This is a genomic window from Mycoplasmopsis lipophila, from assembly GCF_045276895.1.
GTDB classification, from domain to species: Bacteria; Bacillota_I; Bacilli_A; order Mycoplasmatales; family Metamycoplasmataceae; genus Mycoplasmopsis; species Mycoplasmopsis lipophila.
This window is the reverse complement of sequence record NZ_CP174165.1, coordinates 692,055-749,725: the sequence shown is the minus strand read 5'-3', so window position 1 is coordinate 749,725 and position 57,671 is coordinate 692,055. Positions and strand designations below refer to the sequence as shown.

The window sequence follows — 57,671 nt, the reverse complement described above, 5'->3', positions numbered from 1 at the left end:
TTTTATTTAATAATCCTAAAGCTAATTTAGCCAAAGAACATCAAAAAGCTTTCAAATGTGCTTACAATATGAAGTCTTTATTAAATATAATTTTACAAAGTCAAAATGATATGGTTTCAAAATATCAAGGGAAAATCGATTATTTATTGAAAGTTTTTAAATCAGATGCACATCAAACATTTTTAGATAGTTTAAGATATATGACTTTAAGAGCAGCTTCCAATGATTTTATGCTTTTAACTTCTGAAAATTATAATAGTAGTCAATTAAACTATATGCAAGATTTTCATAATGATTCTAATATTCAAGAATTGATTAAAAAAGTTTTTGGTACGTATTTACATTTAGTAATTGTAGACAATGAAACTTATAAAGAATTAGTTAAAGAAGCTAAAAAAATTATTGATTCAGGAAAAACTCCTAAATTAAAACCTTTGGGTGAAGTAAAAATTAAAAAATCAAAAACTCCTAATCAAATACTTTTAGATATTTTATTTGATGAAAATGATGAAAAATAAAGAGGTGGAATAATGAATCCTGAAATGATGAAAAAACTTAAAAAAATGCAAGCTGAATTAATGGAAAAACAAGAAGCTTTTGCTCAAAAAGAATTTATTGTTGAAAAGCAAGGTCTAACTATTACAGCATTAGGTAGCAAAAAAATTAAATCAATTGATATTGATGAAGTATTAATTGATCCAGATGATAAGGAACTTTTACAAGACGTTTTAGTTATAGCACTTAATGAACTTTATGAAAAAATAGATAAAGAACAAGAAGAAATGATGCCACAAATGCCTGGTGGTTTAGGTTTTTAATGGCTTTATTAGATGAATTAGAAGAATTTCAAAAAATTCTTACTAACTTAACCAAAATAAGCAAAAAGCAATCAGAAAAAATTTCAGAAGAAATTTTAACTGTTAGCGATAAAGATTTTGCTTTTTTTATTAACTCTTTGCAAAATATTAAATCTAAATATTCATTTTGTGAATTGTGTCATGGCTTAAAAAAGGAAAAGCAATGTTCAATTTGTTTTGATGTTTCAAGAGATAATGTGTTATTGGTTTTAGAAAACTTTAATAATATTATTAAATTTGAAAAATTAAATTTTTATCATGGAAAATATTATGTTTTGCCTTATTTAATTAATTCTAAAAATTTAAATTTATCTATCAATGAAAAAATGTATAAAGAGTTATTAAATTATGCAAAAAATTTTGAAGAAGTTATTTTAGCTTTAAGTCCAACTTTAGAAGGTGAAATGTCTACGATTAGACTTATGAATCTTTTAAAAGAACATAATGTTAAAGTTTCAAGATTAGCAATTGGTCTTCCTATCGGTTCTAATATTGATTATTTAGATGGGTTAACTCTAGAACAAGCAATAAAAAACAGACAAGAAAAATAAAAAAAAGAAAGCAGGAATAAATATGTTTATCACATTTGAGGGATTAGATGGATCAGGAAAAACAACTTTAATTTCTAAATTAATTGAAAAATTATTAGAGTTAAAACCTAATTTAAGTTATATACAAACTAGAGAACCCGGTGGTAAAGATATTCCTGAAGCTGAAAAAATAAGAGAACTTATTTTAAACAAAGAAACAAATATTTCTGCTGTAGCTGAAGCTTTATTGTATACAACAAGTAGAAGAATTCATTTAGAACGAGTTATATGACCTGCTTTAAAAAATAATAAATTAGTTATTTGTGATCGTTATATCGATTCTTTTTATGCATATCAAGGTTTCGCTAGAAATCTAGGTTTTAAATTTGTTAAAAAAATGACAGAATTAGTTATTGATAAAACTTTTCCTGATTTAACTTTTTATTTGAATGTTACTCCAGAACAAGGTAAAAAAAGAAGACTTGAAGGCAGATTAATTCAAGATAGATTAGACCAGGAAAAAGAAGAATTTCATAATAAAGTTTATGAAGCTTATCAAAAACTTATTTCTAAAAATAAAAAACGTTTTATTGTTATAAATGCATATCAAAGTGTTGATAAAGTTTTGGAAGAAATTATTGAAAAATTATTTAAAAATCCTCTATTCAAAAAATGATGAAAGGAAAATTAAATAATGGTTTCTGAAAACGTAAAAAAAATTATTGAAAATTCCTTATTGGTAAATAAAATATCTCATTGTTATTTAATAAAAAGTTCATCAAGAGTAGATCTTGATGATACTTTAATTTACATAATTAATAAGTTAAATAATTCAAAATCAAAAAGTATTGAAGAATTAAAAGAAAAATTTTTTAATGTAAAAATTTTAACTAGTGATGACGAGAGTTTACATAAAGAAAACATAAAAGATGTATTTGAAGAAAATAATTACACAACTATAAACAAAGATAAGAAAAAAATTTTAGTATTAAAAGACATAGAATTAATTCATTTTGCTGCTTTAAATTCTATTTTAAAAACCATAGAAGAACCCACAAATGATACTTATTTTATTTTGACTACAAAAAATGAAAAAAAAATTTTAAAGACTATTTTATCTCGATCAGTTGTTATAAATGTTTTTAAAAATGATTTAAATATGTTGGTTAATGAGTTAAAACAAGTTGGTTTTAATATTTTTTATGCTCATTTATTTGCTTTAATTTATCAAGATGTTGAAAATGTTAAAAAATTAGTACCTAATAATTATTTTGATTTAGTAGTTGAATTATTAAAAAGATTAAATCAAAGTTTTACTAAAAAACAAAAACTTTATATATTTTTAACAAAATATAATGATAAAAATACAAGCAAAGAGTTTTTATTTTTACTTAATTTATTAAGTTGATTAATTTATCTTAATTTTAAAAAACTACCAGAAATTTTTTCAAAAAAATCAGAATTTATAGAATTAATAGATAACCTAAATTTATATAAGTTAAATTTCGATAAATTTATTCAATCTTTTGGAGAACTAAATGAAAGATTAAATGCTAATGGATTATTTAGTTTGCAAACAGAAAAAGTTTTAATAAATTTAATGGAGTGTTATCATGAGTAAATTATTTATTGTAGGAACTCCTATTGGAAATTTAAAAGATATTACTTTAAGAGCTCTTGAAACTTTAGAATTGGTTGATTTTATAGCTTGTGAAGATACTAGAGTAACATCAAAATTGTTACAACATTATAATATAAAGAAAAGTTTATTAATTTACAACAAATTTAATGAAAAAGAATCTACTAAAGGAATTATTAATCTTTTAGATCAGAATAAAAATATTGCTTTAGTTTCTGATGCCGGAATGCCATTATTGTCTGATCCCGGTTTCATTTTATTAAAAGAAGTTAAATTGACCGATCATGAAATTATTATTATTCCTGGAGTTAATGCTGCGATTACAGCATTTGCTTTAGCAAATTTTTCTAATACCTTTACTTTTAATGGTTTCCCTAAAGAAACCAGTGTTCAAAGACAAAAAGAATTACAAAAATTAAATGATGAATATGCTCATATTTTTTATGTAGCACCACATAAATTAATAAATTTTCTAAATGATATACATTTAATTTTTCAAGATAAAGCAGATATATTTTTAGTTAAAGAATTAACAAAAATTTATGAAATGAGTTTTATAGGAACTCCATTAGAAATTTTGAAACAATTAAATGAAAATAATTTAAAAGGTGAATTTACATTAGTTTTAAAAATTAAAAAAGAAGAACATAAAAAAATTAATAAATATGCAAAATTTAGCAAAATAGATTAAATATTATTGGAGGTTAAAATGAAAAATAATGTTATTTTACAAGGTGAAACAACAGAGGTAATGAAAAAAATCCCAGAGAAAACTTTTGATTTTTGTTTTGCTGATCCACCATATTTTATGCAATTAGAAAAAAATAAAAAATTATATCGAGTAGAAGGAACTGAATTTAAAGGTTGTAATGATTATTGAGATAATTTTTTTTCTATGGATGAATACAAAAAATTTACTAAAAGCTGATTATCGGAAGTAAAAAGATTATTAAAGGATAATGGAACTCTTTGTGTTATTTCTGGAATGCAATCAATATATGAAATTGGTTCAATTTTAAGAGAACTTGGTTTTTGAATAATAAATGATATTATCTGAAAAAAAACAAATCCAACCCCAAATTTTGCAGGAACAAGATTAAATAACAGCCATGAAACTTTAATTTGGGCAGCAAAATCTAAAAAATCAAAATTCGTATTTAATTACAAAACAGGTAAATTTTTAAATAATAATAAACAAATGGGATCAATTTGAGAATTTCCTGTTTGTTCTGGCAATGAAAGATTAAAAGATGATGAAGGAAATAAATTACACAATACCCAAAAACCGGAAGCATTACTTTATAGAATTGTCACTTTATTTACTAAACCAGGAGATTTAATATTGGATCCATTTGGTGGAACAATGACTACAGGAGTAGTGGCAAAAAAATATGGAAGAAATTACGTACTCATAGAACAAGATTTAAAGTATATACAATATGGTCAAAAAAGATTAGATAAAATAATACCTAAAATAGGCAAAATAGAAAGTTCAGAATTAGATATTAAACCTGAAAAAGTAAAAATGCAAGATATGATAGGAAAAAATTATTTTAAAATTGGAGAAATTTTTTATCATAAAAATGGAGAACAAGCAATATTAATTGATAAAACAGGAAAATTAAAATATGGAGAAGAAATACATTCTATGCATGAAATAGCAGGATATATGATGGGTAAAAATATTAGGGTAAATGGTTTTGATTATTTTTATGTAAAAAGAAATAATCAAGAGTTGATTTCTATTTCAGAAATTAGAAATCAATATAGAAAGGATAAAAAAAATAATAATTATGAACAATAATATTGAAAATATTATTTTTACTTCAGTTAAAAAAATTTTAAAAAATTTAAGTTCACAAGAAAAAATTGAAAAATTTAAAAATATTCATAGTAAAAAAATTCATTTTATTCCTGAAAAATATAGAATATTTAATGGTTTGCTGCAATCTTTAAATATTCAATTTGGTAATTTTATTGAAGAATTAATGTTTACCTTAATTAGTAAAAATTCAAAATATAAAATTGTTGATAGTATATCTCAAAATAAAAATAATAAATTTCAAATTTCAAAATATAACAATAATTTAATAGATCAATATATTATTAAATGTCAAGAAAATGAAATAGAAAATTTAGATATTGACTTTGATAGCTTATTAAAAGAAATTTTCAAACATAAAGATGAAGAACCTATTTATGAAATTAAGCATGATGTTGATTTGTTATTTAAAGATGAAGAAAATAATAAATTTTATTATTTAGAAATTAAATATAATGATGATCATGATTCTGGAAAATATGTAGATATTAATAGAAAATTTATTAAAACATATGCTTATTTATTGAATAAATTAAAAATTAATAAATATGACAGCTTAATTCCGATTATTTTCTATTTTACAAATAAAAAGTTAAAAGGTAATATTTATGTACCGGAAAAGACAAACATTAAAAGAGGAAAACATTTTTTCAATGAATTTTTAAATATTGAATATAAAGATATAGAAACATATATGACAACATTAAGCGAAAACGAAAATATTATTAAGCTATTTGATAATTTATATAATCACATTGTTAAAGATATTAAAATTTTGGATGAAGAAAATAATATAAAATAATATTTTTATAACACTTTTGTTCTAACTTTGTTATTTTATTATTTAACATTTAAGTATAATAATTAAATGTTAAATATAGTACTTTTTCAACCAGAAATACCCCCTAATACAGGTAATATTATTAGAACGTGTGTAGCTTTAAATGCAAAATTGCATATTATTAAACCAATAAGTTTTGATTTAGATCCGGTGCATATGGCTCGTTCAGGTGCTGGAAGACTTCTAAGTGATATTCAGCATGAAGTTCATGAAAGTTATGAAGAATTTTATAAAAAATATTCTAGTATAGATGTTTTTTATATTACTAGATATGGTAACAAAACATATTCAGATATTGATTATGTTTTAGAGTCTAAAAAAAATCCTAATAGTGATGTTTGGTTAATGTTTGGTAGAGAATCTACAGGAATTGATAAAAATATTTTATTTAAACATTTAGAACATTGTTTAAGGATTCCAATGTTTGAAACTATGAGATCAATAAATCTTGCTAATTGTGTAGCTATTTTAGGTTATGAAGTAGCAAGACAATTTGATTTTAAAAATTTAAGTAAATTTGAAGTTCAAAAAGGAAGGGATTACTTAGTTTCGAAAAAATGAACTAATGAATAAAATGCAATTTGAAGTTATAAAAAGTTTATCTAATCCTCAAATTAAATTTTTAAGAAAACTTTTAAAAGGAGATTCTAAAAGTAATTTTTTTATTTTAGAAGGTTATCATTTAGTCGAAGAAGCATTAAAAATAAATTTAATTAAAAAAATATATGAACTAGAAAATAATAATTTCTATAAAAAAATACCAAATGATATTGAATATAATCAAGTAACTTATGAAGTTTTAAAATCAATTTCATCTACTCAAAATCCTCAAGGAATTATAGGTTTATGTGAATTACAAAATAATAAAGATATTTATAAATCTAAAAAAATAATTTTTTTAGATAATGTTCAAGATCCAGGTAATGTTGGAACTATTATTCGTTTAGCAGCAGCATTTAATTTTGATACTGTTATAGGTAATGTTGCCTTTAATAATAATAAATTAATTAGATCAACACAAGGGGCTATTTTAAAAATAAATTATTTTCAAATTAAAAATATTGATAATTTAAAATTTATTCAAGATTTTAAACATAAAAACTATTCAATAATTTCCACTAGTTTAGAAAAAGATTCATATTCATTCAATGATTTTAAATTTAATAAAAATGAAAAACAAGTGTTAATTTTTGGCAACGAGGGAAAAGGTATACAAAAGGAAATTTTAAAATTATCAAGTTCTAAAATTTATATACCAATAAATTTTGAAAGTATTAATGTTGCTTGTGCAGCAGCTATTATTTTAAATAAAATAGAAAATAATTAAGGAGTAAATATGAATGATTCAGATTTTGAAGAGTTAAAAAATAAAATTGCATTAAAAAATTTTTCTAATTTTATTAATGGTTATACTCCCATTGAAGTAGATGGTTTTTTAACAGAATTACAAAATGACATAGAAAATTTGAAATTATCAAAAGATCTTTTACAAAAACAATTAGATGAAACAAGAACTCAAATAACCGTATGCAAAACTAAAATTAATAATTTAACTAAAGAAAATAAAAGGCTAAAACAAGCTCAGGAAGCAAATAAGAGTCAAAAGGATAAAACTAATGAATTCTAAAAATGAATTAGATTCAACTATAAGCAAAATAAATTGATATCCTGGCCATATGGCTAAAGGAATGAGAGAACTAAAAGAAAATTCTTCTTTAGTTGATTTAATTGTAGTTATTTTGGATGCCCGTTGTCCTATTAGTAGTTATAATCCTGATTTTGATAATATAGCTCCTAATAAACCTAGATTATTCATTATAACTAAAAGTGATTTAATGGATAAATCTAAAAAAGATTTAGTTACTCAACAATACAAAGATAAACATTTATTATGGTTAGATTTAAGAAAGCAAAATTCTAAAATAATAATTGAAAAAGAAATAAATAAAATTACTTATCAAAAACAGCAAAAAGATTTATCTAAAGGTTTAATTAAACCTAGAATTAAAATTTTTGTTGTAGGTATTCCTAATGTTGGCAAATCAACATTAATTAATCTTTTAGCTAATAAAAAAACTTTAAAAGTTGCAAATTATCCAGGAGTAACAAAAATCAAAAATTGAGTTGCTATTGATAATTTATTTTTAATGGATACACCAGGAATATTATTACCTAAAATAGAAGATAATGAAACTGGAATAAAATTACTTGCTATAAATTCTATAAGTAATGAAATTTTTTCTAAAATGTTTTTAGCTACTCAATTTTTAATTTTAGTTTATAAATACTATCCCGAAATTATAAAAAGAGATTTTAGTTATTTTGAAATTGTTAATGATGAATTAAGTGCAAAAAAACTTTTAGAATTTATAGCTCTTAAAATGATGTTTTTAAATACTAATAAACAAATTGACTATAATCGTGTATGTGTTTATATAATTAGTTGAGTTAAAGAATTAAAAAATATAACTTTTGATTAGTGAGGTAAAAATGGAAGAAAAAAATAGTGAAGAATTAAAAAATGAAGTAGTAGAAGAAAAAGGTGCTCAAAATAATGAACAAGTTTTTATAGAATCTTCTAATTCAGAAGAATTAATGGATTCAAATCAAAAAGATGATCAGGTCAATGAAAAAGAGGCATTTGAATTGGAAATGCTTCAACAAAAAGAAAAATTAAGCAAATTAAATAAATATGAACGTTGATACAACTATATTAACTTAAATAGAGAAATGAATGCTCGTAAAGCAAGTTCAAATATTAATATGGGAATTATGACTATAATTTTTCTTCTTGTTGTTTTTGGTATGGTTTTATATCAATTATTTAAAAATTCCAAAGCCATTAATGTTCAGAAATCAAAAATTAATATCGTACTATTTTTAGTATTTATAAATATAACTGCTTTTATTTTTATTTATTTAGTTGTTGTTAATGTTTTATTGCATATAATTGTAAAAAAAATAAATCAAAAAGATCCCCAATCTAAAAACAATGAAATTTTAGATGAATTTGATACAGAAATAATGAATTATGTAAGAAAATATGTTAAATTAGGTTTTAAACGTAATGTTCATTTTCCAATATTTGAAAATTAAAAAATTTGAAAATTAAAAAAGCAAGGTTGTACTTGCTTTTTTAATAAATTTTTACCGCGCACAGCTTAATTTAATTATTAAACTGAAAGGAGGGTTATACTCTTAAGCAACTATCCCTATGGGACTAGTAACCATTCATATGAATGCATTAACATTATTCTAACATATAAAAGAAATATTTTATTAATTATTTTTTATTTTTGTATATGAGTTGTTGATAAGCACAAGAAGCAATCATTGCTCCATTATCAGTAGCATATTTTAAGTTAGGAACTTTTGCTAAAGGGGAAATTTTTAAAAATTTTTTTCTTAATTCTTTATTAGCGGAAACTCCACCACAAAGAATTAAAGATTTGGGTTTGAAAGTATTAAATGCTAATTTAGTTTTTTCTATTAAGTAATTAATAGCGCATTCTTGAAAACTAATAGCTATTAATTCTTTATCAACATATTGATTTTTTTGTTCTAAATTATGAGCATAATTTATAACTTGTGATTTTAAACCACTAAAACTAAAATCATAAATATTTTCTGTGTGTGGGGTGGTAAATTTTATTATTTTAGTTTTTAACATTTGATATTTTGCTTCATATAAATTATCAATTATAGGTCCTCCAGGGAATCCAAGATCTAATCTAGTGCTTACCTTATCAAAAGCTTCACCAACAGCATCATCTAATGTTTGCCCTAAAATTTTAATATCAAAAGGATTGTTTATTAGCATTAATTGACTATGTCCACCTGATACTAGTAAAGTTAATGAAGGATATTCTATTTTATCTTCTATAGCAGCAGAAAAAAAATGTCCTTCTAAATGATTGATAGGAATTAATGGTTTATTTAAAGTTAATGATAAAGCGGAAGCAAAAAGAAAACCAATTTGTAAAGTACCAATTAGACCCGGTTCTTTTGTATATGCTATGTAATCTAATGTTGTTAAATCTCATTTATCTAAAAACATTTTTTCAATTAAAGCAATATTTTTAACATGTTCTCTTGAAGAAAGCTCAGGAATGGTTCCGCCAAATGTCTTAAATATATCTATTTGAGAAATAGTTATCATATCCAAAATCTTATTATCTTCAAATAAAGCAATAGATGTATCATCGTGGCTAGTTTCAATACCTAAAATTTTCATTATTTTTTTCCTCCTATTTGAGGTAATTTGATGTATATAGGTTCAATATCTAAAATATTATTTCATTTTTTAAATAAAGGAATGTATTTTATAAAGTTACTATTTAAATCTTCAAAATTGATTTTGTCTTCTTTTTCTCCTAATTCAACTATTATTTCTTTAGGATTAAAAGTTTGATTTTTATTTTTATATAAATAGATTTTTTTACCTGCTGCTTCAAGTTTAAAGTTCTCTTTATTTGGATATTGTTTTTTTAAAATTTCAAATGTAGAAATTGTGTGAACTTTAGCTTTTGTTATCAAAGCAATTGTTCTTATAAAAACTAAACCAATTCTTACCCCTGTAAAAAAACCTGGACCTATATTTAAATAAAAATCAGTTATTTCCTTTAATTCAAAATTATTTAATTGCATTGCTTCATTTATGTAATTTGGAATTAAATCTACTTTTTTAGCATAGTTAGGTAAATGCTTAATATAAATAGGTTTATCTTCTTTAAGAATTTGTAAATAAAAATCTTCATTTGCAGTGTCTAAATATAACTTCATTTTTTCCTTAAAATCTTATTTTTTTAGAATATTTTTTATAAGTAATATCTTACTATTTTTAGAAAATATTATTTTACTTATACTTATTTTTATTAATAAAAATAGATTTTTTGTTGTAAAAATTATCAATCATTTTTAAATAATAAAATTAATTATAAAATTAATAAGTTATAAGTATTTAATTCAAATTTCAAATAAGGAGCAAAAATGAAATTAAATAAAAAGAAAATGATATTAGGTATATCTTTAACTGCTTTAGCTGTTTCTCCTACTATGTTTATTTCTTCAAAATGTGATGATAATAAACAAAAAAATCCTCAAGTACCAAATGTTCCGAATACACCTAACAAACCAAATCAACCTTTACAAGGCCCAATTGATCCCAAAAGTAATTTTAGTGAAGAACTTAAAAAAGTTACTTTAAAAGTTGATAATGTTGCTGAAACTTTTGCTAATAATTTAACTAAAGATGATGTAACACCAGAAGGTTTTGATGAAAACAAATTTAAATGTGTAGTTACTAAATTAGAAGTTTTATCAGATAAAATGTCTGTAAAAGTATTTTATAAGTTAATTGAAATTGCAACAAATAAAGAAAGTACTGAAACTTGAAAAACTTTAACTGGTTTTAAACAAGTTACTCAAAATCCAACTAATTTAGATGAAGTATTAAAAGGTATTAAAGCAGATGTAGGTGATAAATCTGAAAAATATGCTGAATCATTTAATGGTGTTAAAGCAGATGAATTTGTTTTTAAACTAAATGGACAAGATTTAGATTATGAAAAATATGAAATTGTTGATTTTAAATCTGAATTACGTTCTGATAATGTTTCTTTAAAAGTTACTTATGCTGTTAAAGACATTGCTTCTGGAAATAAAAGTAAAGCAAAAACAGAAGTAGTAACAGGGTTTAAAAAGAAGGTTACTGCTACTTCTGAAGATATAAATAAAGAACTTCAAAAAACAAAAGTAGATGTTGAAGATAAAGAAAATAAAAAAGCTAGTGGTATTACTCCTGATCTTTTAGAATTCTCTGGTTTTAATGAAACCGTTTATTCTATTGATGAAGAAAATGTAGAAATAAAAGTAAATGCAGATGGAACAAGTATTGATGTAACTTTTCAATTAATAGCAAATGAAGATGAAAATATTAAAAGTAATAAAAAAACAGTTACTATTTCTGGTTTTAAAAAATCAACAGGTAATGAAGAACAAGAATTTAAAGATAAATTAACACAAATTGTTGCTGATTTAGCTGATAAAGAAAGCACTAAAGTAGATGATGTTACTGATGAGTTTATTAAAGGTAACCTTGACTTAACAATGAAAGATGGTAAAGATTTAGAAGATTATAATTTAACATATGAATACGTTTCATTTAAGAAAAAAGACAATAAAACAATAATTATTACTTTAAAAATTCAAGATTCTGTAGAAGGACTTGAAGGTACAATAGATTGTGAAGTTTCTGGATTCCAAGATTAAAAAAATAATAATTTAACCATATAGATTTTCTATATGGTTTTTTATATGTAAATTTTTACATTATTAAAATGTATATAAATCAAAAATATATAATATTTTAGTTTTATATAAAAAAATAAATTTAATTCAAAAAGGAAAAAATGAAAAAATCTAAATTAATATTTCCTATTATGGGAACCATAATTACTGTAGCAACTGTTATACCATCAACAATTTCTTGTGGAACAGTTTCTGAAAATCAAATAAATGATTCAATTAAAGCATTTTTATCAAAATCAAATAATCAATATAAACCTTCAGAAGTAAAAGTTACTGATATTCATCTTAAAAGTTCATATGATGGAGCAACTTTAAAAGTAACAAAAATTACGCCAAATGATGCTTATGGTACTTTGGACGTAGAAATTGAAGCACAATACAAAGGTAAAAAATATACAATTAAAAAAACATTATCAGGGTTTAAAACCAATGGTTCAGTAACACCTACTCCTCAACCACAACCTAATCCAAATCCCGGAACTAACCCAAATAAAGATGATAAAGCTATTGAAGCATTTTTGCAAAAATTAACCTTAAATGTTTCAAAAGATTCATACTATGATATTGTAACTACTGGTAAAACAACAATCAAAAAAGAAAAAATTGAAAATAAAAAATTTGTTAGATTATTAGATAAAACCAATCTTACAAATATCAATGATGAAGCATTAACTTCAAATAATGTAAAGGATTATAATGTACAAATTTTAGAACCTGAATTTGATGATGCTAACCATTCAATTACAATAAAGGTTAAATATACAAGCAAAGTTTCTAATAAAGAAGTGGTGAAAGAATATAAAGAAACTTTAAGAAAAAGTTTTAAAGACGAGGCTAAAACCTTTTTCGATGCTTTAAATGTTAATGTACCAACTAATAAAGATTGTTGAGAAATTGTAGATTCTAATATAACTGTAAACAAAGATGCTTCTTTACCAAATTCTAATTTTCAATATTCAGGATTATTTATAGGTTATACAAAGAATCAATCTAAAAAAACTGAATATGATAAAAGTTTAGCACAAGCTAAAGAAGGGAAAATGCCTGTAGTATTTAAATTTAAAGATAAAACATTTAAGGATTCTACAAACGCTGGTGTAACTGCTTATTATACTTATACATTTGAAAATTTACAAAAACATACAGAAACTACTCCTACTCCAGGTAATTCATTAGAAGATTTAGCTAAAAATGGTACTCTTTTTAAAGTAAATAAATCAGATTCTAACTATAAAACAGAAATAGAAAAAATTAAATCACAATTAACATCTGGCAAATGAGGTTACATTATTATTGCTGGTAAAAATGATATCAAATATGGTAATAATAAATCAGCTGCACAAAAAGCGACTGTTTCTTCATGACTTACAATAAATGAAAATGCCCCTAGTGGATATACTCAAATAAAAGCTTCTGTAAAAAAAGGAAGTCAAACTACACCTTATTTTTCATTAGAAAATGGAAAAGTAGTAATTAAATATAAATTATCAAAAGATGCTACTGAAATTTACACTGCTCAATTAGAAGATTAAAAACAAAAAGGCTATTTTTAGCCTTTTTTTTATTAAAAAAATAACTTTTTGCTATAATGATATTACCACTTAATATTTTAATAAGGAGTTTATTATGTTACAAGATGTTAATAAAGATTTTGTTTTTGAAAATATAGAAAAAAAAGAAGGTGTTTACTTACTTGTTTTTCATGCTTTATGATGTCCTCCATGTAGAATGTTTAAAGAATCTTTAACTCAATTAAATGAAAAAGATGGAATTGAAGTTTTTAGAGTAAATATTGATCAAGAAAAAGATTTGGCGGCTGAATTTAGAGTCCAATCAATACCTGCTTGATTTATTTTTAAAAATGGAAAAATTGTTCAACAAAATCAAGGATATTTGCCTTATCCAGAATTAAAAAAAGTTGTATCTAAATTTCAATAACATTTATTTATACCTTGTTATAAAAAGCAAGGTATTTTTATTTATTTAATATAATAAATATTACTTATGAATAAGAATAACGATATAACAACATATTTTTTAGACCTAGATGGAACATTAATTGATAAAAGAAACAAACAATTAATTAGTTATAAAAATATTGAAGCCATTAGATTATTAAAAGAATATGCAAATGTAGTTATATCAACGGGAAGAAATTTTTCCGATCCTAAGGTACAAGAACTTATGTTACTTCTTAATGTTAAAGATGTTATTTCTTCTTCAGGTTCGGAAATTTATATTGATGGAAAATTAGTTAAATCTTATTCTATTGATAATAATATTGTTAATGAAATTATTAAATATGCAATTACTTCTAAAACAAGTTTTGTAACTTTTCATGAAAATGGTGATAGTTTTTACGGTTCAAATAATTTTTATCGTTTGTTAGGAAGAACTTTCGCTTGAAAAAAATTTTACGAAATTGAAAATTATAAAAACTATATTTCTAAAAAAAGAGTATTAAAAATAGCTCTTATTGTTTCAAAATTATTTTCTGCTAAAACAATTTTAAAAAAAATTAATTTATATTTTGGTAATGAATTAAAAGTGAATTTAGCTTCAAATAATTTTATATTAGAATTAACTAATATAAAAGCTGATAAAGGTTTAGCGGTCGTTGCTTATTGTAAATTAAAAAATTTAAGTTTAAAAAATACGATACATATAGGAGATTCTATGTCGGATTTATCTACAAAAGGATATGTAGGTAAATTAATAGCTATGAATAATTCTTCAAAAGAATTAAAAATATATGCTGACTATATAGGGCCAAAATTTTCTAAAGCTGGTATAGCACAAATTATTCATTCTTCTTTAAATATTCCTTATAAAGAAGAATGTAAATATAATAAAAAAATTAATAAACATATTTTTAATGAGTTAAAAAATAAAACATTAGATTAAAGAAATTTAAAATAACATTTACCATTTTTTGGAAAATGTTATTTTAAATTAAATTAATAACTAGGTAATAATTAATTTATAGTGTTATAAGAAAAATATGTAATAGGAGATGAAACAAAAAAATTAATTTTTATATATTTTTCTTTATTTTGTTTATTAGAATAAAAATTTTTACAAGTTTGCTCACTACTTCATCTTTCAAAAATTACAAAAATATTATCTTTTTTTCATCCACCATCAATAGATAAATTCATTTCTTCTTTTTTAGCTTCATTTATAAATTCATATATTCATTTATTAAATTCATCTTTTAATTCTGGTTTAATGTTTAAAGTTTTAGAAGTGCAATATATCATTTTTCTCCTTTTGATTATTTTTAAAATAAAATTGTATGTTCTAATTGTATTTATTTTAAACAATTTTATTAAATTACAAAATGCTAAATATTGCTATAATTATTCTATAAATATAGAAGGAATGTTATGATAAAAAAAGAGTTATTTAAAAAACAAGAAAAAGATTTGACAGTTTCTACTCATTATACAATTAGAAAATCATTAGTAGAAAAAATAATTAATGATTCAAAAGAATATAATCTTTCCGCTTCGAAAATTGTAGATACAATAATTGCTAATTATTATGAAAATATAAAAAAATAAATTAAAAATGTTTATAAAATTTTGTTTTTTGTTAAATAATATTTAATAGATTTCTTATGAAATATAAATTCACCATTAAATTAAAAATATTTTAGGAGTTTTAAAATCATGAATATAAAAACTAATAAAACTAAAATTGATAAAACAAATTTTAATTTTAAAAAAAATGATATTTCTGAAAATTTATTAAATAATTTAAAGGAAAATAAAATTATTAAAGATTTTTACTTAGATGGTGATTTTTGTTTAATTAATGGTGAATGTATAGAAGTTATGAATTCACTTATTAATAATAGTATTATTGTTGACCATATTATTACTGATATACCATATGGAACAGTTCAAGGATTATCTATAGAAGGTTGAAAAAATAAATTATCAATTCCCAAGTGAGATATAGTCATTGATAAACATAAAATGTTTGATTCCTGTTTTAAAATTTCTAAACCTAATGCAAATATATTACTTTTTTCACAAGAACCACTTACTTATCAATTAATTAGTGAAATGAACAATTATGAAAAATATAGTTTATCCAATAAAATGATTTGGGTTAAAAATAACCATGCAAATGGCTTTAATTCAAAAACCACACCATTAAATTACTATGAAGAAATATTGTTGATTAGAAAATCTTTAGATGAAAGTAATAGTCTAGAATTAAGAAAATATTTTGGTAATTTACTGGAAAAAATACCAGATACTAAAAAAGAAATAATTAATAAATTAGGTCAAGGTTTGGACCATTGTTTTAGATTTAAAAATAGAACTTTTTATATACCTACAAAAGAAAATTATAATAAACTTATTCAAGAATACAGAATAGATAAATTTAGTTTTTTTAAACATTATGATGAAATAAAAACCATGTGAAATGATGAAAATAAAACAATTTTTAATATTCCAAATAATGAAAAAATTTTCAAAAATGTATTGGAATTTAAAAAAGATGTTAACAATATACATCCTACTCAAAAACCCCAAGAATTATTGAAAACACTAATTAATGTATTTAGTAATAATGGAGATATAATTTTAGATTTTACAAGTGGTTCAGCTTCAACAGGTATAGCTGCTATTTCATTAAATAGGAAATTTATTGGCATTGAATTAGATAAAAATTTTTATAATCAATCTATTTTATGATATAAATCAATAAAGGAAAAAATTTGTTATAACTTACCTAATGATAAAACTTCTAAAAACAAAATTTTAAAATGAATAAAATAAAAAGCATAGTTTTTTACAATATGCTTTTTATTTTTCCTCTATCTTTATTAAATTTCTTTTTTCTATGATTGAAATTTTTTACAAACTCAATGAGTGGAAGAAAATCTTCACCTCCACTTACTTGTTTAAATATTTGTCTTTCTTCATCATTTATACATATATTTATTTTTATAAATATATTTTCCAATTTTTGGTTTCAATTGTTTTTAATAATTGGTTTTTTATTTAATTCTTTAAAGTTAATAGTTACTTCTCAACTGTCAAAATATTTAGGAGATAATAATCAAAAATCATATGACAATGGTAATAAATTGCAAGAATTACTTTTATTACTTTTATCTCTTTGATTTTTAAAATATTCTATTTTTTTATTTTCATAAATAGAATTATCATAATTAAATTTTATTTTATAGCAATTGATTATAAAAACAACTTCACCAGTATTTAAATTTATGCAATCTTCTTTATCAAAAATGTGAAAAACAAATAAAGAATCCAATATATTTTTATCATATGCGTCTAATAGTGATTTTGCATTTATAGAAAACCTACTATCATTTATTTCTTCAAAATTATTAGAATTACAATTTGAACAATTTTTAAATATTTTAGAAAATTTGAATCCACAAGATTTGCATTTATTTGATTGAAATGTTACTGAAGTTTTTACTTCTATTTCTTTTTTATCTTTTTTATTAATTAAATCAAATCCCATTCCACCAGAACCTGATCCCATATAATTTTCATTATACAAAGCAGCAAATAGTTCTCCAAATGCTCCAATTCCTTTAAAGGCAGATGAAACATTTTTATTTTTATACTCATATTCTAAATTTAATTGATGTTGTCATATTATAGAATGTTTATATAAGCAATTTGAAAGGTCTTCTTTTTTATCCATTTAGGGATTCTCCTATTAGTAATATGTTAGACATTATTTTTGATATTTACATTTTTATGAAAATTTATTTAGATTTTCTATGCATATTCTTTGTTTTGTAATCTTTATTCTATAATTAAATTATATTATTTATAACTTAATTTTGGGTGGAGGTATTTTAATGAAACAATTGATGATAATAGGAAATTGAAAAATGAATAAAAATTTTTCAGAAACAGCAGAATTTATAGAAGATTTTTATTATGAATACAAACAAAATAAAAAAAATTTATATGAAAATATAATTTTTGGAATTGCTCCTTCATTTATTAATATACCAGCATTGAAATTAAATAGAGTTAAAAATATGCAATATGTAGCACAAGATGTTTCTAGTTTTGAAAAATATTCTAGAACTGGTGAAGTTAGTGCCGAAATGTTAAAAGATTTAGATGTTAAATATGTAATTATAGGTCATTCTGAAAGAAGAAAATATTGTAATGAAACAAATCAAATTATAAATAAAAAAGCTAAATTAGCTATTGAGGCTGGCTTAAAACCTATTGTTTGCGTAGGTGAAAGTTTAGAAGAATTCGAAAGCAAGAAAACAAAAGAAGTTATAAAAAAACAAATTAAAGAAGTTCTTGAAAATATAGATGAATCCAAAGTAATAATTACATATGAACCCATTTGGGCAATTGGTTCTGGAGAATCCGCTACAGAAGAAATTATTTCTGAAATAATTGATTACATACATTCAATACTAAATCCAAATATTCAAATTCTTTATGGCGGTAGTGTTTGTCCTGAAAATATTCAAAAAATTTGTGAAATTCCTGGTATCAATGGTTGTTTAGTAGGAAATGCAAGCTTAGATGTTAAAAAATTTATTAAATTATTAACTTTAAATAAATAGTTATGCAAAATCAAGAAAATAAAAGAGAATATATAAAAGTTGGTTTAACTAATATAAGTTATTTTCAAAATAATAAGTTTGTTCAAGAAAAAATATTTACTAGCTTTAATCACAAAATTGATTATAAAATATTATCAGTTTTTGATTTTGTTCCAAAATTATTGTCTAATCAACATAATTTTTTAGAATGAGAAATAATAAAAGGAAATACACCAACTTTAAATAATGAAAATTTAATGAAAATAGCTAATAATTTAAAAATTTTACATTCTTCTAATTTAAAATTTCCACCTTCTAATCACGCTTCTAGAGTTAAACATTATAGAAAAATATTGATAGAAAAAAATATTCAAATTAAAGCATTGAATGACTTTTATAGATTAATAAATAAAATTCTTTCTAATATGAATAAAAATATTCCTCTTCATAATGATTTATGAACTAGAAATATGATTCAAGATGAAAAAGGAAAAATATTTTTTATAGATTGAGAATATGCTACATTAGGTGATATTCATTTTGATTTAGCATATTTTATTGAAAGCCAAGAATTAAGTAATGAGCAAATAAATATTTTTTTAAATGCTTATGGTCCAGAATTTGATGAAAAAATTTTAATATTGCATAGAATATTAGTTAATTCTTTAGTAGTAATGTGAGCTCATTCACAACAACAATTACCTTTTAAAACTGATATTTATGAGAACAAAATGTATATATTGAATGAACAATTACAAAAATTTAAATAAAAAATAAATCCCAAGGCTTTTGGGATTTATTTTGTTAAAGAGTTAGATTGAGAAACAAACATATAACCAAAAGTTTTGGAAATATCTATTATTGAAACAAAAGCATTTGGATCATATGCTTCTATTATTTTGATAATGTCCGGAGTATCAGTATAAAAACATTTAATAACAATTAATTTTCCTTCTTTGTTGGAAAAGCCACCAGTTGTATTAATAATACTCATTTGAAATCTTTTATGAGGTATTTCATATATTTCTTTTCTAATTTGTTCAATTTGGTTAGTAAAGATTTCCATTTTAACAATCTTATATTTTGGGAAAATAATATCGATTATCACACCATTAAGTAAGATCATAATTAAACTACTAATTAAATTAGGATTAAAAAATACTTTAAATTCTCAATTTTGAGGAGTATTTGGAGAAATTGAAGCAGGAATATAAGTACCAATAGTATTGGCAAATAATAAACAAGCAATGTGAAAAATTGTATAAATATATCCTAAATTTACAATCTTTTTTTGTGTATATCAAACAACTAAAATGTCAAAACCAGCGGTTGAAGAATTAAGAATTAAAAGAGCAGCAGCGAAAATACCTTGAATAATAGCTCATAAAATTCCATAAATAAATACTAAGAAATACATTTTATAGTCATCATCATTTTGCCAAAATAAAGATTGAACAATATTATTAGTGTCTTTAGCTAGATTTTCATTGATAGAATTACCAAAAAATGTTCAATTTTCACTACCTTTAGTAAAACCAAAACCAATACCTGCTATTGTTGAAAATAACATAAATATAAAGTTTAATAAAGCAAAGTTTTTATTTATTTTTTTATAAGCAAAAAAGAATAAAGGAATGTTAATTAAAAAATTAACCAATCAGAAAAAAATAATAAATATATACCTTGATAAATTTTTGTTTTTACTGAAATACCAAGTTAAAAATCCAAATAATCTTCCAAATCCATGACTAATTGCATCTACTCCAAAACCATATAGTCCAGTATTTTGAATTAAAAGCATCGCTATGAAAGAAAAAATTACTGCTATAACAATTGTTAATAACACTTGCAATCAAAGTTTTTCAACCCGATGCAAAAATGAAAATTTTAATATTGAATCTTTTATATTTACTCTATTAAAACCAGGTTTATTTTGGTCATTTTTTTTCATATCACAATTATAATTTATAGATTTATTTTATTAATAATTTTGTTTATTTATATATTAAAATGTATACTTAAAATACTTATGAAAAACACGAAAGATATTTTATTTAAGTTTGAACATTTATATGATTTTAAAAACATAGAGGAATACATAAATATTCCTTATTTATCGGTTGAAAAAAATAAAAAAAACGGTTTGTTTTTACTTGGTGAAAATAAAATATTAGAAAACAAAACCTTAAAAAAAATAGTTCATAATACTAATGCTAACTATAGTTATTTTGAATATGATAATCAGAATAATTTAGTTAATATAACAGATATGAAATTAAATAATTTTAATAATATTGCTTATTTTGATATAAATAATGTTGATTCTTTAGATAATGAAATACCTTTTTTATATCAATTAAAAATTTATGAAAAAACCTATAAAATAGACAAAAAAAGAAAAAATATTTTATGAAATTTATTTAATAAAAATGAATTTTTTATTAAAAATGAATTTATAAAAAGTTGTAATGAATATGCCCTATTTTTAAAAGATACTTTTAGAAATTTAGACACTATTTTGAAACCTTTAAATGAAAATATAAAAAATAATTTTTTAAATAAAAAATATTGAATTTTTAATGAAAATATTAAAAAATTTTTAGAAGAAATTGAAGAATATGAAAAAAAATTAATTGAATCTGAATTAGAATTTTTAAAAAAATGAGCAGAAAAAATTGAATTTCTAAATATAGAAAATAGTAAGAAATCAGAAGAAGAATTAGAATTGTTGACAAACAATATTGAATATAATTTTCTTTCTTTTATAAGGGAAAAGTCACAAAAAAATTTAAAGCATAATCTTTACATTAGAGATGAAAAAAATGTTATTTCAACAATTAAAAATAATTTGAAAGAACATAAAAAAATTATTAAGAAATATTTTAAATATGTAATAGATAATTTCTTTGATAAAACAAGAGTTTCTCTAGAAAAAGCTAATAATTTTAGAAATATTCATTCTGTTCATAAATATTTATTAAAGACAGCATATTTAAATCATAAATGCAACCAAATATTAAAAAAATATTATCATAAAATGCTTTACTTAAATATAGAAGACATTGAAGAAATGGTTCAAAATTTAGAGTTTGAACAAAAAATGTTTAGTGTTAATTTTTTAAATAAAATTGATCCAAAAACTGATGAAATTTATCTTGATTCAAAAATTAAAAAAGACATAAATAATAATTTTTATTTTCCATTAGATATTTATATTGCTAGATCAAAAGATAATTATGAAAAAATGAAATCAAAAATTTTTGAACATTTAAATAATATTAAAGAAGAGTTAAATTACAAAACTATTTCTAGACCTGAATATGATAAAGATTTTGAAAAGAAAAGAATTAAAGACAATATAGAAAAATCTAAATCTAACAAAGAATGGAATACTAATAAAATTAAAAAAGAATATATTTTTAATAAAAAAATATATAGCAATGATATTAAAAAAACTTTTAATAAATTGATAAGTTATAAAAAAATATTAGAAAATTATAAAAAAGAATTTATTAAAAAATTAAAACTTATATTAAATAAAAATAATGATGAGTTATGAAAAAAAGAAACAGAATTTTTATTAAAAAATTTAGACAATAATATTTTGTTTAATCAAAAATTTAAATTCATTTCTAATATTATTTATTCTTGTTTTTTTAATTTAGATAATTTTTATAAGATTAAAGAATATTTATCTAAATATCAATTGATTTTTAAGATTTTATTATTAAATGAAAAAACTTCTATTAAATATAAAAATTTAATTAGACCTTTTAATACATTAGAATATATAAGTAAAATAAAATTATTGTTATCTACAAAAATGATTTATTCACCTAAATTATTAATAATTACAGATTACTTACAAGAAAATAAAATTGATCCAAATGTAAAAAAAGAAATTTTAAGAGTTGTAGATGAATTATGTAAAAATAATAAAACAACACAACTTTTTTTAACAAAAGATGTTGATTTGCTTAGCATTAGCAACTTTGATGTGTTATATGTTATTTCTAATGATAAATTAATTGAATATGGTGAGACTGAAGAAATTATTAAATACCCTATCCATCCATTTTTAAAACATAAATTGCAAAATCGAGAATTATTAGCTAATGATATTTATTTTAATGAATATGAATATTTATATTCAAATATTTACTATATAAATGATAATCATTTTTTAATAGGGCCTTCTAAATGGATTAAAAAGTGAATTAAAAATTCTGAAAATAGCAATGAAAAAATTATAAATAATGTTATTGAAGAAAACGAAAATCAAAATAAAGTCACAATTGATTCATTAACTGTTACTCAAGAAAATGAAATTTTTGATGATTCAGTAAATGAAATAGAAAGTTTAATTTTAGATTATAAAACTGATTCAAAATTTATAGATGAATGTATTAGAAAATATGGGAAAAATGTTCAAGAAATGACTAATGAATTTAATTCAATTTTAAATAATGAAAAAGAAAATACTAAAATTTCTACAATTGAAAATGAAAATGCTTATTAAAGAAGGAAAAATGAAAAATACTAAATTAGAAAAATATTTAGAAAATACACCAACTAAAGATGGTTTTTTTGGTAAATATGGTGGTAATTATTTAGATGAAGAAATGAAAAAAATATTTGAAGAATTATCACTTCAATATGAAAAAATTTCTCCTAACAAAGAATTTAAAGAGGAATTAAAATACATTAGAAAAAATTTTCAAGGTAGACCGACTGCTCTTTATTATTGTAAAAATTTAAGTGAAAGTATAGGCAAATCTAAAATTTATATAAAAAGAGAAGATCAAAATGAAGGTGGTTCTCATAAATTAAATCATTGTATGGGTGAAGCTTTATTTGCTAAAATGTTAGGAAAAAAGAAACTTATTGCTGAAACGGGAGCAGGTTCTCATGGTTCTGCAGTTGCCATTGCAGCTGCTCATTTTGGGTTAGAATGTGAAATTCATATGGGCTTAGTTGATATTAAAAAACAAAAACCTAATGTTGAAAAAATGAAAATATTAGGAGCAAAAATAGTTGAAGTTAAAGAAGGAAATCAAACTTTAAAGGAAGCGGTCGATTCTGCCTTCAAGGCTTATAAAGAACAATATAAAGATTCTTTATATTGCATAGGTTCTGCTTTAGGTCCTCATCCTTTTCCTAAAATTATTAGAGATTTCCAATCAATAATTGGAGAAGAAGCAAAAGAACAATTTTTAACCGATTACCATAAATTACCAGATTATGTAATTGCTTGTGTTGGTGGAGGTTCTAATTCTATTGGAACTTTTATACCATTTCTTTATACTGAATCAAAATTAATTGGGGTTGAACCTTTAGGTAAGGGAACAAAAGAAGGACAAAATGCTGCTACCTTAAGTTATGGTAAAGAAGGTATTCTTCATGGTTTTAAATCAATAGTATTACAGGACAAAAATAATAATCCTGCTTCTGTTTATTCTATTGCTTCTGGATTGGATTATCCAGGGGTAGGTCCTGAACATCCTTATTTAAAAGAACAAAAATTAAGTGAATATGTAGCAATAGATGATAAAGAATCTATTGAAGCATTTTTACTAATGTGTTCTAAAGAAGGAATTATTCCTGCTTTAGAATCTTCACATGCTCTAGCTTATGCTATTAAATTAGCTAAAGAAAATAAAGATAAAGATTTAGATATTTTAGTTACTTTATCTGGACGTGGTGATAAAGATTTAGATTTTATTTTAAATAATTGTCAAAGTGAAATTGAAGAATTTAGAAAAAAACAAAAATAATTTAAAACTAAAGAAACATTATTTATATATAAAGGAGAAAATATGAATAAATTAAACAAAAAATTATTTTTTTTAGGACTAACAACTTCTATTGTTACTTCTAGTTTAGCTTTATCTGCTTCATGTAAAAAAACAGAAGTGATAGATAAAACTAAAACCATATATGATAATAATAATCTTTCTGTAAATTTTTTGAATAGAGTAACAGATATTTTGCAAAATTTTAGAGATTATAGAAACAATGGTAATAATGAAGAATTTAATCACAAATATGATGAAATAGTTAAATTATCCAATTTTTATAAAACATTATTGTCATCAATGCCTCTTTATGTATTAGAAAAAGCAACAGAAGTTAATACTAAAATTGATGAAATGATATCAACCTTACCGAATGATTTTGCAAAATTCCCATTTCAAAAATTTTCAGAATTAAAAAATCTTGGTTCATTTACCTATTTAGAGCAAATATTTAATGATATTTTAACAGTTGAAAAATATGATAAAACTTTTTCTATTATTAAAGAGTTAAAGGATTTTAGAACTAATTATTTTAAACTATTAAAATTTAATGATAGATATGAAACTAAATCTAAGGAATTAGATGATGTATATAAATATTTTTTACACATTAAAAAATATAAAGAAATTTTAAGCTCTAAATTAGATGCCTTGAGTTTTCTTAAAGAAAAGAAATTAGAAACATTAAATCCAGAAATTACTAAAAATGAATTTTATAAACAAACTGTAGAATTAGCTAATAAAGTTTTAGCTTTGGAAATTAAAGAAGAAAATTCTGCTGAAATGAGAAAATTTTCTTTACAATTCCAAAAAAACAGATATACCTTATACAGATTTGAAGATAATCTTATTTTAGATAATTTCATTTCAAAAATAAAAAATGCTAAAAAAACATTAGATAATTCACCAGTTAATTATGGTAAAGAAATAGCAAATGAAAAAGAATATAAAGAATTTGTAAGTTTTGTTATAGAAGTACAAAACAAAATTAAATCTCAATTATTAAAAGATAAAGAAATTAAAAATTATACTAATAAATTAAAAGAATTCGAACTTAATTTAAATGCTTTAATTGCTAATAAATATTCTATTAAAATGAAAGTAGCAGAAACTTTTAAAGAATTACAACCTAAAATTGATGAATTAAAAAACAAAGTAAATTCAAGTTTCTATAAACATATATCTGCTATTACTGTTAATTTAACTGCCTTAAGTGAATTTTCTAATGAATTAAAAACAGCAAATACAATTACAAAATTTAATAATGCTAAAAATAGTATTTTGGAAGTTATAACTTTAACTGAACTTTTAATTAAAGAAGCAAAAATTAGTGATATTTTTGATGAAAACTTAAAAATTTCTGAAATTACTTTACTTTCAAAAGTTGAATATAAAGAATTAGCTTCGTATAAAGCATTAGAAGAAAAAGTTAAAGAAGCACAACAATTTAAAGAACAAAATCTACAAGACCAAAATAATGCCACAAATATTAATAATGATTTATTAACTAGAATTGCAACATTAAATAGAGATATTTCAACTGCTCAAATAAGTAATCAAATTGATATCAATGAAGATGAAGCAAAAGAAAAATCAAAAATATTATTAACTATTTATAAATCTTTAATAGATAAAATAGAAATATTAAACACTAATAATCAATTGATTTCTATGATAAATTCATATAAACAAGTTTATGATGAGGTAAAAAAAGTTATTGAAACAAATGTTTTTATACCACCAAGACTTACTTCTTGAAAGGAAGTTTATAAAACATTAGCTCATCATATTCAAAATGCAGCAAATTTTTTAAAATAAAATAATAAAAAAATGACGTAAATAAAAACGTCATTTTTTTATATTCAATTTAATGATATGGCTGCCCCAGTTAGATTCGAACTAACGCGTGTTGGTACCAAAAACCAATGCCTTACCGCTTGGCTATGGGGCAAAATGGTGGAGGGGGAGGGATTCGAACCCCCGAACCGTGAGGAAGTGGGTTACAGCCACCCGCGTTTGGCCGCTTCGCTACCCCTCCATCTTTGCTAAAATAGCATAAAAATTATAATACAAAATTAAAATAGTATAATTAATTATTAACTAATATAAAGGGGAAATAAATGGATACAAATGTTTTATATAATGATATATATGAACCATTAAATGAATTTCAACCATTGCTTGAAAAGCACCAAGAAAATGTAGAAAATTATTTTAATAATTTAGTAAAAAAATCAAACATAGATGTAGAAAAAAACAAAGCAACTGTTAAAAAAATTAATAAATCTAAGCAAGAAAAAACAAAAATGGCAAACAAATTAAAAGGTTTATCATTTTGAAAAATTTTTATGATTATATGTATTGTATTGTTTTCTCTTACTTTTATAGGTTATACTGTTCCCTTATTTTTACCTATAAATATTTATGACCAATATGATGCATTAATATATCACATAGAAAATAAATTTACTAAAGTTTTAGCAATTATTCTTTCTATGTCATTGCTTTTTATTATTTTATTTTCAACTCTTTTAGGAAAAATAATTATTCCTAAAATTAAAAAAATTACCGTTTTAAAAAATAAAGAAGAAGAAAAATTAAATAATTTTTTATTAGAAGCTAATGATCAAATGAAACCATTAAATGCTTTATTTAAACACGGAACAAGAGAAACGTTATTTAATCAATCTATACCTTTAATTAAATTGGATAGATACTTTGATAAACAAAAGTTATCAAGATTAGAAAATGATTTTGATTTAAATGAATATAACAATAATGAGCAATCATTTTATTATGTTAAATCTGGAGAAATTAAAGGTAATCCTTTTGTTATAGCTGGTGATGTTACTCATACAATGGGAACAAAAATTTATTATGGGCATTTAACAATAAGTTGGAGTGAAACTTATTCAGATTCACAAGGACATATACATACCAGAACAAGAACCGAAACTTTGACAGCTAGTCTTAAAAAACCTTATCCTTACTATAATAAATGTAATTATCTTATTTTAGGATCAGAAGTTGAACCTAAATTATCTTTTTCACGTTCTCCAATATATGCTCACAAAAAAACAGATAAAGAATTGGAAAAATATATAAAAAGTAAAACAAAAGAATTAACAAAAAACGCTGATAAAAATATTGGAAATAATAATTTTACTTTATTAGGAAATTCTGATTTTGATGTTATTTGAAATGCTTTTAATAGAAATGATGAAAAAGGATTTAGAATGCTATTTACCCCTTTAGCTCAAAAATCTTTAACAACACTTTTAAAAGATAAAACAATTGGTTATGGTGATGATTTTAAATTTGGAAAATCTGGAAAAATTAACTTAATAATTCCTGAACATTTAATGGACTTAAATTTGGAATTAGATGAAGAAGAAGATTATACTAGTTATGATTTTGGGGAAATTCAAAGAAACTTTTTAATTAGCAATTTAAAATATTTTAAACATATTTATTTTACTTTTGCCCCTTTATTATCAATTCCTATTTATCAGCAAACGCCAACTCATGAATATATTTATAGAGATAAACAAGAAAGCAAATTAGATTCTTATGAATATGAAAATATTTTAAATAATTTAGGTTCATTTTTTAAACCTTTAGAATCAGTTACAGAAAATATTATTAAAACAAAATTTATACAATCAAAAGATCAATACACAGATTTAGTAGAAGTTAATTCATGAGGTTATAAAGCAGAAAAAAGAACTGATTATGTTACTGTGAGAGGTGGTGATGGAAATTATCACGATGTTCCCGTTGTTTGATATGAATATATAGTTGTTGATAAAAATTCAACAGTAGAAATAACAGCTCTTGATCATTATAGAGAAAATGAAGAATGAAAAAATGAATATAGTTCAATATTCCCAGGTTTTGAATTAAATGAAGATTCTAAAAAAATCATTAATGATTCTTATTTACAAAGCAAATCAACCATTGTTAAGATTTTATAGTATATAAATAAAGTTGTTAAAATGATAAAATTAATATACAAATAAAAATAAAATATGAAGGAGAAAAATGGCTAATCAATTAGATGAAATGAAAGATCCAATTTTAGAACAAGGTAGAGATGTTAATGTTATTAATAAACAAATTCCTATAAAAGTTGGGGTTGGTTCAAAAATTTTTGAAGTTATTTTATGAGTTCTTTTTATTATTCCTGGTTTAATTTTCTTATTTAAAAAAATAAATGCTAGAAAATTTTTAGGACAATTAGAACAAAAAATTCAACATAATGCTTCACAAATTGATAACTTTTTAGAACAAAGAGTACAAATTATGCAAAATGTAGTTGGTATTGTTGAAAAAGCTGTTAGTTTAGATAAAGATGTTATGACTACTGTTGCAGCATATAGAGGTGGTGCTAATATTGCTGAAACAAATAGAAATGAAGTTTCAACTTCAGTTGATAAAATTATGACTGGTTTAGCAATGCATATTGAAGCATATCCAGAATTAAAAGCACATCAAGCTATTGCTGATGCTATGAAACAAAATCAATATTTACAAAAAGAAATTACTGCAGCACGTGAAGTTTATAATGATACTGTTTTAAGATGAAATACAGCAATTCAAGAATGACCTGCAAAAATGATTGTTGCTGCTAAAATGGGTTATACAACAAGAATTCCTTTTGCTGCTTCTAGTCAAGTTAAAGAACAAGCGAGAGCAAAATTCTTTTAATTGTGATAATTTTTTAAAATTCCCTTATTTAGTTAAGGGAATTTTTGTATCTTTTTTTATAATAGTAAACAATATGAAAAAAGATACAAATACATCAGAAACAGAAATACAAGTTAAAAAAATAAAATTATCTCAATCTTTTTTACATTTTTCCGTTTTACATCAAGTTAGTAAATTTAAATACCAAGTTATTTTAACTATTTTAATGGCTTTATTATTTTCATTTTTTGGAGTTATTTTAGTTCAAAATACTGGATTATATGGAATGGGAGTTGAGGGATTAGGGCAATCCATAGCACGTTTAGGAGCTTTTTTAATTAGCAAATATAAAAACCCTAGATTGGGTAAAATAATGTATAACATTTTATTTTGATTATTTGTTTTAATTATGAATATACCACTTTTAATTTTTTCTTATTTTAAAATAAGTAAAAGATTTTTTAGATTAACGACTATTTTTATGGTTTTTTCTACTATTTTTGGGATAGCAATTAGTTCTATTCCGGGAATGGAAAAAATCTTTATTTTTGGTTCGTTATTACCAAAAGATAAAGGCAATAGTACTATTTTATGAGATGAATTAGAAAATTTTAATATTCAAATTGTTTTTTGAAATTATGAACGAGATGCAATTAAACAGCTTTCTTTATTTCTTTATGCTATTTCTTGAGCAATAGTACAAGCTATTTTAGCTTCAGCATTATTCATTATTCATTCTTCTTCTGGAGGATTTGATATAGTAGGAATAGCATATTCAAGAAAATTTTTTAAAAGTGTAGGAACTATTTTTACCATTGTTCATTTAGTTAGCTTAATTTTGGCTAATTTATTAGGAACTTATATTCCTGCTAGTTTAATTTCTAATGATGTATTAAATACTGCCCATACCAATAAATGATCGCCTTCCATTTTTCTTAACCCTAACTTTGTGGCTGGTATTTCAATGATTATTGTTAATGGTTTGATTGTAAATATTTTGTTTCCCAAATATAATTTAGTAAGAGTTGAAATTTATTCTCAAAAAGTTGATTATATAAATGAAATGTTAAAAACAACTAATAAAATTTATACAACAAGTATTTCTAAAGTTGTAGGTGGTTATTCATTGAAAGAACAAAAAATTTTAAATACTACTTGTTTATTTTTTGATGCAGCTAGTTTATTGAGATTTGTAAGAAAAATTGATGAAAATGCTTTTTTTACTTTAACAGACGTAAAAAAAGCTGACGGTTATATTTATGTAGCAATGAATGTTGATAAGAAAAAGAAAAAAATCAAATTATTGGAAGAAAACGAAAAAAATAATTTAAATTAAGATAAAAATTTGCAACCTAATATTTGGGTTGCAAATTTTATTATTTTGATCTTAGTAGTAATTTTTTGTAAAATCTAATATTAAATTAGAATCTTTATTTAAATATAGAATTTGAATAATACTATATAAAAATGGTGTTTTTTCTATTAGATTATTTTTTTCTATTATTTCTTGTAAGATTTTTGCAGCATAATAACCTTCAACGGTTTTGCTGTTTTCTTCAAATGCCTTGTTAAATCCTTTTTGTCCTACTTCTAAACCAAAACTAAAATTTCTACTTTTAGTAGAGGAACAAGTTAAGAAAATATCGCCTATTCCTGATAATTGAAATCCTATATTATCTTTACTACTATTTTCTGATTTAAAAACTGTTTCATAAATATAAGCTATTTCTTTTACCCCTATAGATAAAGCAGCAGCAATTGTGTTAGCATAAGGATAGAAATGATTAACAATTCCAATTCCTAAAGCTAAAACATTTTTTAAAGCAGCAAAAAGTTCTGCACCTTTTTCATTTTTAGTTACAACTAATCTAAATGTATCATTATTAAATAAACTAGAAACTTCTTCTAAATATGATTTATTGGGACCTACAATATTTATCATTGTTACTCTATTGTTAAACACTTCAACAGCAAATGAAGGACCTATTAAAGTGCAATAATTATTTAGATAACCTTTCATTTCATCTTTAATAATATCTGAAAAAAATTTTTTAGTTTTTGCTTCAATCCCTTTTGAAACATTGATAATATTTACTTTTTTATTTTTGGGAAGGATATTTTTAACTTGATTTAAAACACTAACTATAGCAGAAGAAGGAACGGCAATCATAATATAGTTTGCATCTTGAATTGCTTTATTTAAATCTTTAGTAGCGGTTATATTTCTAGCATTTACAAAATTAGTTTCACCAAAATATTTAGAATTAAAACCTTTATTTACATCTTCAATTTCTTTTTCATCAATTCCTCACATAGTTATATTGTGATTATTTTTTGATAAAACATTTGCTAAAGCGCTTCCTCATGCACCTGTTCCTAAAATAGTAATATTATTATTTGCTTCTACTTTCATATTGTCCTTCTTTTAATAAAAAAGTCAATAGACACAACACTTCTCGATATGGCTGCTGTATTTCTACCCTGACCAGGTTACAAGGTTATTGTTCCATTGACTCCTTCATTATATAGCATTTTTGATTATTATTATAATTTTATAAATATATTATAATAATTTTATGTTTAATAGCAATGATGATTTAGATCAAAAAATAGAAAAAACTAAACAAACGAAGAAAAATATAACTTATAAAGAAATCACAGAATTGACTGGTGCTTCAATAGGAACGATTTCTAGATATTTCAATGGTGGTTATGTAAGTAAGAAGAGAAAAGCTCTCATTGAAAAAGTTGTAAAAGAATTAAATTATTATCCTAACCATGGTGCTAGATTAATAAGAGGTAGAGATACTACTATTTTTGTTATCGTCCCAGAATGATTTGAAAATTCTTTTACCCAAATTATGAATGGTATTGATTCAGATGCTAGAAAAAAAAGTTTAAAAGTAGTTACTACTTATTCAACTAATGATCCTCATGATTATATAGACACTATTAAATATGTTAAATCATGAAAACCTAATTCAATAGTTTTATTTTTACCTAAAAATTACTATTTAGTAGAAGAATATTTGAAAAGCAATCCTTTAGATGTTCCTGCTATTATTTTTGGACATGAAATAGAAGGTTACAATAGTATTACTATTGATTTAGAAAAATCTTTTTATGAATTAACAAGTAGTTTTATTAAATTTGTAGAAGAAAATCAAAAGGTTTTTTTTATTTTAGATACTAAATTAGATATTGATGATATGAATGAAAGAAAAAAAGGATTTGAAACTGCTTGCAAAGAAAAACAAATACCTTATGAAATCTATTATTTAAATAGTAAAAATTCTTCTGAATGTCAATATTTATTTAAAAAAATAATTGATGAAAAAATTACCAATATTGTTTGTTCCACTCATGATTCATACATTAATTTAGTTTCTTCAGGCATTAAAAACTTAAGATTAACTGATATAGGTTTTGCTTCTGTTTATGATAGAGCAAAAAGATATAAAGCCAAAATTTTTATAGATTATGCTTTAATAGGTTTTCATATACATAGAATGATTCAAAATTATAATAAAGAACAAAAATGTGAATCAAAAGTAGTTAAACCAGAAATTATTGTAAATAATTAAAATGTAGATTGTCTACATTTTTTATTTTAAGGAGTAAAAATGATAAAACTAGGGTCTCATATTTCTTTTAAATCACCAAATTATTTAGTTGGTTCTATTGAAGAATCATTAAAAAATAAGGCAAATACAGCAATGATATATTTAGGGGCGCCTCAAAATACAAATCGAATTTCAACAGCCTTATACAAATATAAAGAATATAAAGAAAAATATTCTTCTTTAATAAAAGAAGAAGATATAGTGGTTCATGCTCCTTATGTTGTAAATCCTTCTAATCCTGAAAAGAGTGAATTTGCAGTTCAATTTTTAGTTGAAGAAATTGAAAGAATGAATTATATTAATGCTAAATATTTAGTTCTACATCCAGGAGCTTATACCAGTTATACTCCAGAAATAGCTTTAAAAACTTTAGTTATTTCTTTAAAACAAATATTAGATAAAACTAAAAATGTAATTATTTGCATTGAAACTATGTCTGGTAAGGGTACAGAAGTTGGTATTAATTTTGAACAAATGAGATATATTTTAAATGAAGTAAATAATGAAAGAATTCAAATTTGTTTAGACACTTGTCATGTTTGAGATGCTGGATATAATATTCAAAATTATGAAGAATTTAAACAAGAAATTAATAAATGAAATTTATTAAAACACATTAAAGTTATACATTTAAATGATTCAAAAAACCAATTAGCTTCTCATAAAGACCGTCATGAAAATATAGGAAAAGGTTTTATAGGATTAGAAACATTAAGAAAATTTGTTCATGATCCTGATTTTGATAATATTCCCATTATTTTGGAGACTCCTGTTCCAAGTACAGGGCCTATATATGATTTAGAAATTCAAGAATTGTTAAAATCATAAAAATAATCATCACTAAAACAGTGATGATTATTTAATTATTTTCTTTTTAAGGTTTTAGCTGCTTTAGCACTAACTCTTAATTTTACTTTTTGACCATTAATATTAACTGTAATTTTTTGTAAGTTAACATTAAATTTTCTTCTAGAAGCATTTAAAGCATGAGAACGGGTATTTCCAAATTGAGGACCTTTACCAGTTATTTGGCATCTTCTTGACATTTGGTTCTCCTTTCAAAATATTATATTTGCAAATAAAATAGATAATATCTATTATATAGTAAAAGTATTCTTTTTAAAAATGAGTGATTTAATTTTCTACTCCAATTGCTACACCTTTATTTACAAAGACGTTTGATGAATTTCCAAAAATAAGATCGGGTAATTCAGGATAGTCAATAAAGGGATTTCTTAATCCTTGATATATTTTAGCTATTGCATTATTTCGATCAACTTCGATAATATCAACTTGATCATTTTTTGCCCATTCGCGATAACAAGTCAAAAACTTTTCAGTGAAATAAGGATAAACAGTTTTAAATACTTCAGAAGCCCTACCATCTTGTGCATTTTTATGTGTTGCTTGAAAATAGAAATAAGCTCTAGCAAAATCTCCTTTAAAGTAATCAATAGGTTCACAATAATCATTGCTTATTTTAGTACCATTTTTAGAAATTTTAGCAGAACCCTCTACTTTATAGTGAGGCATATTTCCTCTTCATTGATTTACCATTTTATCAGTTGGCCAAATAAAATGGGCATCATTTCTTGTGGGATTTACTTTTTTAAATCAAGATTGAGGAATAATATGTTCTCTATTATATTTTCATCCTTCTTGATTTGCTACTGAACCAGGTCTTGGATGTCCTCCACCTCCGTCAGTTTCTCCAAAATGAAATTCATATGGATCAGTTCCATTAGGGTTTTCACTATAAACATCTAAAACAGTACCATTATTTTCAAAATATTTATCTACAAAGGATGATTTATAAATATCATATAAATCATTGTATCCTTTTATTCCGCTTTTATATTTGGATTGCAAACTTAAGATGGCATCAAATAGTTCTTTTCCATTTTTACCTTGCAATGATGCATAATAATTATTTGAACTATCATATTTAAGTTTGGAAGTAGTTGAAGGATTAGGGTTAGGAGGAGTAACTGTTGATTTTTGTAAATCATTAATAATAATTTCTCCATCTACAACTATTGAATTTTGTTCTTTACTTATGATTCTATATTGAATTTTTAAAGTTCCTTCACTATCATTGGCAATTAAGTTTAAGATAGATATAGTAGCTTTATTTTCATTTAGATTTTTTACATTGATGTTTTCTTTTAAAACTTTTGAAGGTAATAAAGTTTTATTTACATCAAAAGTTAAATTAGATTTAATTTGATTTAGTTCATTAATAATTTTATTTTTTTCTTCTTCACTAATGGATGGATCTGGTTGAGGTTTAGGAGGTATAGAAGTGCTATTTACTTTTATTGAATCATCATGCCAATAATATCAATCTATTGTTTTTTGTGTCTTCTTATCTTTAAGAACAAAATCTATTCTTACCCTTTTATATTGTTTGTCATATGAAACTTTAACATTTAAAAATTCAGTAATGGTTTTATTATCATTTCCTGTATATTCGAAATTAAAATCATTTATTGTTAATTTAGAAATTTCCTCCTCTGTAAAAATTTTGTTTTTTAAATGTTCTTTAATTTTAAAAGTAATTTTTTCTGCAAATTTTTCTAAATAATATTTATCTTTACAAGATGTAGAAATCAATGGGATAGTAGCAGTTATTCCAATTCCTAAAGTATAAAAAGATATTAAGTGTTTCTTTTTCATAATATTCTCCTTATTTATAGTGGGAATTAAATTATACTTTTTTAAATATTCATAAGGTTTTATATGTAATTTTTTCATAGAAAAACCAACATTTTTATAGTCAAATAAAGTAAATAAAAATAATTTAGGAATTTTTATTTATAATAAATAAATATTTTTGTTTTAAAGGAAAAAAGAAATGACAAAATTTTTAAATTTTTGAATGACTCCTTGACCTAAATCATTTAATTTTCCAAATGGAAGGCCACCAGCATTCTCTTGATTTCATTGAATATGAATTTCATTAGCTATTATAACTTTATTGATTTTGGTTTTTATTAGTAAGAAACCAAAAGAAAGTTTTATTCATAAGGTTTATTTATCTGCTTTTATTATTTTAATTGTTTTTGAAATAATAAAACAAATTGCAGCGCTAGGAGATATAGATCCTAAAACTAAACAGTGAAAATTCCAATATAGAACTGGTAATTTTCCAGCAGTTTTATGTAGTTTATTTTATTATGTAGCTCCTTTTTATATATTTTTTCCTAAAAGATTTATTAAAACAAGAGAAGTTACATTATCTTGATTAACTACTTATAATCTTTGATGTGGCAGTTTTGTTCTTCTATATTTTCCAAATAATGTATTAGTTGATGAAATTATTTATTCTAATCATTCAATGTTCCATCATTTAGTATTATTTGTTTTAGGAGCGTGAGGAGCAATTAGAAATTTCCCTAAATTTTCATATAAAATCTTTTTATATTCAGCAGTAATTTTTACAGGAATATACATTTTAGGAACATTAGGTAATGAAGCACTTTATCACGCTTGAAAAAATAATAAACTTATTACAAATGGTAATGAACTTCCAGTTATTTTTACTGTTTCGCATAGAGAACGTTCAAGTTTTCAAAATGTTACAAAAGGTATTGTAGGAGAAATAAAAAATAATGCTTTATTTGCTTTCTACTACTATTTATTTACAGTTGTTGCTGTTTCTTTACATTATTCAATTTTTGCTGGGCTAGGTTTTGGAATTAGATATGTTGAAAATCAAATTTTAAAATTAGTTACAAAAATTAAAAATAAAAAAACAAATAGTGAAATATTGGAACAAAATTCAACTTTAAATTTTTATTCTAATAAAATTACTTATGTTTATGGTACTAGATGAATGAGAATGAATCATTATTCAAATAAAAAGAAATAAGAAAAATTCAAGCCATTGCTTGAATTTTTTTCTTTTTTTTATTCTTTAAATCCACTAATTGTTATTTTTATTGGAACGGAAGACTCAATATTATCTTTTTTAAAATATAAGAAAAATATTATTTTTTTATTAGAAGGTGCTTTAGTTGATTTTTTAACTTTAATTATTTGATAATCAGATGATAAATTATTAACAATTATATTTTCTTTAATTTTTTCTTCAGTTCATTGATATACATCTTTAGTAGCTAAATTACCTTTATCTTTAAAATCATATGTTAAGTTTAATTTATTTATTTCTTCATTTAATTTTAAAGATTTAATATATTGGTCAAATAAATCTTTGCCCCATTTATCATTTTTAATTTCAATTCTTTTAGATGCAATTTTATTTAAATCAATACTTCCAGCATTATAATCTTGCAAAGGAATAGCAGTAATTTTTACAGTTAATTTATTATTAACAAATTCAGGTTTAGAAAATACATAAACTGTTTGATCTTTTCTTATAGAAGCATTGTTATCATAAAAATATAAGTTACCTTTTTTAATATATTCTTTTGATACTTTATAAACTTGAATAAGTTTTTTATCTGAATTATTTTTCATAATATTATATTGTTCTTCATCTCAAGCATACAAATGATTGATTTTACTTAAGAAATCATTTAATTGAGGAGCAGATTTAGCAGTATAAACATCTTCAGGTGTATCTATAAATTTATCTAGTGATAAATCTGGTTCTACTTCTTCTTCAATTGTAGAAGAAGGAGCAAATTGATCAGGTAATGGATCTTGCCCTTTGTTTTTTCTTATTTCATTAAGAATTTCAATACCTAATTTAGTTAAATCAATTTTTATTTTTTTAGTTATGGTAGGACTATCTGGCCAATCAAGAATAGAAGTCTTTATATCTACATAGTAGTTATCACCTTCTTTAGTTAATGAACCAAAATTGTTATTTAAATTGTGATCTATATTTTCAATTCAAAATGAATTATTTGTAATTTTTCCATTATTTAATTTTTCAATATAAGTTTTGTCTTTTGAATATTTAGGATATAAAACCATTTTTTCTAATTTTTCATTTATATAAGATTTAATTTGTTCTTTTGTAAGATTATGAAAATTTTTGCCTTTTGTAAATTCATCTTCTACTTGAATTTCTTTTTCTACAAAAATATCATTATTATTTTTAACAGACATTTTTGTAGAAACTTTAATAATTTTCTTTCCATTATTTTCTTCAATTTTGACATTTATTAATTCAACATTATATAAATTAGTGTCAAAACCATTAGCTAAAAAATTAGGTTTGCCATCAAAATTATTAACAGTATGATGATTTATTATGTGTTGATATGCTTTTTCATTTAAAATTGAAATTTTTGTTTTATTTATTTGTTCATTGATTTTATTTTTGGCTTCATTTTCAAAATCCAAAATTTCTTGAGTTTTTTTTCAACCTTTAATGGTATACGAAGCATTTTTAAGCATAGTAATTTCACTATTTTTAATTTTAAGTTTAAATATTATTGTTATATCATAATATTCTTTTTCTTCATTTTTAATTGCTTTATAAGTAGCTAATTCATATCCATCAGGAATATTTTTAATAATTTTTTCCTTATCTGCATCTTTTAAATAAGTATTAGCTTTATCAAGATAATCAAATGAAGTTTCTTTATTAGCTTTTTCATTCATTTCTTCTATTTTAGCCAATGTATTTTCATCAATTATTTTCCCTAAATTAGTTTTACCAATTTCTGTAGAAATGGTGTGTTTTTTATTAGCTCCATCATATATAGCGGCTTTATAACTAAAGATAATATTATTATCTTTGTCTATTTCATAATCCAATTTACTTGATAATTTTTGACCATTATCTCAAGTAGGCTCCTTAGCATTTACTGCTGAATAATTTTTAGGAATATTTATTCCTTTAAATTCTAGTAAATAATTTTTATTGTTTTTTCAGTCAGGGTTTTCGCCTTTTTTAGTGGTAATAACTTTTCCAGAATTTCTATCATATCAAAAGCTATTTTCATTTTTAACAGCTTCATGAAATTCTTTTTCTTTACCATTTATTATGCTTAAATTTTCATTTAATTCATTTTTTAATCAATTATTAATTTCATCTAATTTTTTATCTTTTTGATTAGATGGATTATTAGGTTTTTGAGGCTCTGGATTAGGTTTAGGAGTATTTTTATTACAACTAATAAATGACATTGGTAACATTGCAATAGGTAATGACAAACTTGAAAAAACAAGAGGTAATATTTTTGATTTTTTCATAAAATTCTCCATATAAATAAAAGAAGTATCTTTGAAAAAGACACTTCTTTTAGTGAATTATATTCATTTGTAATCTTTATTTTTATTCACAAAATTATTATATATTATTTTTTATAATATTCAAAAACTATTAGAGTGGTTCATTTTGTTTAATATTTCGCACTAGTTTAAGTGCAAGGAGGAAAAATTATTTAGTTTGATTTTCTATGCTTTTTAATTCATTAAAAGTTTTTAATAAATATTCTTCTTGTTCTTGTTCTGTTAAATTTGGATCTAGCACTAATGCATTTTTCAATTGTTCAAATAAAGGATCTTGTTTAATTGAGTATGGAATAGTTTCATTTGAAAGGCTTTCATCATTAAAAATATGAACAATAGTTTCAAATGCGATATCTTTAAGCATTTTTTCAAATTTTTTAGTTCCTTCTTCTGTATAAACTTGGAAAGGATTTTTTTGTGAATATTGAACTAAATTGACATTTGAACGTAATTTATCCATTGCATCAATATGACTTTGTCAAAAATCATCAACGGTTTGTAAAATGATTTCTTTTTCTGTATAAAAACAATAATCATCACTATAACTTTGAATAAATTTTTGTCTTCAATCTCTATATAAATCCACTAATTTTTCTGTTGTATATTCAGCCAATTCATCTTCTTTTATTTTTTTAAATTCATTAATATCTAATTTGTTAGAAGGTTTAATTGCTCTACCTAAAACTTTATCATTGATAAAGTTAATATATTCTTCATATTTGAACAATCCAGTTTTTTCTCTAAATCTATGATTAGATACAAGTGAAAAACAAGCATTAATAATCATTTTAATAATTACAAATTCCAAATCTTTGTTAGATAAAATTAAATCTCTTTGAGCATAAAATAAGTCACGTTGTTGTCTTATAACATCATCGTAATCTAGAACAGATTTACGAGAATCATAATTAAATCCTTCAATTTTCTTTTGTGCCTGGTTAAAACCAATTTTTAAAGCTTTTGAAGTTATTTCATCATCTCCAGAATCACCATAAGTTTCTTTAATAATTTCATAGTTTGAAAATCTTTGCATTAATTGATCATCAATTGAAATAAAAAATTTAGAAGTTCCTGGATCTCCTTGACGCCCAGAACGCCCACGTAGCTGATTATCAATTCTACGACTTTCTGCTTTGTCGGTACCTAACACATAAAGACCACCTAAAGCAATTGCTTCTGGACTAGGTTTTATATCAGTTCCACGACCAGCCATATTAGTAGCAATAGTTACTGCTCCAACTTGTCCTGCTTGAGCAATAATTTCTGCTTCTTGAGCATTTTGTTTAGCATTTAAAACTGTATGAGGAATATTAGCATTTATTAAAAGATTATGTAGTAATTCAGATTCTTCAATTTGAGCAGTTCCAACTAAGACAGGTTGTTTTTTTTCATAAAGTTCTTTAATTTTTTCAACAACCGCTTTTCATTTTGCTGTTGCATTTCCATAAATGGAATCTTCTAAATCTTGACGTGCTAATGGTTTATTTGTTGGGACTACATTTACACGCATATTATAAATGTTAATAAATTCAGATTCTTCTGTTTTAGCAGTACCTGTCATTCCACATAATTTATTAAACATACGGAAAAAGTTTTGGTAAGTAATTGTTGCTAGTGTTTTAGTTTCAGGTTCAATTTCTACCATTTCTTTAGCTTGTAAGGCTTGTTGCAAACCTTCTGAATAAGCGCGGCCTTCCATAATACGACCTGTAAAGGCATCAACTAATTCAATTTTTCCTTCTCTAACAATGTATTCTACGTTAATCTTCATTACTTTATGGGCTCTTAAAGCATTTTGAACTCTATGGACAAGTTCTGAATTTTCAATGTCATATAAATTATTAATATTGAAAAATCTATTAGCTTTTTCAATACCATTATGAGTTAAAGTAATTGCTTTTGATTCTTCATCAATAGCATAATCATCAGGAGAAAGAGTTCTTACAAATTGATCTGCTGAAAAATAGATTTGTGTATCTTCTGTGTCTCCACCAGAAATAATTAAAGGAGTTTTAGCTTCATCTATTAATATAGAATCTACTTCATCAATTAAACAAAAATATAATCCTCTTTGAACCTTATCTTCTAAAGAAACTGCCATATTATCTCTTAAATAATCAAAACCCAATTCTGAATGTACACTATAAGTAATGTCACAAGCATATGCTTGTTTTTTTTCTTCGGATTGCATTTGGGCTTTATTAATTCCAACACTCATACCTAAGAAATTAAATACTTGTCCCATTGCCAAAGCATCACGTTCAGAAAGATATTCGTTAACTGTTGAAACAATAACGTTTTTTCCGGTTAAAGCATTTAAATAAACAGGTGCAATAGCAGTAATAGTTTTACCTTCACCAGTTTTCATTTCTGCTACTGAACCTAAGTCTAATAAAATTCCACCTAACATTTGAACATCATATGGTCTCTTTTTTAAAATTCTTTCTGTAGCTTCTCTAGCAACAGCAAAAACTTCTGGTCTAATTGATTCTAAAGAATATCCATCTGTAAGTTTTTGTTTAAATTCTAAAGTTTTATTTTGCAATTCTCTATCAGAAAGTAATGACATTTTAGGTGCTAGTTCATTGATTTTTTTAAGCGTTTTTTCAGCAATTCTCATTTCAGTTGATTTAAATTTGAATAAATTCATAATGTTTATATTTTATATTAAATATAGTTAAAGTAAAGTTTATTCTTAAAAATGGAGATTAAAGATACAAAAAATTTCTAGGTTAGAACTAGAAATTTTAAGTTGTTTCATTATTTATTTTCTTCTACTTTTTCTTTTGGGTTTTCATCAACTTCTTTTTTATTTTCTTCTATTTTTTCAAGTTTTTTTTCTTCATTTTGTTGTTTTATTAATGCTTTGTTTTCATTCATAATTCTTTTAGCCATTATTAAACCAATAACAGAAGAAAAGATACCAATAACTAATAAAATAAAAGTTTTTCTTTCTCTTTCAAAACAAGTTTTATCTAATAATTTGAAATAGAAAATATTTAAAATTATTTTCATTACTATTTCAATAACAGCTAAAACAGCAAAAGTTATTAGAGTTGCTGCAAAAGTAGCCATTCATAAAATTAAACCTAAAAAAGTTAATAAAGTGATTAAAATTCAATTGATTATAACAATAATAAAATATTTAAAAGCGGCATCAGCTTTTTTATTCATATAACTCCTTATGATATTTCATTTAATGCATCATTTATTATATCATTATCAATTTCATTAGTATCTTCACCATCAACATTTATGTTGATTTTGTTTTTATCAAAAGTTATAAATGATTGTCAAAATTTTCTTTTTTTAGCTTGACTTAAAGAATTTAAAAGTGAAGATATTAATTGAGGTTCATTTTTAATTGGAGAATGACCTGAACCAATAATAGTTGCTGGAATTTTTAAACTTTTAGCATATTCAATAAATTGATCGGTGCCTATTAATTTATCTTTTTGTCCAATAATAAAGAACATTTTATTAGCGTTATCTTGGTATTCTTTATCCAATAAATTTAGATAATCATTATTTAAAACATATTTTTCTAACAAATTAACCCATTTGCTTTTATTAGAAAAAGTTTGTAACAAGTTTCTACCTTTAGAAAACATTTTTGCTCCAAGAGAAATAATTTTTCCTCAAACAAAAGTGGTTTTAGATTCTGGACTAACAATATATTTAAGTGAAGAATAACTAGGAGATTTTGTCATTGAAGGATTAATAGTAGCTATCATAAATATTTTTTTAATCCTTGGATCATAACCCAATTTTGCTGCTATACCTCCTGCCATAGAATGGGCAACTAAATAAATATTTTTTGATTTAATTTCTTTTAAAACTTTTAAAGCGCATTCATATCAAAATTCCAATGTTATTTCTGAAGGTTCTAATTCATTTTGGAAATATTTGCTACCAGGAAAATTCATAATTACAGAATTATATTTTTTTGGATATTCTTCTAATTTTTTAGCAAAATCACTACTAGAATTGAGACCATGCAAAAACAAAATGGTTGTATCTAATTTTTTATCTTCAACAACAATTGGAATTTTAAGATTATTAATTTCTACATAATTAAAAAGCATAAATCTCCCTTCATATTAAATTATTTTTCTATATCTATTATTTATTATTAAACTATTATCACTTATTTTATATAATTTTTTTCCATTGATAACTTTGTAAATTTTATTATTACCATTTAAATCTCGATTAATATAAATATTGGTTAATTTTTTACAATCATTAAATGCATCATTAGCTATATATTCTGTATTTTTTAAATCTATATTTGTTAAAGAATAACATTCTGAAAAAGCTTTGTTTCCTATTTTTTTACTTTTCCTATTTTTGAAATTTTTAAACATTTTAGTTTCTGTATTTTCTAATTTAGGTGCATTTATTTTACTTATAGAAACACAGTCTAAAAAACTTGTAATATCTAATTCAACTAATGAATTAAGATTTAATTCTTTTACTAATGTATTGGAAAAGGCTTCCTTTCCTATAAATTTAATATTTTCTAAATTAATCTTTTTTAAATTTTTAAAATCTTTAAATACTTTTTCTCCATTGTGAGTAATATTATTAGGAATTTCAATTTCCTCTTTATTTTTTAAACTAGCATCAACAGAAATTAATGCTACTTTATCTGCTTCTATTTTTGTATTAAAGAGTGATTTTTCTTTGTCTTTATTCTTTTCTTCTTCATTTATTTTTTTATAACATTTAGAACTTAAAAAGAAACTAGGAATAATAGTTAAAAAAATGTAGATAAGATGATTTTGTTTAATTTTTTTGACATTTTTTCCTTTCATTTTATTTAATAATAATTTAAAAATAAAAAATTCCTAAAATTAAAATTAATTAAAATTTTTTTGAATTTTTTGTAAAAAACGGACATATATAAGTAGAACAAAAATATCCTAAAAAAGGGTGCAAAAATTGTCAATAGATAATAATTCTGAGAAATGGTTGTTACTAAACAACAATTTAATAAAAAAATTGGTGAATTTATTGAACCAAAGTTTACAATTAGATATATAAAAAATTCGGAATTAGTGGAATGCAAAGCACTTTGTGATTTAAGAAATTTAAAAGTTCCTAAACCACCCAAGAAGCCTGATATGACAGAAGGAAATTTAACTATTCAAAAATTAACTAACATTATAAGTAAAGTTTTTGATGAAAAAAATCAACCTATTCAAGATGAAATTTCTCTAATAAAACAAAAAAGGTTACTAGAGAAAATGTTATTCAAATTGTAGATGAAAAACTAAAACCAATTGTAGATAATATGGCAACAAAACAAGAATTTAATGAATTTAAAAATAAAATTGAAAAAGATATAAATATGCTTAAATCATTTCATACAAAAGAAATAAAAGAGTATATGAAAAATTAATTTATAAAAAAATATCCTAAAAATTGGGATATTTTTTTATATTAAATCAATTTATCAAATACAGCCATTACTAAATTTATATTTTTAGTTGCTTGTTCATATTCTTCATCATTTTTATAAGTTGCATTTTTGATTTTGTTTAAAATTTCCTTTTGGGCTGTAATTGTTGCTGTTTTTATGAGATTATCTTTAAATTTTTCTGTTAATTCATTAGCTTTTTCTTCAGCACTTTTAAGTGTTTTTTCATATTCTCTTTGCGCTTTTGATTTTAAACATGAAGCAGATACAAATAAAGGAGTAGATATAGTAACTAAACCTAAAGAGGTAAAAAATATTTTTTTATTTTTCATAAGTAATCCTTCTTAATTATATTAATATAAATATTTTAATCTTTTAAATTAAAAATGGAGATTATATAAAAATTATCATTTGTTTTGTAAGAAAAATTTCCACTAGTTAAAATCATTTTAAATGCTGGTTTTGGTCATCATTCATTATCTATTAAATTAGCCAATTTGTTTAGTTTTTCTTTTGTTTTTTTTATTATTTGCTCTGAACTTGATAATTTTATTTCTATTAATCCTCATTGTCCATCTTCTAAAACAATAATAGCATCACATTCTAATCCATTTTTATCTCTATATTTATAAATTTTTGCCCCAAAACTTTCAGCATATATTCTTAAATCTCTAATACATAAATTTTCAAATAATAAACCAAAAGTATTCATATCAAATTTTAATTTTGTGGGCAAAATATTTAAACTAACTGCTGCTAAAGATGGATCAATTAAATATCTTGTGTTGGAAGTTCTAATAACTGCTTTTGATCTTAATTTAGTATTTCAAGAAGTTAATTCTTCTATAACATATAAATCTTCTAAATATCTAATATACTTTGAAAAAGTATTTTTATTTATACCTCTATTTTTAATATCTTCTATTAACACATTATTAGAACATTCAGAACCAACATTTCTTGAATAAGATTTAAATATTAAATCCAATGTTAAAAAATCAATATTTTCATTAAGGTATTTTGCATCATTATGTATTAAACTTTCATAATAATCTTTTACATAATTAAGTTGTACATTTTGACTATTTCATTTTAATAATTGAGGTCATCCTCCTCTACATATTACAAATGACAAATCATCTAATGTTTTATTATTTTCAATTAAGTTGTTAATTTCAAAATTTGGATCAAATAAATTTAATAAAGAAATTTCTCCATTAGAATCACCAAATTCATATAAACTCATTGTTCTCATATTTATTGAATTTATTCTTCCAATTCCTGAATGAGCAATGCTATTTTTATCACTAGGAGTGCTTGAACCTGTTAAAAGAAACAATCCTTCTTTTTGTTTATTGTCTATTTGTGCTCTTAATGTGTCTCAAATATGTGGTATTATTTGTCATTCATCTATTAGCAAGGGATATTCTTTAACATTTATTAAAGTATTTGGATTTCTAAGAGATTGTTCAATATAAAAATTTCTTTTACTAGTATCATTTAAATCTAATATAGTTTTTGCAAATTTTTTAGCAGTTGTTGTTTTTCCACATGCTTTTGGTCCTTTTATTAAAAGCCCACCAGAATATTCAAATTTTGTTTTTATAGTTTTTTCTATTATTCGTTTATTATAAAAATTCATAAAATAATTATAACAAAATTAACCCATGTGGCGTGTTTTGATTAACCCATTTGGCGTGTTTTGATTAACCCATTTGGCGTGTTTTGATTAACCCATTTGGCGTGTTTTGATTAACCCATTTGGCTACATATTTATAACAAAATATCGAACTAAAAATCAACTTAAAAGTTAATTTTTTATATAAATATTTAGTAAAAATAGACTTTTTAACTTTTTATTTATATATAATTATTTTTATGAAAGAATTAGAAAAAATAACACCATTAGAGCAAGATTTTGCCAAATGATATACTGATGTAGTTAAACAAGGAAATTTAATTTCATATGGGCCTTTAAAAGGTACTTTGGTTTTTAAACCAAATTCTTATGGAATATGAGAATTAATACAAAAATATTTAAATGAAGCTTTTAAAGATAAAAATGTTCAAAATGTATATTTACCACTTTTTATACCAAAAAATTTATTAGCAAAAGAAAAAGAACATATAGCAGGGTTTAATCCAGAATTAGCCACTGTAACAAAAGTTGGGGATAAAAAATTATCAGAAGATGTTTATATTCGTCCTACTTCTGAAACTTTATTTGCTGAATTATTTAGAGAATCTATTACTTCTCATAAAGATTTACCTATTATTTATAATCAATGAGCAAATGTGGTTAGATGAGAAAAAACTACTAATCCTTTTTTAAGAAGTAGAGAATTTTTATGACAAGAAGGACATACATGTCATTCTAATGCTCTTGAGGCAAGAAGATTTGCTAGAGAAATGCTTTCATGCTATGAAAAATTTATTAAAAATTATTTAGCCATTCCTGTTATAGCAGGGAAGAAAACCCCACATGAAAAATTTGCTGGTGCTTGTTCTACATATACAATTGAAGCAATGATGAAAGATGGCAGAGCATTACAAGCTGCTACAAGTCATTATCTAGCTCAAAACTTTTCAAAACCTTATGAAATAGTTTTTAAGAATAAAAATAATGAAAATGAAAATGTTTATCAAACATCTTGAGGCGCTTCTACAAGACTTTTAGGAGCTATTATTATGACTCATGGAGACAATAGAGGTATTGTTATTCCTCCAAGAATTGCTCCTATTCAAGTCGATATATTAGAGTTATTTGCAAATAAAAGTGAAAAAGTTAAAAAATTTTCTAAAGAACTTAAAGATATATTAGGAAGAAAATGAAGAGTTAGATTAGATGATACTGACCATCAACCCGGTTTTAAAGCTTCTAATTCTGAAATACAAGGAGTTCCTATTAGAATAGAAGTAGGTCCTAGAGATTTGGAAAATAATAAAGTTTTAATAATAAGAAGAGATACTTTAGAAAAAGAATTAGTAGATCTTAAGGATGTTAAATCTTATGTAGGAACATTATTAACTAAAATTCATAATAATTTATATGAAAGCGCTAAGAAAAGATTAGAAGAAAAAACTGTTTATGTAGATAATTATGAAGAATTTAAAGAACAAATAGCAAAAAATAATTTTGTTATTGCCCCATTTTGTTGTTTAGATAATGCTGAAGTTGAAATTAAAGAAGAAACAGGAGCTTCTACTAGATGTATTCCTATGAAGTTTGATAAACCCTTGCGAAAAGGCAGATGTATTTTTTCTAAGTGTCATAAAGAAACTAATCGTTATGTTGTCTTTGCAAAATCATATTAATTAAAAATCCACTATTGAAAGTGGATTTTTTGTTTATCCTAACTTAATATAAGTTAAATTATTTTTTAAGATTGTAGAAAGATTTTTCACCTAAAAATTCTGATGTATTTCCTAATTCTTCTTCAATTACTAATAATCTATTATATTTAGCAATTCTATCGGTTCTTGACATTGAACCAGTTTTAATTTGTCCAGCATTTAAAGCCACAGCAACATCAGCTAAAGTAGTATCTTCTGTTTCACCCGAACGATGAGAAACAACACAAGCCATATTTGCTTTTTGTGCTAATTGCATTGTATCTAAGGTTTCTGTTAATGAACCAATTTGATTTAATTTAATTAAAATAGCATTAATAGCTTTTTCTTCAATAGCTTTAGCTAAAATTTTTGCATTTGTAACAGTTAAATCATCTCCAACTACTTGTAATTTGTGTCCATATTTAGAAACCATTTCTTTAAAACCTTCTCAATCAGTTTCAGCATGTCCATCTTCAATAGAAATAATTGGATATTTATCAATTAATTTTCCATAATATTCAGTCATTTCTTTTGAAGTATATTCAAATTTAATATCAGTTAAACCTTCAAAACCAGGACGTTTTTCTTCAATAGCTTTTTTCAATTTTTTGAAAGTATAAAGTTTAGTTTTTTCATCATAGAATTCACTTGAGGCAGCATCCATTGCTATAGCAACAGCATTTTTACCAGAAGTAGAAGGTGTATAACCAGCAGTTTTAATTGCTTCAACTAAGAAATCTAAAACTTCTTCATGACTTTTTAAATTAGGAGCAAATCCACCTTCATCACCAACTTGAGTCCCATGACCAGCTTTTTTTAATAAAGCAGCTAAATTATGAAAAACTTTGTTAGCCATTTGTAATGCTTCTTTTAAAGTTTTAGCACCAACAGGCATAATCATAAATTCTTGGAAATCTACGGTATTAGAAGCATGAGCTCCACCATTCATAACATTTAACATTGGAACTGGTAAGGTGTGAGCATTGATTCCGCCAATGTATTTATATAAAGGAATTTCTAATTCATTAGCTGCAGCAATAGCAGTTGCTAATGAAACACCTAAGATAGCATTTGCACCAAATTTTTCTTTATTTGGTGTTCCATCTAAAGCAATCATTTTTAAATCAATTGCTCTTTGGTCAGTAACTTCATAACCTAATAAAGCAGGTGCTATTTCTTTGTTAACGTGATCAACAGCAGACATTACACCTTTGCCACCAAATCAATTTTTTTCGTATTTTGTTCCTTTATCTCTTAATTCTAATGCTTCTTTAGAACCTGTAGAAGCACCAGAAGGAACGTTAGCAACACCTTTTGCTCCATATTCTGTGTGAACTTCAACTTGAACAGTTGGATTTCCACGAGAATCTAAAATTTCTCTTGCATAAATTTTAGTAATTGCAGACATATTTCTCCTTAATCAAAATAATTACATAAATATTTTTTTATTATAGCATAATGAAAATTATCTAATACAGTGATAAAGATAAGCATTTTTCTTATATGTAATCGTTACCATTTTACAAGTTTGATATATATTATTTTTTAATATATATCTATATATAATTAATTAAATATTTATTATGTTTGTTATGGAGATTGTTATGAAAAATAAAAAAATTAAATTACTTTTACCTACTTTTGCTTTTGCTATTTCTCCAATTTTAATAAGCGCTTCTTGTGTTAAAAAACCAGCAGAAAATTTTGAAAAATTAACTAGAAAAATAGATGAAGCAAAACATATTCTTAATTCTATTCCTGCAGAAGAAAAATATTTTGAAAATAAAGGTAAGTTATTATTAGCTATTAAAAAAAGTGAAAAACTAGCTAAAAAAGCCAAAATTTATAACATTTCTAGTGTCGAACAACAACAGCTTGATGAACTTATAAATGAATTAAATAAATATTCTGGTAAATTAATTTCTGCATTAATTGAAAATAATTTATGAAAAAAAGAATATGAAAATGATTGAGAAGAATTAGAGTTAAAAACTAATTTATTAAAAATTTTGGGACTTAGATATTCAAAAGTTAATTCTAAATATGCAATTATAGGTAGACTTTATGAAAATTTTTTAAATAATGGTGGAAGAGATATTTTAAAATACACAGAAAATATTCAAAACAAATCAGATTTTAAAAATACTAAAAAACATTTACAAACAATTAATGAAATATATTATGTTCTTAATTCATATAAATTAAAAATTGAAGAAAAGACTTATGTTAGTTTTTCAAATAGTAAAAAAGCAGCTATTGAATTTAGTAAAGTTTATAATGAATTTCAAAATTTATTTAAATATATAGAAAACAATAATGAATATTTAGATCAATATGTTTACTTTAAAAAATATTTAACTTCTGAAAAGAAAGGGTTTTTACAAAAAATTATTTCTAATTATGCTAATTATGATGTTGCCGTTATTGAAAAGGAATTTAATGAAATTTCTAGATTATTAAATGTTTTTAAATTCATTAGAGAAACAAAAAACGGAATAAATTTTGCTAAAAATTTAATTTTAAAAACTGCCAATGAAAAAATATTAAATGATGTTTTAACAAAATATCAAATTAATTTTGAAGAAGTTGGTGTAAAAAAAGAAATATACAATGAAATTTCTCATATAAAAGAAATAATAAATAAAAGGGTTAATGAAGCTAATACCATTTCTCAGTTAGCAAAAATTAAATTTGAAATTGAAGTTGATGAAAATTCTCCTATTAATATAAATAAATTTATTCAAAAAATTGTTCAAGTTCAACTAAAAACTCAATATATTCTTAAAGATGCTGAATTTAAAAAAGAAATTATTAAAAAGTCAAAAGAAAAGATTTTATCTATTTTGAATTATTTAATGTCAAATATTGATTTACAACCAAAAGAAAAAACGGAAGCTAATATTAAATTAATAAATGATTTAATTTCACACTATAAAATTGAATTAAATAAACTTTTTGTTTTAACTGATGAAGATAAAACAAAATTAACTGATGAATTAAAAAACAATATAAATAACATAGATCATTCAGATGTTTTATTATTTGGAATTAATGGTTATACTCAGACACAAAATGATATTTTTATAAATAATTTTATTTTTAAATTACATACAGTTAGTGATGCTATATTAAAAGATATTCAAAAATTAAAAAATTATTTCTTGTTAATAAATCAAAAAAATAAGCAATTATCTTCACTAATTAATAATCTTGACAGAACAAGAATCGATTATTCTATTTATGAAGGTATAGAAAATTGAAATAAAAAAATAGTTTCAAATGCAAAAGAAATGCATTTAAAATGACAAAATGATTTAAAAACAATGGTAACAAAATATCATTATGATACAGAAACAAATAAAACTATAAATGATGAATTTTTTGGAATTTTGCTAGAAGTAAATGAAAAAATTAATGAATTAGAAAAATATTTATCATTTTTTAAAAACAAAAATTTTATTAAGAATGTTCAAAATAAATTTAATCAAGCAAAAGAAATTTTAGAAGATAAAAAATATGTATTTGAAAAAGCTGATAAAGCGACATTTAATAACATACAAAATCTTTATGATGAATATTTTAAAAATAAAATAACAGTAAATGTTGATAAGACATTTGAGAGAATAGAGAAATTGGAAAAATTAATAAATAAAATGACACAAAGTTATTTAGATGAACTTACTAAACCTTTAAATAAAGAAATTATTAAGATTGAAGATATTAACTTTGAAATACCAAAATTTTTAATGCCATTTTTAAATACATTTGTTGAAAAATTTATGCTTAATAAAGAATTAAATAATAGTTTTAATTCAAATAAAAACAGATTAGTTTCTAATGTTTTTTTATTTGAAAGAATTTTTGAAAAAAATACCAATGGTAATTATGAAATTAAAAAAACTTTTTTAGAATCATTTAATAAATCTGTTTATGATGAAATGGTTAAACAACAAACATTAAAAAACAAAACATTTGAAAAAATAACCAAAATTGTTGGTTTAATCAATTTTGCTAATAGTGAATTACCTGAAAATTTAACTAATAAAACAAATAATTTATATTATTCTGGTTTACTACTTAAAAACACTTTGGAAAATATTTATAAATCATATTTTAATGAAGAAAAAGACAATAATGATTTAGAAAAAAAGGGTTTGTTTCAACTAATGAATGATGAGTTTTATGTTAGAAAAACACTTTTTGAATCTATTTTAAATAAAGAAAAAAACAGTATTTTAAAAGTTAATGAAGAAATTGCTTTAGAGATACAAAAAATGTTAGATTCTCAAAATCCAATTGATAAATCTAAATTTGATTTAATTATTCAAAAAATAAATGAAATTAAAAATCTTGATGTAAATTATCAAGAACCTAAAAATAAATGAGTTATTGATAAAATGAATGATTGAATAAAGATTTTTAATGATTTTAAAACAATAAATGATAATGATGAATTAAAGAAGCAATTAAGTAATTTTAAAGTTGGAAATATAGATTTTTTTGCAAATGAAATTAAAAATACTTTTATTTCATATATTTATAATGGGAATATATTAAAAGAAAGTTTTGCTAAATTAGAAGCAATAAGAAATGAAATTGATAGTTTTGCTTCTACAACACATGAAATAACAGATCCACACAATCCTACACAAAAAACATTTTTAGTAGATTTAGATTTACTAAAAATAAATAATTTTAAATGACAATTGTTAACTTATATGTTAAATTTTGAATATTTACTTAAAAATATTTCTAATATACATAAAATATAATTACTATATTTATTTACTAATATTTGTTAAAATATAAGCATTATTTTTTAATTATTGAAATTAAAAAGAAAATTATGGATAGGATGTAGTTGAAAGGCTACACTTTGGTTGGTTTTAGCGCTAAAACAAATTAAATGAAAGGATTTTTTATATGGCAAAATTAGATTTTGATCGTAGTAAAGAACATATAAACGTTGGTACCATTGGTCACGTTGACCATGGTAAAACTACTTTAACTGCTGCTATTGCTACAGTTTTATCAAAAAAAGGTTTATCAGAAGCCAAAGATTATGCTGCTATTGATAATGCACCAGAAGAAAAAGCTCGTGGTATAACCATTAACACTTCACATATTGAATATCAAACAGAAAAACGTCACTATGCACACGTTGATTGTCCTGGTCACGCCGATTATGTTAAAAATATGATTACTGGTGCCGCTCAAATGGATGGTGCTATCTTAGTTGTTGCTGCAACTGATGGTCCTATGCCTCAAACTCGTGAACATATCTTACTTTCAAAACAAGTTGGTGTTCCTCGTATCGTTGTTTTCTTAAATAAATGTGATATGGTTAATGACCCTGAAATGTTAGACTTAGTTGAAATGGAAGTACGTGGATTATTAAGCCAATATGGTTTTGATGGTGATAACTCTCCTGTTATCCGTGGTTCTGCTTTACAAGCGTTACAAGGAAAACCAGAATATGAAGAAAAAGTGTTGGAATTAATGAAAGCAGTTGATGAATGAATTTTAGCTCCTACACATGAATTAGATAAACCATTCTTAATGGCTGTTGAAGACGTATTTACCATTACAGGTCGTGGTACTGTTGCTACAGGTCGTGTTGAACGTGGTAAATTAAACCTTAATGAAGAAGTTGAAATTGTTGGTTTAAAACCTACAAAGAAAACTACAGTTACTGGTATGGAAATGTTCAGAAAGAACTTAAAAGAAGTTATGGCTGGTGATAATGCTGGTTTATTACTTCGTGGTATTGACCGTGAAGGTGTAGAACGTGGACAAGTTCTTGCTAAACCAGGTTCTATCGTTCCTCATACAGAATTCCAAGCACAAGTTTATGTTCTTAAAAAAGAAGAAGGTGGACGTCATACTCCTTTCTTCAAAAACTATAAACCTCAATTCTACTTCCGTACAACTGATGTTACCGGTGGTATTGAATTCCTTGACAAAAGAGAAATGGTTACTCCAGGTGAAAACGTTGAATTAACTGTTAAGTTAATTGCTCCTATCGCTGTTGAAGAAGGAACCAAATTCTCAATTCGTGAAGGTGGTAGAACTGTTGGTGCTGGTTCAGTTACCAAAATTATTAAATAGTTTTATACTATTGGAAGTTGCTTTTAATAAGCAACTTTTTTATTTTTTTATCTTTTTTTATGTTAGTTATGGAAAAACTAAGTAAAAGTTATAATAGTCAACTTAAAGTTATACAATGAAAATAAGAATTATTAATTCTTAATATAAACTAAAAGGAAATTTATTTTATTATGAAGAAAAAATTTTTACTTACACTTGGAGTTTTAACCACTGCAGTTTTAATTGCTCCTGCTTTTATTTCATCTAAATGTTCAGATGATAAAAACAAACCAAATATTCCTACTCCAACTCCTACCCCAAACCCTGAAAAACCCAATTTAACTGATGAACAAAAAGAAACCATTTTTAAAGCAATGGCTTCTGAAATTTTCAAAGTTAAAGCAGATGTTGAAAATAAAGCTAATGTTACTGCTGATTCTATTAAAACCAAAGATTTAAAATTTTCTGGTTATGATGCTAACACATATGAAATTATTGTTAAAGATATATCAGTAGATAAAATTGATTCTACAAAATTAAAAACTGTTATTAATATCAAACATAAAACATCAGGTTTATTCTCTAAAAAGGAAAGAACGATAACTATTTCTGATTTTAAGAAAAAAGAAGTAACCAATCCAGAAGAAAAAGCTTTTAATGAATTTGTGGAAAATATTAAAGGAAAATATGAGGGGGGGGACTTAACCAAATTAGATGTTAATGAATTAGATATTTCTAAAGTTAAATTAACAGATAAAGAAGATAAAACCATATCTTCTGAATATCAAATTAGTGATCTTAAATTTGAAAATGAAACTCCTAAAGAAGAAGAATATAACTCTGGAAAACGTAAAGTAACTTTCACAATTAAAAAAGGAACTTTTACAAAAGTTTGAAGAATTGAATTGCAATGTCATCAAACTAGTTACACTGCTATTATTCAACAAAGAGAAAAAATTGTTAAAAATTGAAAATTTGCTAACACTTCAAAAGCAGAAGAAGTTTTAAAAACATTATCTGATGAACAAACATTATTTTATGATTTTAAAACTAAAGCCATTTATGATAAAAAATATAATGATGCTTCAAGAACTCAATTATTTAAATATGAAGGTGGTGATTTAGCTTATGGAACAAGTTTATATGATGTTAAATTTGTTAAAAAAGCTGATGGAAAATATGCTTTCAAATTTATTTTAGGTTTTTATAACAAAGATAAAACCGGTAAAATCACTGAAAAGAAAGATTTAAAAGAATTAACTACAGAAGATATTATTGCCAATGAAGTAGTAACACAAGAAAAATTAGATGCTTATGCAGATACTATTAAATCACAAATAAGTTATAAAGATGCTTCTAATGTTGAATTATCAAAAGTAAAACAAGAAGATGTTAAATTACCAAATAATCCAATTTATTCTATTACTATCACTAAATTTGTAAAAGATTTACCTAATAAAAAATTATTAGTATCTTATGTTGTTAAATCAGGTTCTTTAACTTCTAAAGAAGTTACTACAGAAATTACCGGATTTAAATAAAATGATTTATCTTCAATTTTTGGAAAATTAAAAATTGATTATGAAAATAAAAATAATGTATTACCTTCACAAGCTGAAGAAAGTAAATTTAAATTATTCGATAAGGATAATAATAGTGAATACACTTTTAATGGAATAGCAGTAAATAAAACCATTACAGAAAAAAATGATTTGACTGGTGTTTTAAAATTAAAAGTAACCTTAACTAAAGGTTCTGAATCAGAAGAATATGAATATACAGTTGATGGATTTAAGAAAAATGAAGTTACATTAGATTTATTAAAATCTAAGGTTAAAACAACATTAGATAAAGAAACCACATTAAAACAAGATTTAGCATCTAATGTTAAAAATGAAAATATAAAATGAAATGGTTTGACTGATCAAGAAAAAGAATTAGTAGAATTAAAAGTTTTTAAATTAGAAGCTGATGATAAAAATGGTAAATTAACTGTTACTACAGAAATTACTTTAAAATCAACAAATGAAAAAGCAACTATCACCGCAACTTTTGAAGGCTTTAAAAAACAAACAGCTCAAGATGAAACACCTACTGATATAAAATCTCCTGAAATTTGAAAAGCTTCAGTAGAAGGAAAATTATTAAAAATAACTGAAACTGATAAGAGCAAATTAAAAGAAGCTATTAAGAAATTTTTATCAGGAAGCGATAAAAATAAAATTTTAGCAGTAGTTGACGGTTCTTTAAAAATGGGTAAAAAATCAGGAAACAATTTTCCTGGTGTGGAAATAGCCGATGAATATAAATCTATTGCTAATACTCATGGAAAGCAAGCGAATATAGCCAATGGTTCAGGCACTTATAATAACAATACTAAAGGTTTAACTATAGTTGAAAAGAATGGTAAATATTACTTTGCTTGAAGATGTTTAAAAAAAGATGGTAAACACCCTTATGATAGAACCTTTGAACAAGAAATTTGTGAATCTAACTAATAATTAAAATCGGTTATATTACCGATTTTTTAATAAAAAATGTTGCCTTGGTTTTAACAAGCAACATTTTTAGGATTATTTTTTGGTTTGTGTTTTTTTAGTGGCGGTTTTCTTTTCTTTAGTTTCTTTTTTAGATTCTTCTGTTGTTTTTTCTTCTTTAGCTTTTTTTTCTAATTTTTCTTGGAATTTAACTCTATCTTCTTTAATTTTAGTTAAATCTTTTTCTATTTTTTCATATCCTTCTTTATCTAAAGATTTTACTATTTCAGTAGTAAATTGTTCATTAAAAATAGCATCTTTAATGTTATCTTCTTTTACATATTGTTTAATTTGTTCAAGTGGAATTTTGTATATTTTTGAAAGTTCTTCATATTGAGCATCAATTTTTTCTTGTGTAACTTCAACCTTATATTTATCTTTTAAGGTTTCCATTATTAATTCCATAATAAATGTATTAAAAGAATCTTGTCAAAGTTCATCTTCTAATTCTTTTTCAGATTTTTTGAGAAGCTCTAAATATTCAGATTTTTTAATTTGTTGATTTTTTAATGATTTTTCAAATTCTTTATTTTTGAATTCATAAATATTTTTTACTTGTTCTTTATGAACTACTATTTTATTTTTTTCTTTAACTTCTTCTATATATTTATCAATAAAAGCATTTTGAGCATCAAAAATATGTATTTCTTTTTCTCTCAATTTGTAATATTCTTTTAAATCATCAAGAGATTTAGCATTAGGTAAAACAGATTCAATAATTTCTGGAGTAATGTCTAGTTCTTGTTTTTTAGCAGAGTTAATAGTTACTTCAAAAACAGCATCTTTTCCTTTTAATAAATTAGAAGCATATTGTTGTGGAAAAGTAACATTAATTTTTCCTTTTCATCCAACCTTTCTATTTTGTAATTGTTCTTCAAAGCCAGGAATAAAAGTTTTAGAACCTAATTTTAATTCATAGTTTTTAGCTTCTCCACCTTCAAAAGATTCACCATTTACAAAACCTTCAAAGTCAATATTAACTGTATCACCTTCTTTAGTAGTTTCTTTATCTGTTAAAGGAACCAATAAAGCAAATTTTTCTAATTCTTCATTTGTAATTTTATCTACATCTTTTTGAGATACAGGTTCTACTTTAATTTTTAATTCAGTTTTTGGTAATTTAATATTTTCAATGTAGGTAAAGATTGGAAAAGTTAATTTTAATTCAAAATTAGAATTTTCATCTTCCTTATTGATAGGTAAAAAAGAAAAACCAACAAGTGTAGGATAAATATATTTATTTTTTTCTCTACCAGCATTAAACATTTCTTGTGAATGCTTATTTACAAAATAATTATCAGTATCTAAAGCAATTTTTTCAAAATTTACATGTGATAATAATTTTTCTTTTGGAGCTTTGCCGGGTCTATATCCAGGAACAATGATTTTAGAAGAAGCTTCTTCAGTTTTTTCAT

53 protein-coding genes, 2 tRNA genes and 1 other RNA gene (2 of these 56 cut by a window edge) are annotated in these 57,671 nt (G+C 23.2%); 36 read left to right on the top strand and 20 right to left on the bottom strand.

All coding sequences use genetic code 4. The annotated features are described in order from the left end of the window. The 13 genes from dnaX to ACJA27_RS03350 all read left to right on the top strand — a co-directional run. On the top strand, window positions 1–518 hold the 3' end of the coding sequence (dnaX, locus tag ACJA27_RS03410; RefSeq protein ID WP_406617900.1) for a DNA polymerase III subunit gamma/tau. Its footprint begins 1,282 nt before the window's first position; only the last 518 of its 1,800 coding nucleotides appear in the window; the start codon falls outside the window, past its left edge; the stop codon is at window positions 516–518. A 12-nt stretch (window positions 519–530) separates the two neighbouring features. Then, the gene (locus tag ACJA27_RS03405) at window positions 531–818 is read left to right on the top strand and encodes a YbaB/EbfC family nucleoid-associated protein (protein WP_406617898.1); all 288 of its coding nucleotides are present in this window, start codon (window positions 531–533) and stop codon (window positions 816–818) included. Next, window positions 818–1,408 carry a toprim domain-containing protein gene (locus tag ACJA27_RS03400; protein WP_406617897.1) on the top strand — a complete coding sequence of 197 codons (591 nt, stop codon included), beginning with the start codon at window positions 818–820 and terminating at the stop codon, window positions 1,406–1,408. Before ACJA27_RS03405 ends, ACJA27_RS03400 begins: the two co-directional genes overlap by 1 nt. A gap of 22 nt (window positions 1,409–1,430) precedes the next feature. After that, on the top strand, window positions 1,431–2,078 hold the full coding sequence (gene tmk, locus ACJA27_RS03395) for a dTMP kinase (RefSeq protein WP_406617896.1): 648 nt from the start codon (window positions 1,431–1,433) through the stop codon (window positions 2,076–2,078). Between the two features lie 3 nt (window positions 2,079–2,081). After that, window positions 2,082–3,008, top strand: coding sequence for a hypothetical protein (locus ACJA27_RS03390; protein WP_406617894.1), 927 nt, complete (start codon window positions 2,082–2,084; stop codon window positions 3,006–3,008). Then, the gene (gene rsmI, locus ACJA27_RS03385; RefSeq protein ID WP_406617893.1) at window positions 3,001–3,717 is read left to right on the top strand and encodes a 16S rRNA (cytidine(1402)-2'-O)-methyltransferase; all 717 of its coding nucleotides are present in this window, start codon (window positions 3,001–3,003) and stop codon (window positions 3,715–3,717) included. The genes ACJA27_RS03390 and rsmI overlap by 8 nt, the downstream gene beginning before the upstream one ends. Window positions 3,718–3,735: 18 nt before the next feature. Beyond that, the gene (locus ACJA27_RS03380) at window positions 3,736–4,830 is read left to right on the top strand and encodes a DNA-methyltransferase (protein ID WP_406617892.1); all 1,095 of its coding nucleotides are present in this window, start codon (window positions 3,736–3,738) and stop codon (window positions 4,828–4,830) included. After that, window positions 4,820–5,650: a HinfI family type II restriction enzyme gene (locus ACJA27_RS03375; protein WP_406617891.1), complete on the top strand. Its 831-nt coding sequence runs from the start codon at window positions 4,820–4,822 to the stop codon at window positions 5,648–5,650. Before ACJA27_RS03380 ends, ACJA27_RS03375 begins: the two co-directional genes overlap by 11 nt. A gap of 66 nt (window positions 5,651–5,716) precedes the next feature. Further along, a complete protein-coding gene (locus ACJA27_RS03370; RefSeq protein WP_406617890.1) occupies window positions 5,717–6,262 on the top strand; it encodes a tRNA (cytidine(34)-2'-O)-methyltransferase in 546 nt (181 codons plus the stop codon). Then, window positions 6,255–7,016 carry a TrmH family RNA methyltransferase gene (locus ACJA27_RS03365; RefSeq protein WP_406617889.1) on the top strand — a complete coding sequence of 254 codons (762 nt, stop codon included), beginning with the start codon at window positions 6,255–6,257 and terminating at the stop codon, window positions 7,014–7,016. The genes ACJA27_RS03370 and ACJA27_RS03365 overlap by 8 nt, the downstream gene beginning before the upstream one ends. A gap of 9 nt (window positions 7,017–7,025) precedes the next feature. Next, entirely contained in the window at window positions 7,026–7,316 is a 291-nt protein-coding gene (locus tag ACJA27_RS03360; RefSeq protein WP_406617888.1) for a DivIVA domain-containing protein, read from the top strand. Continuing rightward, window positions 7,306–8,169 carry a ribosome biogenesis GTPase YlqF gene (gene ylqF / locus ACJA27_RS03355; protein WP_406617887.1) on the top strand — a complete coding sequence of 288 codons (864 nt, stop codon included), beginning with the start codon at window positions 7,306–7,308 and terminating at the stop codon, window positions 8,167–8,169. The genes ACJA27_RS03360 and ylqF overlap by 11 nt, the downstream gene beginning before the upstream one ends. Before the next feature lie 10 nt (window positions 8,170–8,179). Further along, on the top strand, window positions 8,180–8,785 hold the full coding sequence (locus ACJA27_RS03350; protein ID WP_406617886.1) for a hypothetical protein: 606 nt from the start codon (window positions 8,180–8,182) through the stop codon (window positions 8,783–8,785). Between the two features lie 187 nt (window positions 8,786–8,972). On the opposite strand, the gene tsaD is transcribed toward ACJA27_RS03350, so the two are convergent. Beyond that, entirely contained in the window at window positions 8,973–9,923 is a 951-nt protein-coding gene (tsaD, locus tag ACJA27_RS03345; RefSeq protein WP_406617885.1) for a tRNA (adenosine(37)-N6)-threonylcarbamoyltransferase complex transferase subunit TsaD, read from the bottom strand. Next, window positions 9,923–10,471, bottom strand: a complete 549-nt coding sequence (gene tsaB / locus ACJA27_RS03340) for a tRNA (adenosine(37)-N6)-threonylcarbamoyltransferase complex dimerization subunit type 1 TsaB (RefSeq protein ID WP_406617884.1) — start codon at window positions 10,469–10,471, stop codon at window positions 9,923–9,925. Before tsaB ends, tsaD begins: the two co-directional genes overlap by 1 nt. Window positions 10,472–10,678: 207 nt before the next feature. Between tsaB and ACJA27_RS03335 the strand changes: the two genes are divergently transcribed. The 4 genes from ACJA27_RS03335 to ACJA27_RS03320 all read left to right on the top strand — a co-directional run bounded on the left by ACJA27_RS03335 (window position 10,679) and on the right by ACJA27_RS03320 (window position 14,902). Further along, complete coding sequence (locus ACJA27_RS03335; RefSeq protein ID WP_406617883.1) at window positions 10,679–11,959, top strand: hypothetical protein; 1,281 nt, start codon at window positions 10,679–10,681, stop codon at window positions 11,957–11,959. Window positions 11,960–12,099: 140 nt separating this feature from the next. Next, complete coding sequence (locus ACJA27_RS03330) at window positions 12,100–13,530, top strand: lipoprotein 17-related variable surface protein (protein WP_406617882.1); 1,431 nt, start codon at window positions 12,100–12,102, stop codon at window positions 13,528–13,530. Between the two features lie 94 nt (window positions 13,531–13,624). Beyond that, complete coding sequence (locus ACJA27_RS03325; protein ID WP_406617881.1) at window positions 13,625–13,936, top strand: thioredoxin family protein; 312 nt, start codon at window positions 13,625–13,627, stop codon at window positions 13,934–13,936. Between the two features lie 66 nt (window positions 13,937–14,002). Continuing rightward, window positions 14,003–14,902: an HAD hydrolase family protein gene (locus ACJA27_RS03320; protein ID WP_406617880.1), complete on the top strand. Its 900-nt coding sequence runs from the start codon at window positions 14,003–14,005 to the stop codon at window positions 14,900–14,902. A gap of 71 nt (window positions 14,903–14,973) precedes the next feature. Here the strand turns inward: ACJA27_RS03320 and ACJA27_RS03315 are convergent, their stop codons facing one another. After that, window positions 14,974–15,258 (bottom strand): hypothetical protein, encoded by a 285-nt coding sequence (locus tag ACJA27_RS03315; protein WP_406617879.1) that lies wholly within the window; start codon window positions 15,256–15,258, stop codon window positions 14,974–14,976. Window positions 15,259–15,384: 126 nt separating this feature from the next. Here ACJA27_RS03315 and ACJA27_RS03310 point away from each other — a divergent pair, with 126 nt between their 5' ends. Further along, on the top strand, window positions 15,385–15,561 hold the full coding sequence (locus tag ACJA27_RS03310) for a hypothetical protein (protein ID WP_406617878.1): 177 nt from the start codon (window positions 15,385–15,387) through the stop codon (window positions 15,559–15,561). 108 nt (window positions 15,562–15,669) lie between these two features. After that, window positions 15,670–16,791, top strand: coding sequence for a DNA-methyltransferase (locus tag ACJA27_RS03305; RefSeq protein ID WP_406617877.1), 1,122 nt, complete (start codon window positions 15,670–15,672; stop codon window positions 16,789–16,791). 13 nt (window positions 16,792–16,804) lie between these two features. On the opposite strand, the gene ACJA27_RS03300 is transcribed toward ACJA27_RS03305, so the two are convergent. Then, on the bottom strand, window positions 16,805–17,692 hold the full coding sequence (locus tag ACJA27_RS03300; protein WP_406617876.1) for a hypothetical protein: 888 nt from the start codon (window positions 17,690–17,692) through the stop codon (window positions 16,805–16,807). Between the two features lie 160 nt (window positions 17,693–17,852). Here ACJA27_RS03300 and tpiA point away from each other — a divergent pair, with 160 nt between their 5' ends. Beyond that, complete coding sequence (tpiA, locus tag ACJA27_RS03295) at window positions 17,853–18,587, top strand: triose-phosphate isomerase (RefSeq protein ID WP_406617875.1); 735 nt, start codon at window positions 17,853–17,855, stop codon at window positions 18,585–18,587. Between the two features lie 2 nt (window positions 18,588–18,589). Next, on the top strand, window positions 18,590–19,336 hold the full coding sequence (locus ACJA27_RS03290; RefSeq protein WP_406617874.1) for a phosphotransferase family protein: 747 nt from the start codon (window positions 18,590–18,592) through the stop codon (window positions 19,334–19,336). 26 nt (window positions 19,337–19,362) lie between these two features. On the opposite strand, the gene ACJA27_RS03285 is transcribed toward ACJA27_RS03290, so the two are convergent. After that, window positions 19,363–20,517, bottom strand: coding sequence for a DUF2179 domain-containing protein (locus ACJA27_RS03285; protein WP_406617873.1), 1,155 nt, complete (start codon window positions 20,515–20,517; stop codon window positions 19,363–19,365). Between the two features lie 78 nt (window positions 20,518–20,595). Here ACJA27_RS03285 and ACJA27_RS03280 point away from each other — a divergent pair, with 78 nt between their 5' ends. The 3 genes from ACJA27_RS03280 to ACJA27_RS03270 are packed head-to-tail and all read left to right on the top strand — an operon-like array spanning window position 20,596 to window position 26,179. Beyond that, a complete protein-coding gene (locus ACJA27_RS03280; RefSeq protein WP_406617872.1) occupies window positions 20,596–23,085 on the top strand; it encodes an MAG1360 family OppF-related protein in 2,490 nt (829 codons plus the stop codon). 10 nt (window positions 23,086–23,095) lie between these two features. Next, entirely contained in the window at window positions 23,096–24,340 is a 1,245-nt protein-coding gene (gene trpB / locus ACJA27_RS03275; protein ID WP_406617871.1) for a tryptophan synthase subunit beta, read from the top strand. 42 nt (window positions 24,341–24,382) lie between these two features. Continuing rightward, window positions 24,383–26,179, top strand: coding sequence for a hypothetical protein (locus ACJA27_RS03270; protein ID WP_406617869.1), 1,797 nt, complete (start codon window positions 24,383–24,385; stop codon window positions 26,177–26,179). Between the two features lie 58 nt (window positions 26,180–26,237). Here the strand turns inward: ACJA27_RS03270 and ACJA27_RS03265 are convergent. After that, window positions 26,238–26,312: transfer RNA gene (locus ACJA27_RS03265), tRNA-Gln, on the bottom strand. 3 nt (window positions 26,313–26,315) lie between these two features. Continuing rightward, window positions 26,316–26,399: transfer RNA gene (locus tag ACJA27_RS03260), tRNA-Tyr, on the bottom strand. An 82-nt stretch (window positions 26,400–26,481) separates the two neighbouring features. Here ACJA27_RS03260 and ACJA27_RS03255 point away from each other — a divergent pair. From ACJA27_RS03255 to ACJA27_RS03245, 3 genes are all read left to right on the top strand, one after another. Further along, complete coding sequence (locus tag ACJA27_RS03255) at window positions 26,482–28,335, top strand: MAG1210 family protein (protein WP_406617868.1); 1,854 nt, start codon at window positions 26,482–26,484, stop codon at window positions 28,333–28,335. A 67-nt stretch (window positions 28,336–28,402) separates the two neighbouring features. After that, window positions 28,403–29,068 carry a LemA family protein gene (locus ACJA27_RS03250; RefSeq protein ID WP_406617866.1) on the top strand — a complete coding sequence of 222 codons (666 nt, stop codon included), beginning with the start codon at window positions 28,403–28,405 and terminating at the stop codon, window positions 29,066–29,068. Window positions 29,069–29,141: 73 nt separating this feature from the next. Next, window positions 29,142–30,383 carry a DUF2179 domain-containing protein gene (locus ACJA27_RS03245; protein WP_406617865.1) on the top strand — a complete coding sequence of 414 codons (1,242 nt, stop codon included), beginning with the start codon at window positions 29,142–29,144 and terminating at the stop codon, window positions 30,381–30,383. Window positions 30,384–30,434: 51 nt separating this feature from the next. On the opposite strand, the gene ACJA27_RS03240 is transcribed toward ACJA27_RS03245, so the two are convergent. Further along, window positions 30,435–31,460, bottom strand: a complete 1,026-nt coding sequence (locus tag ACJA27_RS03240; RefSeq protein ID WP_406617864.1) for an NAD(P)H-dependent glycerol-3-phosphate dehydrogenase — start codon at window positions 31,458–31,460, stop codon at window positions 30,435–30,437. Between the two features lie 11 nt (window positions 31,461–31,471). Next, window positions 31,472–31,568, bottom strand: an RNA gene (ffs, locus tag ACJA27_RS03235) — signal recognition particle sRNA small type. A 55-nt stretch (window positions 31,569–31,623) separates the two neighbouring features. Between ffs and ACJA27_RS03230 the strand changes: the two genes are divergently transcribed. Both ACJA27_RS03230 and ACJA27_RS03225 read left to right on the top strand, forming a co-directional pair. After that, window positions 31,624–32,631, top strand: a complete 1,008-nt coding sequence (locus ACJA27_RS03230) for a LacI family DNA-binding transcriptional regulator (protein WP_406617863.1) — start codon at window positions 31,624–31,626, stop codon at window positions 32,629–32,631. A gap of 39 nt (window positions 32,632–32,670) precedes the next feature. Continuing rightward, window positions 32,671–33,498, top strand: a complete 828-nt coding sequence (locus tag ACJA27_RS03225) for a deoxyribonuclease IV (protein WP_406617862.1) — start codon at window positions 32,671–32,673, stop codon at window positions 33,496–33,498. 35 nt (window positions 33,499–33,533) lie between these two features. On the opposite strand, the gene rpmB is transcribed toward ACJA27_RS03225, so the two are convergent. Then, on the bottom strand, window positions 33,534–33,716 hold the full coding sequence (gene rpmB / locus ACJA27_RS03220) for a 50S ribosomal protein L28 (RefSeq protein WP_406617861.1): 183 nt from the start codon (window positions 33,714–33,716) through the stop codon (window positions 33,534–33,536). 88 nt (window positions 33,717–33,804) lie between these two features. Continuing rightward, window positions 33,805–35,346, bottom strand: coding sequence for an endonuclease (locus ACJA27_RS03215; protein WP_406617860.1), 1,542 nt, complete (start codon window positions 35,344–35,346; stop codon window positions 33,805–33,807). A 178-nt stretch (window positions 35,347–35,524) separates the two neighbouring features. On the opposite strand from ACJA27_RS03215, the gene ACJA27_RS03210 reads away from it, so the two are divergent. After that, window positions 35,525–36,541 carry a hypothetical protein gene (locus ACJA27_RS03210; protein WP_406617859.1) on the top strand — a complete coding sequence of 339 codons (1,017 nt, stop codon included), beginning with the start codon at window positions 35,525–35,527 and terminating at the stop codon, window positions 36,539–36,541. A 38-nt stretch (window positions 36,542–36,579) separates the two neighbouring features. Here the strand turns inward: ACJA27_RS03210 and ACJA27_RS03205 are convergent, their stop codons facing one another. The 5 genes from ACJA27_RS03205 to ACJA27_RS03185 form a co-directional block, all read right to left on the bottom strand. After that, on the bottom strand, window positions 36,580–38,838 hold the full coding sequence (locus ACJA27_RS03205) for a hypothetical protein (protein ID WP_406617858.1): 2,259 nt from the start codon (window positions 38,836–38,838) through the stop codon (window positions 36,580–36,582). A 187-nt stretch (window positions 38,839–39,025) separates the two neighbouring features. Further along, window positions 39,026–41,527, bottom strand: a complete 2,502-nt coding sequence (gene secA / locus ACJA27_RS03200) for a preprotein translocase subunit SecA (protein ID WP_406617857.1) — start codon at window positions 41,525–41,527, stop codon at window positions 39,026–39,028. 110 nt (window positions 41,528–41,637) lie between these two features. Next, the gene (locus ACJA27_RS03195) at window positions 41,638–42,051 is read right to left on the bottom strand and encodes a hypothetical protein (RefSeq protein ID WP_406617856.1); all 414 of its coding nucleotides are present in this window, start codon (window positions 42,049–42,051) and stop codon (window positions 41,638–41,640) included. 8 nt (window positions 42,052–42,059) lie between these two features. After that, entirely contained in the window at window positions 42,060–42,962 is a 903-nt protein-coding gene (locus ACJA27_RS03190) for an alpha/beta fold hydrolase (protein WP_406617855.1), read from the bottom strand. Between the two features lie 15 nt (window positions 42,963–42,977). Continuing rightward, complete coding sequence (locus tag ACJA27_RS03185; protein WP_406617854.1) at window positions 42,978–43,694, bottom strand: leucine-rich repeat protein; 717 nt, start codon at window positions 43,692–43,694, stop codon at window positions 42,978–42,980. A 153-nt stretch (window positions 43,695–43,847) separates the two neighbouring features. Between ACJA27_RS03185 and ACJA27_RS03180 the strand changes: the two genes are divergently transcribed. After that, window positions 43,848–44,144 carry a hypothetical protein gene (locus tag ACJA27_RS03180; RefSeq protein WP_406617852.1) on the top strand — a complete coding sequence of 99 codons (297 nt, stop codon included), beginning with the start codon at window positions 43,848–43,850 and terminating at the stop codon, window positions 44,142–44,144. A 178-nt stretch (window positions 44,145–44,322) separates the two neighbouring features. Here ACJA27_RS03180 and ACJA27_RS03175 read toward each other — a convergent pair whose 3' ends face one another. Together ACJA27_RS03175 and ACJA27_RS03170 are read right to left on the bottom strand one after the other, a co-directional pair. Continuing rightward, window positions 44,323–44,631 carry a hypothetical protein gene (locus ACJA27_RS03175; RefSeq protein WP_406617851.1) on the bottom strand — a complete coding sequence of 103 codons (309 nt, stop codon included), beginning with the start codon at window positions 44,629–44,631 and terminating at the stop codon, window positions 44,323–44,325. 35 nt (window positions 44,632–44,666) lie between these two features. After that, window positions 44,667–45,941 carry an ATP-binding protein gene (locus ACJA27_RS03170; protein WP_406617850.1) on the bottom strand — a complete coding sequence of 425 codons (1,275 nt, stop codon included), beginning with the start codon at window positions 45,939–45,941 and terminating at the stop codon, window positions 44,667–44,669. 236 nt (window positions 45,942–46,177) lie between these two features. On the opposite strand from ACJA27_RS03170, the gene proS reads away from it, so the two are divergent. Beyond that, a complete protein-coding gene (gene proS / locus ACJA27_RS03165; protein ID WP_406617849.1) occupies window positions 46,178–47,614 on the top strand; it encodes a proline--tRNA ligase in 1,437 nt (478 codons plus the stop codon). Between the two features lie 58 nt (window positions 47,615–47,672). Here proS and eno read toward each other — a convergent pair whose 3' ends face one another. After that, window positions 47,673–49,040: a phosphopyruvate hydratase gene (gene eno, locus ACJA27_RS03160; protein ID WP_406617848.1), complete on the bottom strand. Its 1,368-nt coding sequence runs from the start codon at window positions 49,038–49,040 to the stop codon at window positions 47,673–47,675. 196 nt (window positions 49,041–49,236) lie between these two features. Here eno and ACJA27_RS03155 point away from each other — a divergent pair, with 196 nt between their 5' ends. The 4 genes from ACJA27_RS03155 to ACJA27_RS03140 all read left to right on the top strand — a co-directional run bounded on the left by ACJA27_RS03155 (window position 49,237) and on the right by ACJA27_RS03140 (window position 56,217). Further along, a complete protein-coding gene (locus tag ACJA27_RS03155) occupies window positions 49,237–52,404 on the top strand; it encodes a hypothetical protein (protein WP_406617847.1) in 3,168 nt (1,055 codons plus the stop codon). 151 nt (window positions 52,405–52,555) lie between these two features. Continuing rightward, the gene (gene tuf / locus ACJA27_RS03150; RefSeq protein WP_406617845.1) at window positions 52,556–53,740 is read left to right on the top strand and encodes an elongation factor Tu; all 1,185 of its coding nucleotides are present in this window, start codon (window positions 52,556–52,558) and stop codon (window positions 53,738–53,740) included. A gap of 170 nt (window positions 53,741–53,910) precedes the next feature. Beyond that, window positions 53,911–55,260: a hypothetical protein gene (locus tag ACJA27_RS03145; protein ID WP_406617844.1), complete on the top strand. Its 1,350-nt coding sequence runs from the start codon at window positions 53,911–53,913 to the stop codon at window positions 55,258–55,260. A gap of 6 nt (window positions 55,261–55,266) precedes the next feature. Beyond that, on the top strand, window positions 55,267–56,217 hold the full coding sequence (locus ACJA27_RS03140; RefSeq protein ID WP_406618310.1) for a lipoprotein 17-related variable surface protein: 951 nt from the start codon (window positions 55,267–55,269) through the stop codon (window positions 56,215–56,217). Between the two features lie 75 nt (window positions 56,218–56,292). Here the strand turns inward: ACJA27_RS03140 and tig are convergent, their stop codons facing one another. Next, on the bottom strand, window positions 56,293–57,671 hold the 3' portion of the coding sequence (tig, locus tag ACJA27_RS03135) for a trigger factor (protein ID WP_406617843.1). It continues 82 nt past the right edge of the window; 1,379 of the gene's 1,461 nt are visible here — the last part of the coding sequence; its start codon lies off the right edge, out of view; it ends in the stop codon at window positions 56,293–56,295.